At 36.8% G+C, this 57671-nt stretch carries 54 protein-coding genes, 3 pseudogenes and 1 riboswitch (1 of these 58 running past the window's edge); of the genes and pseudogenes, 11 read left to right on the forward strand and 46 right to left on the reverse strand.

Annotated elements, in window-relative coordinates; genetic code table 11:
* The first annotated feature begins 300 nt into the window (after positions 1-300).
* Both H9636_RS13070 and H9636_RS13075 read left to right on the forward strand, forming a co-directional pair.
* On the forward strand, positions 301-1020 hold the full coding sequence (locus tag H9636_RS13070; RefSeq protein ID WP_191708019.1) for a hypothetical protein: 720 nt from the start codon (positions 301-303) through the stop codon (positions 1018-1020).
* A gap of 28 nt (positions 1021-1048) precedes the next feature.
* Positions 1049-1228, forward strand: coding sequence for a hypothetical protein (locus H9636_RS13075; RefSeq protein WP_122973741.1), 180 nt, complete (start codon positions 1049-1051; stop codon positions 1226-1228).
* A 202-nt stretch (positions 1229-1430) separates the two neighbouring features.
* Here the strand turns inward: H9636_RS13075 and H9636_RS13080 are convergent, their stop codons facing one another.
* From H9636_RS13080 to H9636_RS13095, 4 genes are all read right to left on the reverse strand, one after another.
* Complete coding sequence (locus H9636_RS13080; RefSeq protein WP_191708020.1) at positions 1431-1757, reverse strand: hypothetical protein; 327 nt, start codon at positions 1755-1757, stop codon at positions 1431-1433.
* Between the two features lie 91 nt (positions 1758-1848).
* Positions 1849-2031, reverse strand: coding sequence for a hypothetical protein (locus tag H9636_RS13085; protein ID WP_191708022.1), 183 nt, complete (start codon positions 2029-2031; stop codon positions 1849-1851).
* 408 nt (positions 2032-2439) lie between these two features.
* Complete coding sequence (locus tag H9636_RS13090) at positions 2440-4182, reverse strand: UvrD-helicase domain-containing protein (protein WP_191708023.1); 1743 nt, start codon at positions 4180-4182, stop codon at positions 2440-2442.
* On the reverse strand, positions 4179-6227 hold the full coding sequence (locus H9636_RS13095; protein WP_191708025.1) for an ATP-dependent nuclease: 2049 nt from the start codon (positions 6225-6227) through the stop codon (positions 4179-4181). Before H9636_RS13095 ends, H9636_RS13090 begins: the two co-directional genes overlap by 4 nt.
* Positions 6228-7081: 854 nt before the next feature.
* On the opposite strand from H9636_RS13095, the gene H9636_RS13100 reads away from it, so the two are divergent.
* Positions 7082-7243, forward strand: coding sequence for a hypothetical protein (locus tag H9636_RS13100; RefSeq protein WP_191708026.1), 162 nt, complete (start codon positions 7082-7084; stop codon positions 7241-7243).
* A gap of 353 nt (positions 7244-7596) precedes the next feature.
* Here the strand turns inward: H9636_RS13100 and H9636_RS13105 are convergent, their stop codons facing one another.
* From H9636_RS13105 to H9636_RS13145, 10 genes and pseudogenes are all read right to left on the reverse strand, one after another.
* Positions 7597-8697 carry a hypothetical protein gene (locus H9636_RS13105; protein WP_191708027.1) on the reverse strand — a complete coding sequence of 367 codons (1101 nt, stop codon included), beginning with the start codon at positions 8695-8697 and terminating at the stop codon, positions 7597-7599.
* Positions 8694-10133, reverse strand: a complete 1440-nt coding sequence (locus H9636_RS13110) for a hypothetical protein (RefSeq protein WP_191708028.1) — start codon at positions 10131-10133, stop codon at positions 8694-8696. Before H9636_RS13110 ends, H9636_RS13105 begins: the two co-directional genes overlap by 4 nt.
* A 288-nt stretch (positions 10134-10421) precedes the next feature.
* On the reverse strand, positions 10422-11327 hold the full coding sequence (locus H9636_RS13115) for an AbiJ-NTD4 domain-containing protein (RefSeq protein WP_191708030.1): 906 nt from the start codon (positions 11325-11327) through the stop codon (positions 10422-10424).
* 72 nt (positions 11328-11399) lie between these two features.
* The gene (locus H9636_RS13120) at positions 11400-12467 is read right to left on the reverse strand and encodes a hypothetical protein (protein ID WP_191708031.1); all 1068 of its coding nucleotides are present in this window, start codon (positions 12465-12467) and stop codon (positions 11400-11402) included.
* Between the two features lie 22 nt (positions 12468-12489).
* Complete coding sequence (locus H9636_RS13125) at positions 12490-13065, reverse strand: hypothetical protein (protein ID WP_191708032.1); 576 nt, start codon at positions 13063-13065, stop codon at positions 12490-12492.
* A gap of 15 nt (positions 13066-13080) precedes the next feature.
* Complete coding sequence (locus H9636_RS13130; RefSeq protein ID WP_144515318.1) at positions 13081-13593, reverse strand: hypothetical protein; 513 nt, start codon at positions 13591-13593, stop codon at positions 13081-13083.
* Between the two features lie 152 nt (positions 13594-13745).
* Positions 13746-14867, reverse strand: coding sequence for a recombinase family protein (locus H9636_RS13135; protein WP_451923567.1), 1122 nt, complete (start codon positions 14865-14867; stop codon positions 13746-13748).
* Positions 14844-15295, reverse strand: a pseudogene (locus H9636_RS19525) (recombinase family protein); the annotation flags it as partial. The gene H9636_RS13135 and the pseudogene H9636_RS19525, both read right to left, overlap by 24 nt.
* 19 nt (positions 15296-15314) lie before the next feature.
* On the reverse strand, positions 15315-15728 hold the full coding sequence (locus tag H9636_RS13140) for a serine integrase family protein (RefSeq protein ID WP_191708034.1): 414 nt from the start codon (positions 15726-15728) through the stop codon (positions 15315-15317).
* A complete protein-coding gene (locus H9636_RS13145; RefSeq protein ID WP_225230221.1) occupies positions 15729-16040 on the reverse strand; it encodes a DNA recombinase in 312 nt (103 codons plus the stop codon).
* A gap of 80 nt (positions 16041-16120) precedes the next feature.
* On the opposite strand from H9636_RS13145, the gene H9636_RS19470 reads away from it, so the two are divergent.
* A complete protein-coding gene (locus tag H9636_RS19470) occupies positions 16121-16354 on the forward strand; it encodes a recombinase family protein (RefSeq protein WP_404817753.1) in 234 nt (77 codons plus the stop codon).
* 164 nt (positions 16355-16518) lie between these two features.
* Positions 16519-16818 carry a hypothetical protein gene (locus tag H9636_RS13150; RefSeq protein ID WP_191708035.1) on the forward strand — a complete coding sequence of 100 codons (300 nt, stop codon included), beginning with the start codon at positions 16519-16521 and terminating at the stop codon, positions 16816-16818.
* Between the two features lie 688 nt (positions 16819-17506).
* On the opposite strand, the pseudogene H9636_RS19475 reads toward H9636_RS13150, so the two are convergent.
* A pseudogene (locus H9636_RS19475) lies at positions 17507-18741 on the reverse strand (spore germination protein).
* A 137-nt stretch (positions 18742-18878) separates the two neighbouring features.
* Here H9636_RS19475 and H9636_RS13165 point away from each other — a divergent pair.
* The 3 genes and pseudogenes from H9636_RS13165 to H9636_RS13175 form a co-directional block, all read left to right on the forward strand.
* Positions 18879-19319, forward strand: coding sequence for an Hsp20/alpha crystallin family protein (locus tag H9636_RS13165; RefSeq protein ID WP_169187920.1), 441 nt, complete (start codon positions 18879-18881; stop codon positions 19317-19319).
* Positions 19320-19499: a hypothetical protein gene (locus tag H9636_RS13170; RefSeq protein WP_169187919.1), complete on the forward strand. Its 180-nt coding sequence runs from the start codon at positions 19320-19322 to the stop codon at positions 19497-19499. It begins immediately after the preceding gene.
* Between the two features lie 80 nt (positions 19500-19579).
* Positions 19580-19750 (forward strand): annotated as a pseudogene (locus tag H9636_RS13175) (cell wall hydrolase); the annotation flags it as partial.
* A gap of 127 nt (positions 19751-19877) precedes the next feature.
* Here the strand turns inward: H9636_RS13175 and H9636_RS13180 are convergent.
* The 18 genes from H9636_RS13180 to H9636_RS13260 form a co-directional block, all read right to left on the reverse strand.
* Positions 19878-20768, reverse strand: coding sequence for a manganese catalase family protein (locus tag H9636_RS13180; protein ID WP_169187917.1), 891 nt, complete (start codon positions 20766-20768; stop codon positions 19878-19880).
* 24 nt (positions 20769-20792) lie between these two features.
* Complete coding sequence (locus tag H9636_RS13185) at positions 20793-21005, reverse strand: YuzF family protein (protein WP_191708039.1); 213 nt, start codon at positions 21003-21005, stop codon at positions 20793-20795.
* A gap of 1666 nt (positions 21006-22671) precedes the next feature.
* A complete protein-coding gene (gene rlmD / locus H9636_RS13190) occupies positions 22672-24036 on the reverse strand; it encodes a 23S rRNA (uracil(1939)-C(5))-methyltransferase RlmD (RefSeq protein ID WP_191708041.1) in 1365 nt (454 codons plus the stop codon).
* 114 nt (positions 24037-24150) lie between these two features.
* Positions 24151-24264 (reverse strand): cytochrome bd oxidase small subunit CydS, encoded by a 114-nt coding sequence (cydS, locus tag H9636_RS19480; RefSeq protein WP_404817754.1) that lies wholly within the window; start codon positions 24262-24264, stop codon positions 24151-24153.
* A 12-nt stretch (positions 24265-24276) separates the two neighbouring features.
* Positions 24277-25302: a cytochrome d ubiquinol oxidase subunit II gene (locus H9636_RS13195; protein ID WP_191708043.1), complete on the reverse strand. Its 1026-nt coding sequence runs from the start codon at positions 25300-25302 to the stop codon at positions 24277-24279.
* Positions 25299-26645 carry a cytochrome ubiquinol oxidase subunit I gene (locus H9636_RS13200; RefSeq protein ID WP_191708045.1) on the reverse strand — a complete coding sequence of 449 codons (1347 nt, stop codon included), beginning with the start codon at positions 26643-26645 and terminating at the stop codon, positions 25299-25301. The genes H9636_RS13195 and H9636_RS13200 overlap by 4 nt, the downstream gene beginning before the upstream one ends.
* Positions 26646-26904: 259 nt before the next feature.
* A complete protein-coding gene (locus H9636_RS13205) occupies positions 26905-27828 on the reverse strand; it encodes a diacylglycerol kinase (RefSeq protein WP_191708046.1) in 924 nt (307 codons plus the stop codon).
* Between the two features lie 101 nt (positions 27829-27929).
* Entirely contained in the window at positions 27930-28499 is a 570-nt protein-coding gene (locus tag H9636_RS13210; protein ID WP_191708047.1) for a thioredoxin family protein, read from the reverse strand.
* A gap of 118 nt (positions 28500-28617) precedes the next feature.
* The gene (gene gatB / locus H9636_RS13215; protein ID WP_191708048.1) at positions 28618-30063 is read right to left on the reverse strand and encodes an Asp-tRNA(Asn)/Glu-tRNA(Gln) amidotransferase subunit GatB; all 1446 of its coding nucleotides are present in this window, start codon (positions 30061-30063) and stop codon (positions 28618-28620) included.
* Between the two features lie 2 nt (positions 30064-30065).
* Positions 30066-31529 carry an Asp-tRNA(Asn)/Glu-tRNA(Gln) amidotransferase subunit GatA gene (gene gatA, locus H9636_RS13220; protein WP_191708049.1) on the reverse strand — a complete coding sequence of 488 codons (1464 nt, stop codon included), beginning with the start codon at positions 31527-31529 and terminating at the stop codon, positions 30066-30068.
* 24 nt (positions 31530-31553) lie between these two features.
* Positions 31554-31847: an Asp-tRNA(Asn)/Glu-tRNA(Gln) amidotransferase subunit GatC gene (gene gatC / locus H9636_RS13225; RefSeq protein ID WP_191708050.1), complete on the reverse strand. Its 294-nt coding sequence runs from the start codon at positions 31845-31847 to the stop codon at positions 31554-31556.
* A gap of 325 nt (positions 31848-32172) precedes the next feature.
* Positions 32173-33351 carry a CamS family sex pheromone protein gene (locus tag H9636_RS13230; protein ID WP_191708051.1) on the reverse strand — a complete coding sequence of 393 codons (1179 nt, stop codon included), beginning with the start codon at positions 33349-33351 and terminating at the stop codon, positions 32173-32175.
* A gap of 14 nt (positions 33352-33365) precedes the next feature.
* Positions 33366-35366, reverse strand: coding sequence for an NAD-dependent DNA ligase LigA (ligA, locus tag H9636_RS13235; RefSeq protein WP_191708052.1), 2001 nt, complete (start codon positions 35364-35366; stop codon positions 33366-33368).
* Positions 35367-35410: 44 nt separating this feature from the next.
* Positions 35411-37669, reverse strand: coding sequence for a DNA helicase PcrA (gene pcrA, locus H9636_RS13240; RefSeq protein ID WP_191708053.1), 2259 nt, complete (start codon positions 37667-37669; stop codon positions 35411-35413).
* A 68-nt stretch (positions 37670-37737) separates the two neighbouring features.
* Complete coding sequence (locus H9636_RS13245) at positions 37738-38433, reverse strand: heptaprenylglyceryl phosphate synthase (protein ID WP_191708054.1); 696 nt, start codon at positions 38431-38433, stop codon at positions 37738-37740.
* A gap of 178 nt (positions 38434-38611) precedes the next feature.
* Positions 38612-38929: a YerC/YecD family TrpR-related protein gene (locus tag H9636_RS13250; RefSeq protein ID WP_122972584.1), complete on the reverse strand. Its 318-nt coding sequence runs from the start codon at positions 38927-38929 to the stop codon at positions 38612-38614.
* Between the two features lie 21 nt (positions 38930-38950).
* Complete coding sequence (locus H9636_RS13255) at positions 38951-39997, reverse strand: DUF3048 domain-containing protein (RefSeq protein ID WP_191708055.1); 1047 nt, start codon at positions 39995-39997, stop codon at positions 38951-38953.
* A gap of 16 nt (positions 39998-40013) precedes the next feature.
* The gene (locus H9636_RS13260) at positions 40014-41744 is read right to left on the reverse strand and encodes an adenine deaminase C-terminal domain-containing protein (RefSeq protein WP_191708056.1); all 1731 of its coding nucleotides are present in this window, start codon (positions 41742-41744) and stop codon (positions 40014-40016) included.
* A gap of 200 nt (positions 41745-41944) precedes the next feature.
* Here H9636_RS13260 and H9636_RS13265 point away from each other — a divergent pair, with 200 nt between their 5' ends.
* Positions 41945-42508: a hypothetical protein gene (locus H9636_RS13265; protein WP_191708057.1), complete on the forward strand. Its 564-nt coding sequence runs from the start codon at positions 41945-41947 to the stop codon at positions 42506-42508.
* Positions 42509-42570: 62 nt separating this feature from the next.
* Here the strand turns inward: H9636_RS13265 and purD are convergent, their stop codons facing one another.
* From purD to H9636_RS13330, 13 genes are all read right to left on the reverse strand, one after another.
* A complete protein-coding gene (gene purD, locus H9636_RS13270) occupies positions 42571-43827 on the reverse strand; it encodes a phosphoribosylamine--glycine ligase (protein WP_191708058.1) in 1257 nt (418 codons plus the stop codon).
* A gap of 106 nt (positions 43828-43933) precedes the next feature.
* Positions 43934-45460, reverse strand: coding sequence for a bifunctional phosphoribosylaminoimidazolecarboxamide formyltransferase/IMP cyclohydrolase (gene purH / locus H9636_RS13275; protein WP_191708059.1), 1527 nt, complete (start codon positions 45458-45460; stop codon positions 43934-43936).
* Between the two features lie 77 nt (positions 45461-45537).
* Complete coding sequence (gene purN / locus H9636_RS13280) at positions 45538-46104, reverse strand: phosphoribosylglycinamide formyltransferase (protein WP_191708060.1); 567 nt, start codon at positions 46102-46104, stop codon at positions 45538-45540.
* Entirely contained in the window at positions 46104-47159 is a 1056-nt protein-coding gene (purM, locus tag H9636_RS13285; protein WP_191708061.1) for a phosphoribosylformylglycinamidine cyclo-ligase, read from the reverse strand. Before purM ends, purN begins: the two co-directional genes overlap by 1 nt.
* Positions 47160-47173: 14 nt before the next feature.
* A complete protein-coding gene (gene purF, locus H9636_RS13290) occupies positions 47174-48601 on the reverse strand; it encodes an amidophosphoribosyltransferase (RefSeq protein ID WP_191708062.1) in 1428 nt (475 codons plus the stop codon).
* Positions 48577-50805 carry a phosphoribosylformylglycinamidine synthase subunit PurL gene (purL, locus tag H9636_RS13295; RefSeq protein WP_191708063.1) on the reverse strand — a complete coding sequence of 743 codons (2229 nt, stop codon included), beginning with the start codon at positions 50803-50805 and terminating at the stop codon, positions 48577-48579. The genes purF and purL overlap by 25 nt, the downstream gene beginning before the upstream one ends.
* Positions 50795-51475: a phosphoribosylformylglycinamidine synthase subunit PurQ gene (gene purQ / locus H9636_RS13300; RefSeq protein ID WP_191708064.1), complete on the reverse strand. Its 681-nt coding sequence runs from the start codon at positions 51473-51475 to the stop codon at positions 50795-50797. Before purQ ends, purL begins: the two co-directional genes overlap by 11 nt.
* A 2-nt stretch (positions 51476-51477) precedes the next feature.
* Positions 51478-51726, reverse strand: a complete 249-nt coding sequence (gene purS, locus H9636_RS13305; protein ID WP_191708065.1) for a phosphoribosylformylglycinamidine synthase subunit PurS — start codon at positions 51724-51726, stop codon at positions 51478-51480.
* 2 nt (positions 51727-51728) lie between these two features.
* On the reverse strand, positions 51729-52439 hold the full coding sequence (gene purC / locus H9636_RS13310) for a phosphoribosylaminoimidazolesuccinocarboxamide synthase (RefSeq protein WP_191708066.1): 711 nt from the start codon (positions 52437-52439) through the stop codon (positions 51729-51731).
* Positions 52440-52534: 95 nt separating this feature from the next.
* A complete protein-coding gene (gene purB / locus H9636_RS13315; protein WP_122972571.1) occupies positions 52535-53830 on the reverse strand; it encodes an adenylosuccinate lyase in 1296 nt (431 codons plus the stop codon).
* A gap of 14 nt (positions 53831-53844) precedes the next feature.
* Complete coding sequence (gene purK / locus H9636_RS13320) at positions 53845-54969, reverse strand: 5-(carboxyamino)imidazole ribonucleotide synthase (protein ID WP_191708067.1); 1125 nt, start codon at positions 54967-54969, stop codon at positions 53845-53847.
* Positions 54966-55454: a 5-(carboxyamino)imidazole ribonucleotide mutase gene (gene purE / locus H9636_RS13325; protein WP_191708068.1), complete on the reverse strand. Its 489-nt coding sequence runs from the start codon at positions 55452-55454 to the stop codon at positions 54966-54968. The genes purK and purE overlap by 4 nt, the downstream gene beginning before the upstream one ends.
* A 199-nt stretch (positions 55455-55653) precedes the next feature.
* A riboswitch (purine riboswitch) is annotated at positions 55654-55753 on the reverse strand.
* A gap of 169 nt (positions 55754-55922) precedes the next feature.
* On the reverse strand, positions 55923-56111 hold the full coding sequence (locus H9636_RS13330) for an NETI motif-containing protein (RefSeq protein WP_191708069.1): 189 nt from the start codon (positions 56109-56111) through the stop codon (positions 55923-55925).
* A 210-nt stretch (positions 56112-56321) separates the two neighbouring features.
* Here H9636_RS13330 and H9636_RS13335 point away from each other — a divergent pair, with 210 nt between their 5' ends.
* Entirely contained in the window at positions 56322-57032 is a 711-nt protein-coding gene (locus H9636_RS13335) for a response regulator transcription factor (RefSeq protein WP_191708070.1), read from the forward strand.
* Positions 57022-57671, forward strand: partial view of a sensor histidine kinase gene (locus tag H9636_RS13340; RefSeq protein ID WP_191708071.1) — the 5' end (the start) only. 718 nt of this gene lie beyond the right edge of the window; the window shows 650 of its 1368 coding nt (coding positions 1-650); the start codon lies at positions 57022-57024; its stop codon lies beyond the right edge, outside the window. The genes H9636_RS13335 and H9636_RS13340 overlap by 11 nt, the downstream gene beginning before the upstream one ends.

The raw sequence follows: 57671 nt of genomic DNA on the forward strand, positions 1-57671 counted from the left end.
ACCCGAAAAACGTTCAAAATTACAAAAGGCCTTCAGAATGTGACCATTCTGAAGGCCTTTTGTCGACAATCTGAATCACATATCTTATCGGATATGTGATTATTATGGCGAATTTGTAGATAAAAAAGAGTGTATTTTTATATAGCATTGAACCAATTCCCAATTTTTGTTAAGATTAATTTTGTAAAGGGAATATATTCCATTTACGAAGCCTCGCAACCTCCTAGACCCTACTTAAGTACACCGCTAAGTAAGACACCTCATTCTTTAATTAAAATCGCTAAAGAAAGGAAGATATCAATGAAAAAATTTTTCACCTCTATTTTAACAGTAGTCTTATTATTTAGTATGGTTGGAAGTGTTTTTGCAGAAAGCAAGAAGGTTAATTATGAATACTCAACAGCATTGGTAAAAGCTGTCCAATTAGATGAAAAATTCGTCGGAGCTGTTGGAGTAGATGGAGAATTTCTTGTTTTAGATCAGCAAAAAGCAATTGAAAATGGTATATCAACCGATGAAATAAAAGAAGCAAAAGAAAAAATTAAAGACTATAATAAAATTACCAAAGATGCTCTGGAAATTACACCCTTATTAACTTTCGTTGGAAATCAAATTCAATTCGATGAAATAGAAGCGGAGAAAAAGGGAGTTTCTAAGGAACTCATAAACGCAACAAAAAGTGATATAGAAAAGATTAATAAAGCATCAGAAGGTATCTTTAGTATCGCTGCTTGTGACGGATCAAATAAGTATGTAGATCGTTGGTATGGTTATGATACGTACTTCGATAGTTGTAATGCTAATAAACTTATAGGTTATCTGACAATTGGAGCAGGGATTACTACAATTGCTGCTGCAATAACTGCGTTTATAGCACCTCCAGTGGGGCTTGCTGTCGGCATTGCTGCTGGCTTAATTGGTATAGGCGCGGGTGCGTTAGCAGTTGCTAATGCAAACGGATGTGGAATTTTAATAAGATGGTCTTTTGATAAACCAATCTGGACAGGTTCACAATGTTAATAAATAGAAATTAAAGGAGAGAAAAAAGGTGTCCGTGTTCTTAATAGCAAAAATACTTGGCGGTATTGCATTTGTGTTGATTCTAATCAAAACTTTATTCTTTAATACAGAGAAGAAAAAAGAAGATAAGTATCTAATTTACACACTTCTTCTAATTATCATTTCTGTTAACATTTCAATCTGGGTTATTGCAGCAACTAATTCCTAAAATAAAAAGAAAGGTGGATCCGGTATAAGGGAGTCCACCTTTCTTTTAACTTCTGCAATGAAGCATTATTACTATACTCTATGGTATCTACAAATTATTTATCGTAAATAAATCAGGTACAAATTCTTTAGGTTGGACACTATTATATCCTTCCTCTACACAATTAAACAGCTTAATGAAGTGAGCCTCTAATTTATTTAATTTATCCTTTGCTTCTGTATAGATTGAATCGATACTTCCTACATGCTAAATAGAAGTATGTATAATTCTTCCATTGACTTTCTTTATATAGCGTCTTTAATATCCGATTTATTGCAGTATAACACTCATTAAATTGAGGGTTAGAATTCTTCCAAGTTCCATTATAAATATATGGTGTTAACTCTTTCTCAAACTGCTTAAACAATTTACTTTGACCAGCAATTGATAATATACGTTCCCATGTTGAGTTATCGTATATTTTGAATATTTCTTCACGAGCTAATATTGCTGCTATTTTTGATAACGTAATTTCTTCAATAGAATCCATAAAATATCCCCTTCTGTTACTTTTCAAACAATCCAGCAGTAATAATTTCCAGTTTATGATTCAAATGATCATTTATCAATTAAAACTAAATTTACAATTTATCATTAATAATAAATTGAATAAATTCTCTACCAAACTTCGTTATTTTAAAGCAATCATTATATTTCACTTTTATTGCTCTTGGGTATTTATTTTTCTTTGAATTCGTAATAAGCTCAACATAATTTTTAAGTTCTTTGATTGCATCTTCAATAGCTTTTAAATCTTTTTCCAATACTAAGTCAGTCTTACTAGTTTAAATGCCTTTTTTAACCAAATTTTTCCTAACTAAATCATATTGTTCATAAGAAATTTTATGTTTTTTAATGACATCTTCGAAACTATTTATTTCAGGTTCTTCATCACTCAAACCATCATATCGAACATATCTTGAGCCGTTAAGTTTTTAAACTGTGTCCAACGCATTTTCGGCCAATGTTCTTTTTGAATTTCATTGAAGCTTGCTGGTATTTCAGAGAAAATACCTGTGTACGGTAAACCTAAAAATTCCGCTTCCGTTTCTTTATTTAACTCAGCCTCATCTAAGCCATTAATGAATAATAGATATGTGATTTCTTCAATATTTGTCGTATTTAAAAGAAAAGCTACGGCTTTGAAGTGATTGCAGTAGCTTTTACCAAAATCAAATCGGCTGAGGGACTTTTGTTAAATCCTCCACTTTAATGTTGTATTGGTCTTCTATGAATTTTTGGTTCTTCTTCGTTATCTTAGGAAAGACAAAAAATAATCGATTGATTGCTCTACTCATTCCAACATAGTAAACCCTATCTTCTTCGTTCTCCAAATTAGGGTTAATAAGAAAAGCTAAAGAACTTGGTATTAGTAAAACATTTTCAAACTCATCACCTTTTGCTTTATGGATAGTACGGTGGTGACTAGTATCTTCTTTAAAATTTATACATATTGCAAGTTGATTGTATGTAGTTTCATCATAAAAGTTTTTAGCGGTACCCGCTTTAAAGCTACTCATTGAAATATGTGATTTCATTACGGTATAGAATGTCATTAAAGACTTTTCATTATAACTACAATATTTAGCTAATAACTCTTGAAGTAATTTAATTGAGTTATTAACTTGATCTTTCTCCGGACAATCACTAAATAATGCTTTCATTTTATCTAATGCATTTTTATAATCACCAATTCGTGCAAATTCAACTGCTTCTATAGAATTTAATATTATTCTCATTCTATCTTTATTACTATCGGCTTCTTTAAATTTCGTTAGTAGCCTCGTATCTATCCCGTTTAATGAAACTAACGATTTCATTGCATTGGCAGTTGGGTTATCCCTTGAAAGCGTATGAATTGTTGAACCCTCTCCACACAACTCTATTATTTTTCGATAAGCGTCTCTAGTATCACCAATAAATAAAATTGGCAACTCACTATCAAAATTTTTGAATTTAGTTTGCACAATATCCGTTCGTACTTTGTTCAGTAAATCAATAATTTGATTCGAACTACGCCTATTTTCAAGAATTTGATATTCGACCATATTTTCTAATTTGAGATTAATAAATTCATCTATACTTGCCCCTTGAAAGGCATAAATAGACTGTGCGGGATCTCCAATAACACCAACGATTGTTTCTTCTTGAGCTATCAACTTTAAAATTTTTGTTTGAATAGGATTGGTATCCTGCACTTCATCTAAGAAAAAGTACGGAAATTTAGCTCTTAGAACCTTCAATATAAATGCATGCCTTGTTATTAATACATAACTAAAGAACAATACATCGTCGTGATCAATCTTTCCTCTTTCCCAACTTAACTTTTTATAACTAAATAAATCTTCTTCTAAGATGCCCGCTACTTTACTTATTGCTCCTGCTTTTTCTTTTTTACCAACTAAATTTAATGCATCTCCATTTTCAAATTTATACTGTAAATTTGAAAGCCACACCCATAATGAGGCCATTTTATCCTCTGTAAACTGTAACTGCTTAATTGTATTAGGATGTTTTAGTTTATCTTTGTTAACATGGTTTTCTAACCAAGTACCGACTATGGAACGTTGAGGTAATATAATATCATGCCCATCTATTTTTTTTACATTTAGATTAAATTCATCTGCAACTAGGAAAATATAAGGCTTTATTACATGTTTATACAAAAAACTATGAATAGTTGATACCTCTACTCTATTAGTAATACCTGTACCAAGCCTTTTCAAAATAGTTTCAACAGCGACATTTGTATATGTAATACAAGCTATTTTTCGCGTCTTCTCTAGTCTTAAAGAATTTTTAACTGTATTTTTTATATGATTAACTAGCCAATGTGTTTTACCCGCCCCTGGACCAGCTGTTATTTTGAAGTGCTGTTCAATATCAATTAAGTCACTAGATGTAATAGTAATCAATTTTCACACACCCATTCTATATCTTCTTGAATATAGTCTGGCACGACAAACTCAACAAAGTCTTCTGAGCCTCGCTTAGCTAAGTTTTCTTGTAATACGTTGGCTAATTCTAAAGCATTAACCCCCTTACCAACTGAATTTAAATACCTTGCAGCTATCAATGCTATTTTTTTATCCTCATCTGACCAATTTAATACTTCTTGTTTTAAGGCATCTATGATTCTCGTATTTTCTTTTGATTTACTTAATCGACTATAAAATTCATCAATACTTTTACCTTCTTGAAATAGCTTCATCAGCGCTTTAATTTCTTCTTTATTAGACATTGAACCCGTTACTAACATCTCCAACATTGGATTGAATCGCACTAAATCATATTCAAGTGTTTTACCTTGTAATTCATCTTGAAAATAAAACTTAATATTCGGCGAATAAACTATATCTTGCTTACTAGTTTTATATTCATATTTATCAACTTCTGCATTCAGCTCAAATGGATAGCATTTAGTATAAGTTGCCCCCTCACTTGAAAGCTCTTTCCTCATTGGATCCCTATCGGTAATACATACTACTTTTCTTTTGATTGCAGCTGGATTATTGGTGTTAAATAACTTCAAGAAATGATCAAAATATTTACCACCTACGTTTATAACAGCAATATGATTGTCTTCTAAAGATTTTCCGACATATTCAGCAAATGTGGACATTAATAATTGCTCCGCTAGCCCTTCTACTAAAATAATTTTTTCCGCAAAAAGCATATTCGATTTAGTTGCATCTAAAAATCTTTGTACATACTTTTTACTTTCCTCGTTGCCTTCAAAAACTTTACTTGGATAACTAGCACGCGTTTCATTATTAGCTTTGTATAAACAAATTAGTTCGTCCAAGTCTAATGCACCTGTTATATGAGTCGAATGAGTTGTTACAAAGATTTGGCGTACTTTATTAGCTTTTAAATTTTGTTTTAAAAAATTTAATAATTGTCTTTGCATTGATGGGTGTAAATGCGCTTCTGGTTCTTCTATTACGAGCATGGGAAAGACTTTTGAGTTACTCCCCAAATACGTTTCACTAGCATTTACTTGCATTTTCGCCAATAGTAAAGACATAAAAATTAAATTATTATAGCCAAGTCCATTATGCGTTATAGGTAATTGAATTCCATCATGATGCTCTACTATTAGTTTAAGTGCAGAATAAAGTTCGACATCTGTTATACCACCAGCAAAGTTTGGTTCAGCATTATCAAATGATGCCCCAATATCTTTCGAATACGATAAAATTTGTTTTTTTCCTTCTAGCATCCTCTGATTTAAAGAATCCATCAGTACTTTAGCTTGATCTTCAAACTTCTTTTTTTCGTCTTTAATTTGTTGTTCTTTTTCAGCTTCATTTAGAGCTTGATTGGATTTTATATTGTAGTCCATAAAGAAATCCAAAACATTTTTTAATAACGTATTTTTTCCGCTGAACATATCCCTTTCGACATCTCTAATAGCATCTAAGAACTGAAAATCGAATTTTTTCATATATTCGCTATCAACGCTAATTTGATTTTCTAAATTTCCTCCATAAATTTTGTATGTATAAAAACGCAGAAAATTTCTATCAATAATTTCCCATGCATCAATTACAGAAGTTGCAGTAGAAAGCTTTTGTTCATATTCATCTTGATGTTTTAGTGGAAGACAGAACTCATAATGTATTTTGGCTTCGTATGGCTCTTCCAATTTCGTTAACCATTGACTTACAACTACCAAATCATCTCCCATTAGGTTTTCTTCTTTTTCTTGACTAAGAGTAATTGATACGTTGATACTAGGTGGCTGATTTTTCAATTCATCTAATGTAAGTTGCTTATTAAAGTCATCAATAGATAAGTTCTTTTTAACAGATGGATTAAATATTAATGCCATGGCTCTTAGTAAATTTGATTTTCCAGCATTATTATGACCAATTATTACATTTAAACCCTCGTTGAATTCGATAGTATTGGCCTTAAAATTTTTGTAGTTTTTAATTTCTATCTTTGATATGTACATATAACTGTTCCCCCCTCTAAATACGAACTAACTTTTCTATATTACATCTATTATAGATTATATTGTAAATATTTGTTTAAAAAAGCATATCCTAGTTTCCTAAGATATGCTTCGTTAAATCTCATTCAAAAACTCGCTTGCGAATTTCTTCCTTCTTTTGATTTGCTATTTTTACCCTTAAATCTTCTTCCGGCATCTCTATAAAGATAGTTTAGTATCATAATAATCCCTTATTGATGGTTTCTATACACTAATACTGATTTACAGAACAAATTAGTTCGTCACTACTTGTTCTGCTTAAAAATGATGATTTATATAGATTGAAAACCCATTCTTAGATCGTGCTGTTGCCAAACTCTTTGATGGTCTAATGCGCTAGCCGTTGCACTGCATTAGTTAGAAGTACCTTTCTCAACTTTAGCTGGAGAAAATTGATGGTAAAACATCTATAAATGTAAGAAGCTAATCTGTTGGGCGACCCGATAAGTCAAGTGCGTATGCGACTACAAATTGCAGGTTTATAGTTTTCTCTTTGTCACTTGAATTGTCTTAGGACAACCATCTCACTTTTCATCGTGTTTGGTGTGATGAAACCTGCGGAATTCATATAAGTGAGCCGCACCCGTCAATTTGACGGCGAGTGAAGAACTTGCAGTGTGCAACCCAAAGCCCACCTATTATTAAAGTCGAACTCTTTTACACCATATAGACAGACGGAAATATTTAAGGGAAATCCTTTCTTTTCAAAGCTTGGTGTAATGAACTTCATATAAATTCTATAAAGATTAGACTTTTATGCAGTAGGCGAAGTCAGTCTAAATCCCCAAATTGATGAATTGTTAGAAAAGATTAATTTGTTAGAGGATGAAGAAGAAAATGAAACAACCATCGATCTCGAAGAACTAAAGCAATATATTCAACAAAAACTAACCCCTGAACAACCGTTAACAGAATTAACATCAGAAATTTTGGCACGGTTCATTAAGGTTATCAAAGTAAAGCAGACGGCCAATTAGAAGTGCATTATCTCACTTCAAAACCGTCTGCTTTTTATGTTTCAACAAATATTAAATTCGAAATACCAAAGACTCATCTTAGGTATACGTCAAAAAGCACGTTTAACTAAGATTTAGTCAGCTAACTCCAACCACGCCACCGCTTCACAGTGGCTCGAGAGGACAGAATGAATGTCATTTGAGCGTGTCCGTTCTCGGAAACATATCCACTGCGTTTTTGGCACTATCGGTAGGCGGGAACATATCCATTACACTCGTAAAATATAAAGGATGTTCACTACTGCTCTGTCGATTTAAATGGCTCACTCCAAACATTTATAGGCAAGTATTTTCCCAGTATCTGAATATTGCTATCAACCTTTTTCTGAACGATACTTATGCTTAAGAGCATCAGTTACTGTTTCAATAATTGAAAATTCAAAATCCCGCTTTGACATTTCTATCGAAGACAAGAACTTCTTGTTTCCTTTGAAAGACTTCCATAATAGTGTCTTATCTTTTTCATCAAAATTTATCTTAAACAAGAGATTGGAGAGAGAAACAATCAAAGATTTCTGCTTATCATCAAACTTCTTTTTACTGAAAGCTATGTATTCCTTCAGATCACCTATGTCGTATTTTGGTTGCAATCCAGTTATCGGATTAACCAACAATTGAGTAGAGGAATTCATCAGATTTACATAAGAACCCAATTCATATTGCTGTGCCTCTGTCATTAAGTTGTAGTCCAAGCCAAATGCTCTTGTTCTTTCACTTGCACAATTTAGTTTTTGGCTTTCATCTTTAATGCGGCTTATTCGCTCATTAATTTCTACAATAGCAATTTCGTATGATTTAACATCACGCTTGCTGATGAGGGTGAAAATCTCCTCAAGACGGTTCTGATCACTTTTCCCTTTCCATAGCAGAAACCCGCTGCCCACAAGTGCAACTCCGGCAATCGCCCAACCGACAGGTCCGGCAAGGGCCAGGAATGCATTTCCAGCAGCCATTCCTCCACCACCGGCCGCAAGCGCACCTCCGCCCAACCAAGCTAATGCCGCGTTGGTAGCTGCCGCGCCACTCAATGTAGATATGGCTGTTCCTGTTGAAGCAATACCGAATGTTGTCGCAATTCCCATTGCGGCAGTAGGGCCAAGAGCCGCAACTGCGATTCCGGCACCTAGACCAGCAGCACCTTTTCCAGCATTTTTTGCGACGGCATTTTTGTAATCTGATTCAATCTTTTCTGCTTGCTGCTTCCAGTTCAGACGGATTTTTTTCAGTTTTTCATACTCTAATCGCTTCTCGCCTGGAACATTTCTAATTTCGTCAAAGAGTTTTTGTATGGTGTTCAATTCATCATAAAGCTGGCTTGTGAGTGTGCCCAACTCGCCAATTTTATCATTTGTTTTCTTGATAGCCGATTCTGCCTGCTCTTGGGCAAGTTTTAACCTCGATTTTTTCTTGCTCATTGTCTGTTACCCCCAAAATATAAATCTATATCGGATTTTGTTCTGAGTATATTATTATCAGGGACCTTTCTGAGTTCTGCCAATCGGACAGATTTTTGGAATGCCTGAACATACATATCGCTATTCTTAAAGTCATCAATAAAATCTACAAGATCCTTATCATCGTATAACTCCGATAATAATGAGAGTCCGTTCAGATAGTTTTCTACGATGGTTATTTCTCTTCTTGCAAACTGAGCTTCGGACTCAGCTTTTCGTATTACAACAACCTGCTTTGCTTCGCCATACAATGAAATCGTGAAACGGCCCACCCCCACTATGTTAAGCCGAAGGAAAAATTCAGTCACATTGAAGGTACCACCTCCGGTTATGAAAGCCCGTATGGTTGCATCGCCGAGATCCATCATGCAGAAGGTGCCGTGCGCTATTGTAAGCATTCTTTTTACGGTGGGATTTGAGAATGGCTCACAAGCTATCCACATAGCGGATGCCGAACGTTCTTCTTTCCCTGTTGTTACGAAGTATTTTACCAATCGCCTCATCGCATATACCAACCTGACAATGATTTCATTGATAAAGACTGGAATGACTTGGGTGGCTTGAAAGCGGATATCGTATCCTTCTTTGTATATGCTCAGAGCCAACTCATTTATTGTGTTGTCAAACTGTGAAGCGGGAATGTTCAGTTTTCTCTTTATTGCAATAATATCATTCGTCCATGCCCAAAACGGAGAAGGTATTCCCATACCTCGACCTTTACTGCTGGATGATCCAGATATATCGGAAATCAAATGGCCAAACCAATTGACGAACCCACAAAATAATTTTTCTGGAACATTACTGCCGCGAAGTTCAAATTTTCCATCAGCATTCTGTAAAGATATCAGTTCTCCACCGGAAACAAAGTGCGATTGATTTGTAAACTGATCTAATATCGAAAAAAACAAACCAAGCAAAGTCGGATTATGGCCAAGTGATTTGAAATGATGATTTGAAGGATTCAAGTCAAATACTATACTCCCAGCATCACCGGCTCCGCGCTGGTCATATGGAATTTTAAATTTCTTCTCAAGAAAGCCAATTGCTGATGACAGTGAATCATTTCCTTTGCCTTCCCATCCGCAAAGTTTAGCGAAATCAGTTGTCCGATTTACAAACCACTTATCAGTAACATCTCCAGCCGGTGACTCTCCAGGTTTTCCAACCAGGAAAATATCAATGATGCCACAGAGAACTCCTGAACTTGCAGCCAACGCATAATCCAACTTATCACAGTTCGGTCTGAGACTCTCAACTGACATGATTGTCTCTTTCAGACTCTGAATTTCAGTTTCCGCAGATATTAATGCTGTTTCGATGGAAGATGAAAAGCTAAACCCATCGTCAGCAACACTCATTCTAAGAACGAATCGGTCTGTTCCTTCTGCTTGATTCATGCTTTTATACTCCCTCCCTTTTTTAGTTTGCGTTATATCCGAATATCTGGTTGAATCTTATTTTTAGGTTATCAATCTCCTTGAGGGTAAAGCCGAGAAAGTCAATAGACCCGACATTTTAAATCACTTTTCATTTTTCCAATTACGGTTTCTCTTTTTTATTCAATTGTCATCACATTGTAAATGTAAGAATATGTAGTTTGATTTTCATTTCAGCATAACAACACATCTACGTTTTTTTGCCGAATTTTCCTTTTTCAAAGGAATAGTACATAATCAGTATTTCTTTTACCTCAAATATTGTATGGCAAGTGCAATTAGTGATAAACAACGATTGAAAAAATAGTCGTAATAACGGACATCAGTAATATCAATCCTATCAGTTTCATGATGCCGTATGCGATATTTATTTCCAATGTCCGTCAACACCTTAAATTCATTATTAAACAAATCGGCAAAATCATCATTTCCGTTTGCCATATCATTTACTATTTTTTTGGATGAATGTTTCTTATCTAATGTTGTATAGTAAGTTTTTAGACGTTCTAACGCATCCCATATCTTTTCCACTGAATCTTGTCGTGCTGTTGGATTTGGTGTCTTATATAATGCAACAGCATCTTTCAACAACTCTCTTGTGCCTACCTCATGTACCGCTGCAAAAGTATTTTCAATTTCCGTTGTAAGTGGACTGTTTTCAACAATTCTTTCTATAATTTTTTCATCTGTAAGTTCATAAAGTAGCCCCGACTCAGTAAATATTTCATTTATTGCCTCCTGGAAATTTTCAAATACATCTGAAGAGTTATGGCAATCTATCGTTTTATAGTTTCGGTATCTCTCATTATTCCATCGTTCTGAGATATCCTTAATATTTTGTGCAAAAAACTCAATAAGGTCTAAAAGTGCATACTGGTCATATTCATCGTCATATGCAGGGGCACAAATTCTATCGTACTCATCCCGAAATAGAGAAGGGATTCTTATTTTAATTCTAGTTATAAATCCTTTTTCATCAAATGCAACATAGTCACTATCTGTAAAGTCATGATGACAATTTAGAATGAAAATATGCGTTAAGTTTTTTTGATATCTTTTGCAGCAATCTAAAAGTAATGAATACATATCCCTGTTAATAGAATATGTCTTTTCCAGTGGTGCTCTTATACCATGTCTTTCAGAATATAATTTCATAAGCCATCTCCTTAAATTCCTATTTATCATTTATTAAATAGGTAACATTCATTTCGCGATTTAATACATCATCTACACATATGGGTCTAAAAGGAGTTTCTTTGTCCCTTTTTTATTTTCCTCATCAATTATTAAATCACAAGTCAATTTATCTATATCACTAAAATCCATATCTGGTTTAAACCCTTTATCTGGTTTTAACCAATGATTCATCATCAATCTGTCAAACGTTGCTTCACAACTTCTTCTTGGACATCTCCCTATTGTTGTTGTGAAAAGATTGGAATGGTATGAATAATGATGCGTATGAATAAAATCATCCCACGATTGGATAACCTCATCTTCATCACGCAAATCAACTATTTCTATTTCTTCAAGATTTCTGTCTTTCACCGCACCCCATGCTTTATTCAACATCCCAATAGCTTCTGCATCACTCTTTGGTGCGCTATATCCAAAAATAGTAACCATATACGCTACCTCTAAAGCATTATTCAATGATTTCCATGACTTTGATATAGCTGTATCACTAGCATAATCTTTATTCTTTATTGGAAATAAAAGTTTTGTGGGAGCGAGGGATTCACCACATCTACACGGCATCCCTACATTACCCATGACATTATCCTCTGAACAATATCCAACAGCAACATTTCCATGTAAAAAAGCTAACTGTGGCAAATTAGTAGTATAAGCCATAGCACGTGCATAAGCCTGCACTAAAAGTGGATCCCAATTAAAAGTTGCAATTAAATCCTTTGAAGTTAGTCCCATAATCAAATAATCATAAACAGTAGGACTATCAGGTAACTTGAAGTTTAACATGTAGTCACGGATGACTTCCTCTAACTTTTGCTTGGCATCCATGCAATTAGGTTCTGCTTTACTGCGCTCATCAAGCTCCATATAAATATCTTCTAAATTATCAGAAGAAGTATGTAGAGTTATTTTTTCTAATATATCTGTCAATCCAAGCTTTTCAATGAAACCATTCATTGCGGATATTTTCCTACCATTCCTATCCCCATTTGGGATAGCTGCACAGCTTGCACCGGCGCCCAGTAGAACAACGTGTGGTCTGCTCTTCATGTAATATTCATAATCATGCAAATCCTTCGCTGTTGGATAATCATCCTTCATTTTCCATTCCATCCCCCTTAAGTTAAATTTCAATTATGTAATATTTACGACCCTCACCTAAGTTCCGCCATCTGAAATCATACTTTCCAGATAAAGAAACATTATCTTTATTTTTTCCTACACCGGTAGCTTTAAAAATACTGCCATAAACAGAATACTCTTCTCTAAAAAATTTATAAATGCCTTCGTTATTGCGCCCTTCGTAGAAAGGCCTGTCTGAAACAAGGGTAACAGTAGCTGTTTTAGTAAATCCCCGGCTTTTAAGTTCTTCCATGAATTTAATATCCTTCACGAATGAATACATCTGCTCTGGGTACTGACCATTTAATGGACACTTAAGTTCAATAGCATATTTCTCAGATTTATCTTCATTAAAGATAGTTATGTCTATTTCTTTCTTAATGGTTTTGTTATCCGGTGTAAAATAAGACACATTCCTTTCAAATTGAACCCGATACCCTTGAAGTCTTTCACGTAAAAATATCCCCAGCTCATGCTGAAGACTAAACTCATTATAGATTTCAACTTTATTCGCCTGTACGTACATGAAGAAGTCTTCTACAAATTTCCCTAAATCAAGCAAAGTCTCTACTTCCATCCTCCACCCACTCTCTCAATCACAAAAACTTGATTTGTATTTCATTAGCGTATCTTCAACCTCATGCCAGATAGTTACCGTTTCACCGTCATCCTCAAATACTTTACCGTGACTTTTAGGTCCATCCAACTTCATCTGTGAGTAATTGTTCTTAAAAGTTGGCACGTACAGTTCCGGGTTGTTTTCGTCACTGCATAAGCGTTCCATCATATCTATGGTAGCACGACCTGTGGCGGCAACCGCCTTAAAATAAGCACGGATGATCTTGTGGTTATATTGATTCGACTTTATAGCCCATACTGGGATTCGTTGATTTGCTTTTCCGTAAAAATCCCTGTTTGTATCTTCATTCTGTCTTGCTATTGTTTTTGGGTTATAGGCTTGTGATGCTTTTTCAAAGGTTTTTGCAATATACCAACGCATACAGCTTTCCACTGCAACATCTTGTATTTCATTTGTTAAATTCAATGCGATGCAGAATTTCTCATACACATCTGCATCCACTGTAAAGGTCACGCTCTTATTCACCGTCTACACCTCCACTATTTACTCTATTACAAATTATACCACTAATTTGTAAATACTAATAAACTAATTTGTATTGACTCATTGAAAGAACTATGAAAAACACCCTGCATTTCAGCAAGGTGTTAGATTCTAATAACATTTTGTTTTTCATTTCAATTTTTAACGTCTATACTAATGCCAGACTTGAATTCTACTTCAATTCTATTATCGTGTACTGTAACCTTTTCTATAAGCCTCCTTACTAACTGCTCATCATATTCCTCTAACTCACAGGATTGTTCATTAAAGAAATCAGTCATTTCAGCGATTCGTTGCCTTTTTCCTTCACGCTCTGCATTTTCAACAAGTGCATTTTGCTTCAATTCTCGAAGGCGGTAGATTTCATCAGCCACATCTTCATAGTCATTCTTGGATTTTGCTTGGATAAGAAGCTGTTGTTGTAATTCTTCCAATTTGCTATCAATATCATTGGTGGCATTATCATTTTCTTCACTAAGTATAGTAGTTATGTTTTTCTGCAACGCCTGGATGAAGGGTTCTTTGTTAGCCAAAAGTTCGTTAATAGCCTTAACTACTGCTGTCTGCAATGTTTCCTCGTTTATGGTAGGGGCAGTGCATTCAGAATCCTTCTCCTCCAGACGGCTGACGCATCTCCAAACAATAGACTTGTAACCTCGGTTATTCCAGTGTACCCGGCGGTAAATATCACCGCACTGTCCACAGTAAACAATACTCGATAAAGCATACTTGCTACTATAGACCCGCTTTTTACCGTCCTTGCCCCCGCGAAGATTTGCTCTTCGAACCATCTCTTCTTGAACCTGCATAAAAAGCTCACGTGGAATGATAGGCTCATGGCTGTTTTCTACATAATACTGGGGAACGATGCCGTTATTCTTTACTCGCTTTTTAGAAAGGAAATCAACCGTATATGTTTTTTGTAGAAGGGCATCACCGATGTACTTTTCATTCTGCAGTATCTTTTTCAGTGTTTCTGGTCTCCATTTGGCTTTGCCTGCCGCTGTTAGAATACCGTCTGCTTCTAGTCCTCTTGCTATCTGTAAAAGGCTGGCTCCCTCTAGGTACTCCCTGTAAATCCGTTTAACAACCTCAGCACCCTCTGGGTCAATCACTAATTGCTTGTTTTCATCCTTGGTGTAACCAAGGAAACGCTTGTGATTGACCTGGACTTCGCCTTGTTGGTAACGATATTGAATACCCATCTTAACATTCTGACTCAAGGATTGGCTTTCCTGTTGGGCAAGGGATGCCATAATTGTCAGCATGATTTCTCCCTTAGAATCCATGGTATTAATATTCTCTTTTTCGAAGAACACAGCGATGTTCTTATTAGTTGACGGATGTATTTAAGGCAATCCAACGTATTTCTGGCAAATCGGCTGATGGATTTTGTGATGATCATGTCAATATTTCCTGCCATACACGCTTCAATCATGCGGTTAAACTCTTCACGCTTCTTGGTATTGGTACCTGTAATACCGTCATCTGCAAAAATACCTGCCAATTCCCATTCCTTGTTCTTCTTAATATAGTTTGTATAATGTTCAATCTGAATGTCATAACTTGAAGCCTGCTCCTCACTATCCGTTGAAACACGGCAGTAAGCAGCCACGTATTTTTGGTTTTCTTTCACTGCTCTTATTGCTTCCGACTCGTTTAATTGCCGGAATGACTGTAACATTCCTACTTACCACCACTTGTTACACCTCACTTTCAATCAAACTGTAGGCATATTCCGCCTGCTTGTATGGATCTTCATATTTTTGCACTAGAGGTTTTACTTTGAACTTTACAGGATAATCCGTTTTCGGTGCATCTTCAGGCATCCTTATCCTTCCAAGCCTTTCTGCTCGTTTTCGTTTTTCAATTCCACCTTTTTCAAAGATCTCCCCATCAATAATCGGAGGGTAGAAATCATCGCCAAGGTAGTGCTTGTTCTGTAACATCTTTCCTGCAGTGGCATGGTAGCAGTCAATCCCAGCTTTTTTAACAGCATTTTTCAAAGAAAGTCCTGCCAAGTATCCTGAAAATAATTCTCTTACTTTTTCTGCTGCTATATCATCTACAACAGCCTTTCCATCTTCAATTCTATATCCATAGGGTGTGTGACCCATCTAATTCACCAACCTTTCCTTCAATGTGATTCCACATTTTAATTCAAATCCAACTTCCTCTCGTGAAAAGACCATAATCTTTTCTACATATTCTTCAAACAGCTCATCCTCATAAGCTGTGAGCATTTTGGACTTAGTGGCAAACCTAAGTAGATGGTTAACTTCCTCTATCTTTGCAAAATTGCCGTTGACTGAATAAATAAGTTGCTCTTTTTCAGCAAGAAGATTTTCTCTTTCCGCCACCAGTGAATTCTTTTCTTTATTAAACAGAGCAGGTTCCAGATATCCTTTGGCCATTAAACCCGTCAGCATCTGACTCTGCTCCATGTTGTTTTCAATCTTAGTTTCCAACTCTTCAATTCTACGAAAACTCGCTACATTATTCTGGTTGATTGTACAAGATTAGAATAAAAGTAGACCTTGAAAAACAAAACAATAATAAAAACACTCATCCCCCTCTTATTACGGAAGATGATTTTAGAGCGGTGCAGGAACTCATGAAGAAAAAAGGTACTCATAAGAGCAATGGTAAAGAGAGTTTATTTGCTCATATTGCTAAATGCGCAGACTGTGGAAGTGGAATGCACTTTAAGCCTAACAGGAAAGTATCCTATTACAGACTGTAAAGGATGACCTTAGAGATTTAATAAAGGATAGCGTTAAACTAGAAAAGCTTTACGGTATCGCAGAGAAAAAGGCTAGTTCTGTAAGTTCCAATTTTGAAAAAGAAATTAAGCAAACCGAAAAACAACTTAAAGAAGTAAACAAACGGTTTGATAATATCCTAACGTTGCATACAGAGTGGCATATCACAATAGAGCAATTCAAGGCTCAAAATGAACAAATAGCCCAACAACAGAAGGAACTTGCAGTCAAAAAATTTGAACTTCTATCCGCTCTATCAACTAGAAAAGATACCACAGAAGAATTACAGTTCTTTAAAAAAGAAGTAGAACACTTTGCAAACCTTGACATTGACGATAAACAGGTACTAAAGCAGGTTCTACAACGACTTATTAACAAAATAGAAGTTTATGAGGAAGGAAAGGTTAAAATTCATCACAACCTTTCTCCCTCACTTTCCTCTTAATTAGGTACAGTTTAATCCACTGTACCTTGTTCATTTTAAAAAAACTCACCACATCTTTACCCCACGCAAACCCGCATTCCACCGTTGGCGTTTAAAATAAAGTCACCATATCTTACACTCATTTTCACACATTTTTGATCACATTTTGACCGTTTTTCTACCCTTTTTTCACGCTTTTTGTTCACGTTTTTTTCGATTTAAAAAGAAGTAGAGTAGAAATAAGGATGCCAGGAACCGAGTAATGACAAGGGTTTCAGGGATTTTTGATACAGGACTTTATTTTAAACATGAAATAAAAGATGTTGCGACTTTTTTATAAAGTACACGACTTTATTTTGGGGTTACACTTTTAAAACAAGCTTCACTATCACCTCAACATGTGTTATCATCAATATTTGATACATTTTCGCTAAAAATACCCATTTCGCGTAAATTTATACACATAAAAGATTGTTGTTCCATGGTTTTTTCATCACCCAAAATCAATATCCATTTTTTTAAAGTTAGCTTTTTAGGGTATCTCTAGAGCGATCGCTTTAAGAAACCACACTATAAACGGATACCTGATTTCATACCCATTCTGACATCTTAGATACCCATAGGACTCATTCATTCTTTATATATGAAAGCAGTAAATCTTCTAACCTTTTAGGTACATAATCCACCTGTGTTCTCTTCATGATTTTCCCTAAAATCTCAGCTGCATCTTCTTCTTTAAAGAACCTGTTTCTAACGTAGCAATCGTTACTACAAAACTTCCGCTTAATGCACTTAATGCTACAACAATAATTAAAATATTACTTGTAAGCCCTGCTTCTACCATAGCTTGCCCTAAAACAATACCACCAACAATCCCCATCGATTGCGCAACTTTAGTTGGAAGACGCGCACCAGCTTCTCTTAATAAATCAATTATAATTTCCAATAATAAGGCTTCTAAAATAGGCGGGAAAGGAATTTGTGCCCTTGACTGACAAAATGTAACTAGTAACTTTGATGGAATTACCTCATAATGAAACGTAACGGCAGCCACATAAATTGCAGTAAATAATATAGATAGCACCATAGAAATCATACGTAGCCATCGAAGAACTGTACTTAATATCCACCTTAAATAAACGTCTTCGGTAGTTTCAAAAAAGCTAAAGAATGTTGATGGACAAATAACTGCAGTTGGACTTCGATCAACAAAAATAGCAACTTTCCCATTATTTATGGAATAGATTACTCTATCAGGTAATTCAGACATTAAATACTGAGGAAAAAATGAGTAAGGATTATCATCTAAAAACTGTGCCAAAACTGAACTATCCATTATATCATCTATATCTATATTATTTAGCCTATCCTTAATCGAGGTAACAAGCTCAGGGTCAACAATATCATTTAAATAAACAATTCTTACTTTCTGCTTTACACGTTCACCTAGTTCTATTTCATCACTTACTAAATTAGGATTAGAAATATTATGCTTAATACTTTAATATTTGTGGATAATGATTCCGTAAAAGATATTTTAGGACCATAAACAAGAGATTCAGTTTCCGCTTTTCCAAGTGACCTTTCAACAGAATCACCAACACCAGCGAATAGTCCTTTTTTTTCAAAAGGGAAATAAATAAAAGTGAAACCATCCAATATATACTTTGAAATATCATTTGTTTCAACTAGTTCTTTAACTTCGGTAATTGGTAAATGTTCAAACAAGTAATTTAGATTAATTTCTTCAGATGTAGAATTATTTAAGAAAGAAATAATATTTTTTTCTATTGATATACGGTTAACAAGAATCTTTAAAAAGTACAATTCAATTGTTTTATTTCCGACTGTTACGGTTCTATTAACTAAATCAGGAGAGTTAGATAATTGTTTTTTAATACTTTCAACATCAATTTGCTTAGCCTGTTTTTTAAAAAAATTCACATAAATCCCCCTTATACTCCAAATTTAACCATTAATATTTTTCACAATATAAAATTTCTTATATACATAACTTTCCTTGTATATTTTTTAATTCTAAGAAGAAAATATATGTGATAAAAAAACAAGGAGTGATTAGTATGTCATTAATACCGTATGATCCATTTAGACAACTAGCAAATATGAGAAGAAATTTTGACCGTTTTTTCTCTGACTTCCCTCTAGATCTTGGGATGGAAAACAATAATTTTGGTAATATCAGAGTTGATGTGCATGAAACTGAAAATGAAGTAATTGCTTCATGTGATATTCCAGGTCTTGAGAAAAAGGAAGATGTAAATATTGATATTGAAAATAATATGTTAAGCATCAACGGTACCATCAATAAAACAAATGAGATTAAAGAAGAAAATATGTATAGAAAAGAACGCTATACAGGTAGCTTTCATAGGACTGTATCCTTGCCAAGCCCTGTATCTAATGAAGGAGTAAAAGCTACCTATAAAAACGGTGTTCTTGAAGTCAGAATGCCAAAGAAAACAAATGATAACAAAAAGAAAATTGATGTGGACTTTCACTAAATGAGTAAACTATTACCTGTTATGAAAGAGTTCGGCAAAGATTACTTGCAAGAAATAGCTAATGAACAACCAGATTTAGTTGATTTACTTATTTTAACTGTACATTTACCCTCTCATAAGAAAAAATTTATATTAAAGCAGTTAAATGATGATATTAAGAAATCTTTTCTCATACAATAATGTATTACATTTGCATTACTTCATAAATTGAAGTAATGCTTTTATGTTTATAAAAGGGAGGGAAATTCACCTTCGCAGTCATAAAAGCTACTGAAGAAGACGTTAAACTATTAGCACGTTTAATTCGTGCAGAAGCTGAAGGAGAAGGAAAGTTAGGTATGTTAATGGTTGGAAATGTAGCTGTAAACCGAGTGCGCTCAAGATGCTTTGACTTTGAAGATATTAACTCAATTAGAAGAATGGTTTTCAGGTACTTCCTTGGTCGAATAGTCTTTCAATTCGCTGTCTTATTCAACATGATAAATAGATTATAAGTCAGTCCCCATCTTTTTTAATAGGTGGGGACTGTTTGACGCTTACTTTCCTACAAAAAATCCATTATAAATTTTCCATTAGACGTTTTTTGATTAATTCATAATCGTCCCTAGTAATACCAGGAGCAAATTCTTCAGGTAACTCCTCTAAGTTTGGAATTGGTCCGCCTTCAGGAGTACCAATTTTCACTTCAAGCGGTTGCCCATTTTCCGGATTTGTTCCTTTCCAAATCATTCCGATATCCCTGTATTCTGTTTCGCTCCATGTGTATAGCACATTGCTTAAGCCTTTTTCTATGAACGGTCTGGCATAATCAAATTTTGAGTTATCAAGATTTGGAACTGGAAGCATTTTCGTCAAGTCTATCCCTGTAGCAATTTCGATTGCTTTCGCATAGGCGAGGATATGTGTTCCTCCACGAACAAGTAAATACCCAATCATGGTTCTAGCAACTGGGTTATCAGTCATCTCATAAACTCTCATTTTATGTGTACGTGCACCAATCTCTAGAAAAAAGTTATGTGTTAAATCTAAAACCAGATTTCCACTATTAAAAACATTATCACCAGTCCAAGGTCTTCCCATTGAATCACCTGGTATAGCCGTTTGAGCTGTAGAAATAAAATGGTAGGTGTTTCTCGCATCCTTTCCATTTTGAAGTGGAGTGATATCCGGATTCCCTGGAAAAGTATTACCTACCGATAACAAATTAATCGTATTAGAAACAAGTTCTACATGACCAAATTCTTCTGCTGTAATGCTTGCCACTAACTCATAGAATGGTTTTAGCTTTTTTTTATTTCTGAAGTTAAAAGACTGAAACATATAGTTATTTAAGGTAGACATCTCCCCAAACTTGCCACCCAAGAGTTCTTGTACTGCTGCTGCAGCATTCATATCGCCGTGTGCGGGTATAGGAAGTTCAATTGCCAATTTATTTATTCTTTTAAACATTATTTCCCCTCCACTTTCTTTTTGTTAACCAGGAAAAACCCAAATAATTTGCTGGGTACGAATAAAAAAGGGAGTTCCGTTAGATTCGACAACAATGTGATCTGGCAATACATTTTTCAATGAGCCACGAACGCTACCTCTTATGGTTTGGACAGTAACCAATTTACCAACAATGGTTGTTAATGTCTGATAAACATATGGATCATAAAAGCTTAACAGGTTGTTGTTGTTTGTCATTTAGATCCTCCTATTCTAAAGTCATTCTTACTGAGTATATGTTTCTCGATATGAAAAAAGACTGAAAAACAACTGTTCAATTTGACTCTTGTTGTTAAATACTATCCTGAAAATAATAAACGGCAATAGCACATTTTTTGCAATACGAAACTAGGCCTAGCAATACCCAATTTTTTAAACTGGACCTAGGCATGACTAATCTAATCCTTTTATGTACGAATTTACACTATGGCTCGCATACGCCGATGTAATTGACAATAAAATTGAAAAGATAAAGCAAGGGCTTGTAGAGTTCCAGAATAAACTTTATGGCACAGGTAATGCCATTCAAAGTATAACGAAAACTCTTGACAAACTATTTCAACGTCAGGATAAACTGTTTCAACGTCAAGACAATATTATCAAGCTACTGGAAGTTGTGTATAACAATTTATAATTGTATGGAACACCAGTAAATCTCGTGCCTATTTCAAAAATTAGAAGTCATTAAGCCGCACTCGAAAGATGGACAAAGATATATTGAAGTTGTATTTATTTATCGCTTTGAAAAATCTGTTGAAACATGTGCCGATATGATTAATTGCGACAGGAGCACCTAATTGGTATGTAAATAAATTAGCAGCAGAGTTAAGCAACAAAGGTGATGACAAACTATTCAAAACCTTATCATTACTTATTCCAGAGGAAGAATTAAAACCAGAATTAAAGAGTATAAAGGGTGGCTATAAAGATATTGATGTGGTCACTGTTTCCGAACAACTAAATCAAAAAGGGATACTGGAGGATGTGGGCGGCGTAACACCTAAAATTTCGCCCACATCTCGATTTCAGACATATAAATAACCCTCAAAAATGCCGTCAAACAAGCATTCTCGAGGGTTTCAATTATTATTTTTGTCCATTTAAAAAAAACTCACCACATCTTTACCCCACGCAAACCCGCATTCCACCGTTGGCGTTTAAAATAAAGTCACGCTATCTTCCCCTCATTTTCACACATTTCCGATCTCGTTTTGACCGTTTTTCCACCCTTTTTTCACGCTTTTTGTTCACGTTTTTTTCGATTTAAAAAGAAGTAGAGTAGAAATAAGGATGCCAGGAACCGAGTAATGACAAGGGTTTCAGGGATTTTTGATACAGAACTTTATTTTAAACATGAAATAAAAGATGTTGCGACTTTTTTATAAAGTACAGGACTTTATTTTGGGGTTACAACACCTGTACAACCATAATAATGTACTGCTAAAAAATCCCATTCAAACCCGCATTCCTACGTTACGAGTTAAAATAAAGTATTGCACGAAACCATCATTTTCTCAATTTTCTTCTCACTTTTTTCTGCCACGACTTTATTTTTTTGATAATAAAGTCGTGGTATTTCTTGCTTTTCTTCCTGTCTTTTTCTCTTGCTTTTTCTCACTCTTTTTCATGCTTTTGGGGTTCTTACGAACCCCTCACACTTTCTATCCAACCCTGAAACCGTAAGGTTTCCACCCTACTTTCTCCCGCTTTTTCATTCATGCAAAAAAGGATGGGATTCCTGTTCCCACCCTTTCATTCTTGCTTTTTCTTCCTGCCTTTGTCCACACGTTTTCCACAGGCATATCAGAACTTTGTTTTGATTTTGCTATGGGTTTGTTTTGTGGCACAGGAGATTATTATGGGGTTACAACACCCTTGACATCAACACCACACACTCCACATGTGTCGTTTGCGGAAACATGTCAACTGGTTGGATTTCTTTTGTTTTGTAGCCGCCATCTTCGAGTACCCGTAAGTCCCGCGCTAAGGTCGCTGGATTACAGGAAACATAAACCACTCGTTTTGGTTTCTGTTCAATGATAGTATTGAGCAATGCCTCATCGCAGCCTTTTCGTGGTGGATCAACGACTAATACATCCGCTTTTTTACCTTCAGCATACCAACGAGGGATTACTTCCTCTGCTGGGCCGGCTTCAAAATACGTATTTGTAAAGCCGTTTAATTCGGCGTTACGTTTAGCATCTTCAATGGCTTGTTCTACAATTTCTACACCTAGCACTTGTTTCGCTTTCTCTGCTAAAAATAACGATATCGTCCCAATCCCACAATAAGCATCAATAACCGTTTCATCCCCAGATAATTGGGCATAATCTAACGCTTGCTTATATAGCACTTCTGTTTGTACTGGATTCACTTGGTAGAAGGAACGAGCTGAAATTTCAAAGCGGACATTACCGATCGTATCCTCAATAAAATCTTTTCCCCAAAGGGTAATCGTTTCATTTCCTAAAATCACATTCGTTTTTTCAATATTGACGTTTTGTACAATCGATGTCACATTTGGGACAAGCTTACGGATCAATGCGATTGCTGCTTCTTTTTGTGGGAACTTATGTTTATTTGTCACTAACACAACCATTACTTCCCCTGTTGCTCGCCCTTTTCGAACAACGACGTGGCGAAGCATACCTCGATGGGACTCTTCATTATATGGTTGTAAACCGATGTCCATTAGTTCCTTTTTTAAGTTCGCCATCATTTTATCTGCTTCTTCTACTTGGATAATACAACGTTCCATATCGACGATTTCATGGGTTTTTGATTTATAAAATCCAGCAATCGGTCCCGTTTCCGTTTGAGTAAATGGAATTTGGGATTTATTACGATAATTCCATGGATCTTGCATCCCTTTAACCGGTAGTACTTGCGCATCGATTTTGCCAATCCGTTTCATGACGTTACGAACCATGTTTTCTTTCCATTTCAGCTGCCCTTCATAAGATAGATGTTGCAGCTGACAACCACCGCATTTTCCAAAATAAATACATGGGGCTTTCACTCGGTCGGGAGATTGTTCTTTTATGTCTACGATTTTTGCAAAACCGTAATTTTTTAAAGTTTTTAATACATGTACTTCAACCGTTTCTTGCGGAAGGGCGCCTTGAATAAATAACGGGTAACCGTCGATTTTCGCCACACCATTTCCATCATGGGTTAAGTCTTCTACTAAAACGATTTTTCGATCATTTTTCTTTACTGGTGCTACCATGTTCCGTCCTCCATTCAATTCTTCTATTGTAAAACAAGTGGAGGGTAAAAATCTCTACTTTTGCACGAAATTTATCTCATTTTAAAAAAAGAGCTACTTTACAGCAGCCCTTCCTCATTTTGAATCTTCTTCCCTTACGATTTTATCCATCGGTGCTAAAATAAACGCCAGCACAATTGATACAATGGTCATTATAAAAGGGGCGACAAATATCATAAACTCATTCATTTTATATCCCTCCTATGCATGATCGTTACTCTTGCCAGTAACATAGTCTTTATTAAATAAAAATAAACGGAACAGTAAGTAAAGGGATGGGAGCAATAAACATAAGCCCAGTATAAAGACAATGACTAAAGCAATTGCCATCTCTTTATTTGTAAATCCCTCATGGATCGTTAAATAGGGATACAACAAATATGGATAATGGGAACCACCATAGGCAAAAAAGGCAAAGAAAAATTGTAGTATTAATAAAATAACTGCTAAACCATACGACCGCTTTTTCCAAATAAGCCAAACGGTAACTAAAAATAATAAACCTGAAAGAGCAAACAATGGCCATATAGCAATGATATTTTCATAATGTTCTACATTATGACCACGTAGCTCAACGATAATCCCAAATGCCGTAATAATTAATGGGATCGACCAAATGAGAGCATACTTTCTCATTAAATTGCTTGCATCTATATCCTTTGCTTTCCATGCGTACCAAGTTAAAAAGACCGCCGAAATATAAAGGACTGCAGAAATACTTAAAAGCACTATACTCCAGGAAAGGGGGCTCGTATACAATTTCCAATAGTCTAATACAGGGTGCCCATCTACCACCTCAACAAAGCCACCTTCTGAAATGGTAAAAACGACTGAAAGGGATGCAGGAATTAATAACCCCGCTAGCCCATAGGCAAAGGCATACCCTTTATGGCCAGCCGAACCATAGGACTCAAAAGCATAATAGGATCCTCGAATGCCTAATAACACTAATGAGATGCTTACAGGTACTAGTAAAATCGTTCCATAATAAAAAGCCGTTTGAGGAAAGAATCCCACAATTCCTACGAAAAAAAATACAAGAAATACGTTCGTTACTTCCCAAACCGGTGACAAATAGCGCTTAATGATTTCCGTTAAAATGTGGGACCGATCGGTTAATAAACTATAGGCATTAAAAAATCCTGCTCCAAAATCAATGGATGCCACAATAACATAACCAAATAGAAATATCCATAATACTGAAATTCCTAACACTTCGAGATTCATCGCACCTCACCACCTTTTTCCGATTCCCGGTCTTCAATTTCCTTTTCAATAGGATTGGAACGGAACATTCTTGATAAGACGACGATACTCCCAATCCCTAGCACAATATATAAAATACAAAATAGCAGGAGCATCAAATCCACGTTTCCACTTGTTGTTGCCCCTTGTTCCGTTCGCATAATACCTCGTAATATCCACGGTTGCCTTCCGACCTCTGCTAACCACCAACCTGCTTCTATAGCAATGACCGATAACGGACCGCCTGCTACAACAACCCAGCGATACCATTTGCTTGCGATAAACGACCAGCCACGCCATTTTCCAACTAAATAAACAAGGGAAACGAGAACCATGAACATACCGATAAACACCATCAAATTAAACAAATAATGGATATAAAGCGGAGGTCTTTCATCTTCAGGAAACTCATTTAACCCCATTACTTCGGCCATCGGATTACTAAAGGCTAATATACTTAACCCATATGGGATGGTGATTTCATACTTTACCTCTCCATCATTCATAACCCCGAAAAGAATGAGATCTGCACCCTTTTCCGTCTCAAAATGCCATTCGGCAGCAGCTAACTTTTCTGGCTGATACTCTGCTAAATATTTTCCAGAAAAGTCTCCAATTATCGCAGATGCAATCGAAAAAATAAGACCACATTTCATAACGAGATAGAGAGCTTTTTTATGATAAATATGATTTGATCCCTTTAATAAACGGAAGGCTGCAATCGATGCCAGTATAAACGCTGCCGTCATAAAGGCTGTAACAAGTACATGGGTTACTTTAGTTGGCATTGCAGGGTTAAACATTGCAATTAATGGTTGAATATTGACTAGCTTCCCGTTTACGATGTCAAACCCTTGAGGAGCATTCATAAATGAATTAACGATTGTGATAAAAACCGCGGACATCGATGCTCCGATCGCAACTGGGATCAGCAACAACATATGCTTTTTTTGACTATCAAAACGGTCCCACGTGTATAAGTAAATTCCTAAGAAAATTGCTTCAAAGAAAAACGCAAAGGTTTCCATAAATAAAGGTAACGAAATGACTTGTCCCGCTAGCTCCATGAAGTTTGGCCATAATAGCGAAAGCTGTAATCCAATTGCCGTCCCCGTTACGACCCCAACGGCAACTGTAATAACAAATCCTCTTGCCCAGCGTCTTGCCAGTAAAATATAATGTTCATCATTATTTCGGTACCCGACCCATTGGGCAATCATAATCATTAAAGGAACACCAACTCCAATCGTTGCATAAATAATATGAAACGATAGAGTAGTTTCAGTGAGTACTCGACTCCAAAACACCGTTGATTCGTTAATCAAAAATAAGTCCTCCCTAACTAAATAATCGACCTAAAATTGATAGCAGCATGATGACTGCTACTCCAAAGCTTAAGTAAATTAGCCATTTTTCTTGTTTTTTGTACATTTACTATCTCCCCTTAAAAGCCATTATGCCCATTTTTAAAGAAGTTGAACGGCGTAGTTAGATGTGATAACCCTTTTTATTATTGTCAACATAAAAAAACCTATATAAACGTTAGCTTACCCTAACATTTATATAGGTCATTCCTTCTAATATTTAAACTCGGTCCAATTCACGAATATCATCGATTGGAACGAATACTTCGATATGGCGTTTTAAGTTGGTGAAAGTGACAGGTGCATCGCCACCATATTCACCATCTAAGTTAATATGAATTGTTTCACTTTCTTCTACGTTGGAAACTTTCACAACGCTTGCTTTACGATAAATTACATTCGGATCGTTTAAATGCTCCCCTCGAAGGGCTAAAGAAGCGACTTTAATAAAATCAGCAATATTACATTTCTTTAGAATCATCATCGTGAATAAACCATCGTTAATACTTGCATCTGGTGCAATTTTTTCAAACCCACCGACTGAGTTTGTTAAGCCACATAAAAACATCATGGCATCCCCTTCGAAAACTTCTCCATCAAATTCGATGCGCATATTTGTCGCTTTTATAGAAGGAATCATTTCAATTCCCTTTAAATAATAAGCAAGTTGACCAAGGAGCGTTTTCATTTTACTCGGTACTTCGTATGTTAATTCTGTAATACGCCCACCAGCAGCAATATTAATGAAATAACGGTCATCATTTATTAACCCGACATCGACTGGTATCGAATCACCTTTAATAATAATATCAATGGCCTCGTCGATTTTTCGCGGAACGCGGATTGCCCTTGCAAAATCATTCGTCGTTCCCATTGGTACAATACCTAGCTTCGGTCGATTTTCATAAGGACTCATACCGGCTACTACTTCATTTAGTGTACCATCACCACCAGCAGCAATGATAATATCAAAACCTCGTTCTACAGCTTGAGCAGCAGCTTGTTTTGCATCCCCTTCACAAGTTGTTGCATGGCATGATGTTTCATACCCGGCAATTTCAAGTTTCTCTAAAACTTCAGGTAAGTTTCTTTTAAAAAGCTCTCTACCTGATGTTGGGTTGTAAATGATTCTTGCTCTCTTCATTTTATCTTCCATCCTATACTTCGTAATATGTATAAAACTTTTCTACAAAAGGGAAAGTCCTAAGTAAGCCGAACTTTCAAAGGACCTTTCCATTAAAAACTTTATTTTTGTATAGCTTTTGATAGTACTTTCTTCATATCTTCATAAACCCATTGTGCACATTGAGGATTATGAACAAATTTGTCCTGCATAGAAGTATACATTTCTTTTTGCTTTTGTTCAAATGTTGGGTCTCCTTTTTCTGGTAATTGTGCCCGCATTTCCGTTACTAATTGTTGTAGCTCTGGTGCACGAGGCCCCCATTTCCCAATCACTTCACCTTGCTCATTTAACAATAAATAGATAGGAATTGCTCTTCCACCATTTGTTAAATAGCGGTCGATTAAATCGGTATCCGCATCACGGAATGCACAACGAATGTCTAAATCGGCTTCCTCAGCTATTTTACGAATAACTGCATTATTTAGCATCGCATCGCCACACCAATCTTCTGTAATAGCTAAAATATGAGGTTTTTCCTCCTTTAATAAGGCAAAAAGTTCATCTTCTGGATTGACATTGAAATTTTCGTATACTACAAAACTTTTTTCTTTTAAAACAGGCGTCGTCATTTGTTCCATATACTGTGCCATTGGGATGGATTCTTCAAAATATTGTTGTTCTGTTTTCATTATTAACTCTCCTTTTTTCTTTTATTTTGCATAAATTGTAACCAAAATACAATTTTTAGGATTGAACAAAGAAGCCCCTATAAACCAAATTCATTGGAATGATAGGGGCAACAGATGATTAACGTTTATTAATTTCTTCAAGAAGGATTTTGTTTACCATTGGTGGGTTTGCTTGTCCTTTTGAAGCTTTCATAATTTGGCCTACTAAGAAGCCAATTGCACGGTCTTTACCGTTTTTAAAGTCTTCGATTGATTGTGGGTTCGCATCTAACACTTCTGTTACTAAGTTAAGTAATACAGCTGGATCAGAAATTTGAACTAACCCTTTTTCTTTCACAATCTTCGCAGCATCTCCGCCGTTTTTCACTAATTCAGTGAAGACTTTTTTCGCAATTTTAGATGAAATTGTTCCGTCGGCGATTAATTTCACCATACTAGCTAAGTTTTCTGGTGTTAATGCTGTTTGGCTTATTTCGATTTGTTCTGAGTTTAAGTAAGCTGACACATCGCCCATTAACCAGTTGGCAGAAAGTTTCGCATCTGCACCTGAAACAACCATTTCATCAAAGAAATCCGAAATCTCTTTGTTCACTACTAGAACACTTGCATCGTAATCGTTTAATCCAAGCTCTTCTACATAACGTTTTTTACGAGCATCTGGCAGTTCAGGAATCGATTGACGAACACGCTCTAACCATTCATCGTCAATTTTTAAATCGACTAAATCTGGCTCTGGGAAGTAACGGTAATCATCCGTCCCTTCTTTCACACGCATTAAGATTGTTTTACCCGTTTTTTCATCAAAACGACGAGTCTCTTGTTTAATTTCTCCGCCAGACATTAACACTTCTGCTTGGCGTTTTTCTTCATATTCAAGACCTTTTCGAACAAAGTTGAAAGAGTTTAAGTTTTTAAGCTCTGTTTTTGTACCGAACTCTTCTTGACCATATGGACGGATGGAAATATTCGCATCACAACGTAAAGAACCTTCTTCCATACGGACATCAGAAACACCAGTATATTGAATAATCGATTTTAATTTTTCAAGATATGCATAAGCTTCTGCTGGTGTACGAATATCTGGCTCTGATACGATTTCCACAAGTGGCGTACCTTGACGGTTAAAGTCAACTAATGAATAACCATCACCGTGAGTTAATTTACCAGCATCTTCTTCCATATGAAGACGGGTAATACCAATTTTTTTCGTATAACCTGGTTGACCATCTGTACCTTCAATTTCAATTTCGATCCATCCATCATAGCCGATTGGCTTATCAAATTGAGAAATTTGGTAAGCTTTCGGATTGTCAGGGTAGAAATAGTTTTTACGGTCAAATTTTGTTTCTTGGTTGATTTTCATATTTAAAGCTAAGGCTGCTCTCATCGCATAATCAACAACGTTTTTGTTTAATACAGGTAAAACACCCGGATATCCAAGGTCGATAACTGTCGTATTTGTATTTGGTTCCGCACCGAAATGGTTTGGTGCTGGTGAGAAAATTTTCGATTCTGTTTTTAATTCTACGTGTACTTCTAACCCAATAACTGTTTCAAAGTTCATATTTATTTACCCTCCCAAATTTGAGGAGTTTGTTGATGGAATTCTGTCGCTTGTTCGTAAGCGAATGCCGTGCGATAGATTGTTTCCTCATCGAAATGTTTCCCGATAATTTGTAAACCTAATGGTAGGCCATTTTCAAATCCACATGGAATGGAAATCGCAGGAACACCAGCTAAGTTAATCGGGATCGTTAAAATATCATTGGCATACATCGTCAATGGATCGTTAATATTTTGACCGACTTTAAAAGCAGGCGTTGGTGCTGTTGGTCCAACAATTACATCATAGTTTTCGAATACTTTATCGTAATCTTCTTTAATAAGCGTACGAACTTGTTGAGCTTTTCTGTAATAAGCATCGTAAGTTCCAGCACTTAATGAATACGTTCCAAGCATAATACGACGTTTTACTTCATCACCAAAACCTTGGCTACGTGTTTCTTTATAAAGTTCCATTAAGTTTTTCACGCCTTCTGCACGGAAACCATAACGGATACCGTCAAAACGAGAAAGGTTAGATGAAGCTTCTGATGATGAAAGGATGTAATAAGCTGCTAAAGCATATTTAGAATGCGGAAGGGATACTTCTTCTACAGTAGCACCTAACCCTTTTAAAACGTCAAGAGCTGCTAATACGGAATTTCTAACTTCTTCGTTCACACCTTCACCTAAATATTCCTTTGGCACCGCAATACGTAACCCTTTAATGTCACCATCTAATTTTGATACGTAATTTGGTACTGGTACATTTGCTGAAGTGGAATCGTTCGGGTCTACTCCTGCAATTGCTTCAAGTAAAAGAGCGTTGTCATAGACGTTACGTGTAATTGGTCCGATTTGGTCCAGTGAAGATGCAAAGGCAACTAAACCGTAACGAGATACCCGGCCATAAGTTGGTTTCATACCTACTACGCCACAATATGCAGCCGGTTGACGGATTGATCCACCTGTATCTGAACCTAGTGAAAATGGTACTTCACCAGCTGCTACTGAAGCTGCAGATGCGCCAGAAGAACCGCCTGGTACATGTTCAAGATTCCATGGGTTTTTCGTTGTTTTATAAGCTGAGTTTTCATTTGATGAACCCATTGCAAACTCATCCATATTCAATTTACCAACTGTTACCATACCTGCTTCACGAAGTTTTTTAACTACTGTTGCATCATAAATTGGCATAAATCCTTCCAAAATTTTAGAAGCACAAGTCGTTTCTAGACCTTCTGTTACGATGTTGTCTTTCACACCGATTGGTAAACCGAATAATGGTCCCCGTTGTTCAAATGGAACTTTGTCCAATTCTAAGCTTTGCTCCATTGCTTTTTCCTTATTTAAAGCTAAGAAAGCTTGTACATCGTCATCAAGCTTTTCAATGCGAGCAAATGCTTCGTTCGTTAAATCAGCGATTTTTATCTCGCCGTTATGTAAACCTTCTTGTAATTCTTTCGATGAACGTTCAAATAACGTCATGAAGTTCCCTCCTTTTATCACAGTTTAGTCTTCTAAAATTGGTGGTACTTTCACTTGACCATCCACTTGTTCTTTTACGTTTAGCATCATTACATCACGATCTAAACCTTTTTGGGCAACGTCTTCACGCATCACGTTAACAATTGGTAGAACGTGGGAAGTTGGTTTTACATTCGTTGTATCTAATTCGCTCAATGTTTGTGCAAAATCAGTAATTTTTTCTAATTGGTTTGCAAATTTCTCTGCTTCTTCATCCGTAATCGCTAGTCGCGCTAAATGTGCAACGTGTTTTACTTCTTCTTTTGATATTTTCGCCATTTCATTACACCTCCGTTATTCTAAAGCGTGGCAATAATCAATAATAATACCATTTTTCTCATAAAAAATCACAAAATAGGACAAAAACCTGAAAGTTCCTGCACATCAATGGACATCTGATATGAACACTTCATTACTTCCATTAAATTCAACTCTATTATCGCCTTAAAACCCGCCAATTCAAACCTATTAATAAAAATATCATAAATTGAAGGCAAGTTTAATCCTTTGCCATAAATCGAGCCATCCCTCTCATACTTCAACATAAAAAAGTAGCATTAGAAAATGTCCTAATACTACTTTCCTAAAGAGTTTTTAGCCCTTTTTAATAATCATAAATATGAACAAACGGCTCTTCATCACTACGCTCTTTTATTAATAAGGCTTCCGGTCCATTTATCGAAGTAATGCTCACTTCTATATCCACATCTGCAGGCAATTGTTGCACAATAATTCCCGATAAATATTGGGTAAATCCGATGATTTCTGTCGTACCATAAAATTGGATTGGAATCTCAATCGATAATTTTGTAAGTGTGTTATTTTGATAGAATCCTCTACCGATGACACTTGTATAATTGGAGAAATATTCATCTACTTCTTGTTTAAATTTTTGGAAGCTTTCATTTACTTTACGATATTCCGCATCTGGTGAAGACATAGGGAAAGTCACATAATTCTCATTTATATCCTGCCATTCCCCTAAATCTGATTGTCCTTTTTCTGAAACGTTATAAGCAAAATAAGATCCAGGTACAATGGCATTATTTGCCTGTTGTTTAAACAGCCCGATGACAATTGGAACATCCTTCAGCTCAGGACGTTGACGCAAACGATTAATGACTTCTTTTGCAATCTCTTTCCCTTTTTGCTCGATTTCAGCATTCGGAATTTCCTCTTCAAATGTGTCCCCGTATTGTTCTTTTTGATAGTAGTAGATGGAATTTAAAGCAAGTCCAATCGAAATACCACCAAGCTTGACTTTATTATCCTCTGTTTTTACAAGATAGTTTTGTTCGACAATATGAGCAAGATATATTGGTGCTTCTTTCGCCCGTGTCTCTGGGTCCATTTTTTCTCCGTTTTTATTAACATCAGCAGGATTTAACCCTCTTAGTTCTTCTGGTTCATCGGCATTTTGGTTACTACGAGCAAGCCAGTTACTAATTGTATCGCTATCTAAGTACTGACCTTCTTGGAAGAAGTAATTTTCTGTATCATATACATTTTGCGAGAGTCGCATTAACCCTTCTTCTACTTCTTTAATGTCGTACTTCGTATTAATATTCGACACGACTAATCCACGGCTTGCACTTTCCTTATACGGAACAAGCGTTTTATAATAATTATCATTTAATTGCATACTTGGGATGATTGTCGTTTCAACTTCTGCTTCAGTTTCATCTGTATCTTGTAACACTTCTGTATCCTCTTTAAATGAAGGGACACAACCTGTTAGCATTGCAACAACGACCATCGCCGGAATCCAGCGAAATCGGTTCATCGTTTGAAACTCCTTTACTGTTGTAATTGTTCAATTAGGCGGTTTTCGTCCCAGACTTCGATGCCTAGTTCATTTGCCTTTGTTAATTTTGAACCTGCATCTTCGCCGGCAATAACAAGGTCTGTCTTCTTACTAACACTACCTGTTACCGTTCCACCCAACTCTTCTATTTTCGCCTTTGCTTCATTGCGTGTCAATTGCGATAATTTTCCAGTTAAAACAATCGTTTTCCCTGCGAATGGATTGTCACCCATTTCCACTTGTACTTTTTTCCCTTTGTACAACGTGTTGACACCAGCTTCTTTCAATCGAGTGATTAACGCTTTCACTTCATCACTTTCAAAATACGTGACAATGGAATCGGCCATCTTTCCACCAATTTCATGAATTGCTGTAATTTCTTCTTCCTTTGCATCCATAAGGGCATCCATCGATTCAAAAGTTTCGGCTAATAATTTAGCTGCTTTTTCACCAACATGGCGAATTCCAAGTCCGAACAGTAATCTTTCCATCGAATTTTCTTTCGAACGTTCAATCGCTTCTACTAAATTTTTCGCAGACTTTTTGCCCATTCGTTCTAGTTTTACAAGCTGTTCCACTTCTAAATGGTAAAGATCACTCACATCACGAATATAATTTTCACGAAGTAGTTGTTCTACCACTTTTTCTCCTAAACCGTCAATATTCATCGCATTTCTTGAAACGAAGTGTTTGATGCCTTCAGCAATTTGTGCGGGACAGGTTGGATTGACGCAGCGTAAAGCCACTTCTCCTTCAATTCGAACAAGTTCGCTTCCACAAGCAATACAATTTGTCGGCATCTCAAAAGGAACAGAGTTTTCTGGACGCTGTTCTAAAATAACCCCGATCACTTCAGGAATGATATCGCCTGCTTTGTGAATAATGACCGTATCGCCTATGCGAATATCCTTTTCCCGTATCAAATCTTCATTATGAAGAGAAGCTCTACCGACAGTTGTTCCTGCAACTTGAACAGGAGTTAAAATAGCAGTTGGCGTGATGACCCCTGTTCGCCCTACTGTTAGTTCAATATCTAATAAGGTCGTCACCACTTCTTCTGCAGGGAATTTATAAGCAATGGCCCAACGTGGACTTTTCGCCGTATAACCTAATTCATCTTGATGAGCATAACGATTTACTTTTACGACAATCCCATCGATTTCATACGGAAGATGGGGGCGATTTTCAGTCCACTTATTAATGAACGCAAGAACATCGTCAATTGTTTCACAAAATTCCCGTTCTTTATTGGAAGGGAATCCCAATGTCTCTAAATAATCAAGCATTTCTGCATGGGAATCAATTCCATATGCTTCACCATCTCCACCAATAGCATAAATGAATGTGGAAAGATTACGACTTGCTGCAATTCTTGGATCAAGCTGACGAAGGGAACCTGCTGCTGCGTTACGCGGGTTAGCAAAAAGCTCTTCCCCTTTGTCGGCACGGGCTTTATTTAATGCTTCAAAGGATTTTTTCGGCATATACGCTTCTCCGCGCACTTCTATCGTTACAGGATCTTTTAAACGAAGAGGAATCGCACGAATCGTCTTTAAGTTCGCCGTTATATCCTCTCCAACAGTACCGTCTCCACGGGTTGCCCCTTGGACAAATACGCCATTTTCATAACGTAACGAGATAGCTAAACCATCAATTTTCAATTCACAAACATAGGAAAAATTGTTGCCAATCGATTGACGAATTTTACGGTCGAAGTCCCTTAAATCTTCTTCACCAAATGCATTGGATAAACTTAACATCGGATAATTATGGGTTACTTTCTTAAATCCTTGTAACGGAGCACCGCCAACACGTTGAGTCGGCGAATCTGGATAAATTAAAGAAGGATTTTCTTTTTCCAATGCAATTAATTCATTTAAAAGCTGGTCATACACAGCATCAGACACAAGAGGCTTATCCAAAACATAATAGGCATGGCCGTACTCATGAAGAAGTCGATTTAACTCGGCGACTCGTTTTTCAATATCGTTCATTTTATTCCTCCATATTTTCATCCGTTACGAAGATACTTTTGTTCTTATCCTTTCGTAATCGGTGCAAATTTAGCAAGTAATCGTTTAATACCTATACTTGGGAAGGCAATATCTAACTCTAAGCCGTCCCCTTCACCTTTCACACTAACAACCGTTCCGGTACCCCATTTACCATGTACAGCTTTATCGCCAGCTTTCCATTGGAGTTGGTCTCCACCAGTCGATTGAAGGTTGGCGATTTGTGGCTTCGTTTGGACATTCCCTATCGTTCTTCGCCTTTGACTTTGAACTCGTTGATTACGTCCAGAACTAAACGGTAATTCATCGGCATCTATACGATGGCCAGATTTTGAAATTTGTTCCATAATGTCTTCCGAAATTTCTTGTAAAAAGCGGGAAGGCATATTATAGCTTGAGCGCCCAAATAGCGTTCGTGAACCAGCACAAGTTAAATATAAGCGTTGCTCTGCTCGCGTTATTCCAACATAAGCAAGTCTTCTTTCCTCTTCCATCTCTGCTGGGTCATCTAAAGAACGGGAATGGGGGAAGACGTTTTCTTCCATACCAATAATAAATACAATCGGGAATTCTAATCCTTTTGCAGCATGCATCGTCATTAAAATAATACTTCCCTTTGTTGTATCCTCTTTATCTAAAGCATCGATATCTGCTACTAGTGCTAAATCAGTTAAAAAAGCGATTAAAGATTTATCGTCACTACGCTCTTCAAAAGCCTTCGTAACAGATAAAAACTCTTCAATATTTTCTAAGCGACTTTCCGATTCAATCGTTTTTTCATTTTCAAGCATTGTCCGATAGCCAGACTTATCGATTACCTGTTCAACAAGTTCCGTAACGGATAGATATTCTTGCATTTTCGTAAATCCTTCGATTAACTCTCGGAACTTATCTACCGCACCTGCTGCCCTCGGAGTTAAGCCCATGAATAAAACTTCCTTCATCGCATCGAAAATGGAAAGATCTTGTTGAATCGCATAAGTAGCCATTTTTTCAAAAGATGTCGCCCCAATATTTCTCTTTGGTTCATTAATAATCCGCGCAAGGGATAAGTCATCATCGTTATTGGCTATTAATCTTAAATAAGCTAATAAATCTTTAATTTCTTTTCGATCATAGAACTTTGTTCCACCGACGATTTGGTAGGTCATGTTTGATTTAACGAGCACTTCCTCCATTACACGGGACTGGGCATTCGTACGGTAAAGAATCGCAAAGTCATCTAATGAACGATTTTCTTTTTCCATGAGTTTTTGGATCGTTTGTACGACAAATTGAGCTTCATCTTGTTCGTTATAAGCTTTATATAGAACAATTTTTTCGCCTTCTAAGTTCTCAGTACGAAGTTTTTTCGGATATCGACTTTCATTATGTTCAATGACATCGTTAGCTGCTTGTAAAATTCGCTTCGTTGAACGGTAATTTTGTTCTAATAAAATAACTTTTGCATTCGGGTAATCCTTTTCAAAGGATAAAATATTACCGATATCAGCTCCACGCCATCTGTAAATCGACTGATCTGAATCGCCAACAACACAAATATTTTTAAATTTTTGTGCGAGCAATTGAACGAGTTTATATTGGGAATGGTTCGTATCTTGATACTCATCCACATGAATATATTGGAATTTATTTTGATAAAAATCCAACACATCTGGAACCCGTTCAAACAGCGTAATCGTTGTCATAATTAAATCATCAAAATCTAACGATTGGTTTCGACGAAGTCTTTTTTCGTACCCTTCGTAAACTTGTGCAACGACTTTCTCATAAGGATTATTTGGATTACTGTTTGCTTTATATTGATCTGCTGTAATACATTCATTTTTTGCTGAACTAATGGCATTTAAAATAGCACGAGGTTCAAAACGTTTTGGATCAATGTTTAACTCTTTTAATACATTTTTTACAACGGACAGTTGATCAGCAGAATCCAAGATGGAGAAATTTTTTGAAATGCCAATTCGATCGATATTACGTCTTAAAATGCGTACACACATGGAGTGGAAAGTAGATACCCACATACTTTCAGTCGTACCGTTACCAAGTAAGTTATCAATACGATCGCGCATTTCCCGTGCCGCTTTATTCGTAAAGGTAATCGCTAAAATTTTTGAAGGGTAAACTTCCTTTTCCACTACTAAATATGCAATTCGATGGGTTAAAACACGTGTTTTCCCCGAGCCTGCTCCTGCCATAATAAGCAGTGGTCCTTCTGTTGTTTTTACAGCTTCAGCTTGCTGTGGATTCATTCCGTTCAGTAAATTTTTCGTTATTTGTTCCATGATGCACCGCCCTTTATACAAACATTTGTTCTCAATTATACTATAACGAAATTATTCTCGCATCTGCTTTATTTATTCAAAGCGCCTTTTACAGCTTTCACTGTTTTTAACGCCTGTTTTAAATCGTCATAAATAATATTGCCAACTACAACTGTATCAGCAATCCGTGCCATTTCTACAGCTTGCTCTACAGTTGTAATACCGCCACCGTAAAATAATTTAGTGTCGTTTAATACTTCCTTTACAGACGATACAATTTCTTGATCCCCATAAGTTCCACTATATTCAATATAAAAAATCGGTAATTTAAAATAGTTTTCAGCAAGTCGAGCATAGGCAATGACATCTTCTTTTGTTAAATCCGTATCGGCATTTGTTACTTGGGCTACTTTACAATCAGGATTTAAAATACAATATCCTTCTGCAACTAACTCGTCCCAAACCATGATATCTCCATACTCTTTAATCGCTTCATGATGTAGGTCTTTCACCCATTTCGTCTCGCGGCTATTTAAAACAGAAGGGATGAAATAATAATCAAAACCAGCTAAAACGGATTCAACATTTGAAATTTCCAATGCGACTGGTACGGAAAATCGTCGTACACGTAGTAAAATATCAATTACATTATCAATTGTGACACCATCTGTACCGCCAACTAAAATAACATCGGTACCCGATTCACAAATTTGTTCTAATGCTTCATCTGAAATTTCCTTTGCTGGATCCACTTTAAACACATGTCGCCAATTTTTATAATCCATTCTTCCATTCCCACCTATCAAATTTAAAAAATCAATTGTGTTTTATATACGCTTACAAGTATAACGTAAACTTACTTAAAGCGAAAATTACATTCTCTTTACTCAATATAAAAAGCTGTCTAGGAAGTCTTCTTTCTTTGACTAACTAAACAGCCTAAATTTCACATTAAGCTTACGATTATTTAGAAGCTTGGAACGGTTTCTCATCTGGATAAAGACGACCTAACATTTCATCGTAAGTGTCATTCCCATAATCAAAACAACGACGAACTCGAGAAATTGTTGCAGTAGATGCACCTGTTTCTTTTTTAATTGATTCATACGTTTTCTTTAAACGTAATAAATGGGCCACTTCAAACCGTTGGGCTAATGATTGAATTTCACTAATTGTACATAAATCATCGAAAAATTTATAGCATTCTTCAAGATCCTTTAATTCCAATACAGCTTTAAATAATTGGTCCGTTTGATGCCCGCGAATTTTATCAATCTGCATTTTCATTCATCCTTTCTATTGCTACGAGTATGTTATAGAGGTTGCAATGCCTGGATCTGTTGGAACAAAATGAATCCACGTTTGTCCAGGTACTAATTTGACTTCACTACCATCTTCTTCTACTGCTTTCAATACACCATCCTTGTTTTCCCAACGAACTTCTCGCATCATTCCTTGTTGGAATACATACGCGGTTCCACCAGAATGAAGGTCAATTTCACGGCGTCCTTTATTATCAATAATGGAATGTTTCATTTCAAAAATTAAAACATTGGAAAGTTTCAACGGCTCATTTGTTAAATAATCTGTTGTCACAGCGTCTCCCGATTGCCGTGTATAACAATTACTTTTTTCATCATAAGTATAAAGGCTATTAAACGAATTGTCGTTACTGTAAGTAACCGACACGGAATTTGCTTTCTCTCCTATTTTAACACTTTCATCTTCTTTATAAAAAGTATACGATACTTTTTTCTGATAAAGAAGTGAAGCGCTCACTTTATCTGCTGCGGCTTGTATATTTTCACCTGGCATATAGGAGTTATGGGGTGCTACACGATCTTTTGATCGTTTAAACAACGTCCCATCATACGCCATTCCATTAACATGATCAACGACTCCATTTTCTAATAGTGAGCGGGCTTCCGGACTGTAGCCATGGGCAATATAGAATGCATCTAATCCGGCAGCAATTTCAACAAAATAATCTCTTGCACTGCGAATCGGTCCAATATTATCAGGTAGTTTTGATTGATACAAAGCTAGTAATCTTGTAATATCCCCTTCGGCTAACATTTCATAAATGACATCAGCAGAGGCAATCCCTGATTGAGGTCTTGCTTTAGGATGATTATTAATTGTTACCATAATAGGACGCATCGAAGCTTCTTGTTGTACTTTTTCACCAGTAAATGGCGTAACAAAGGATAGTTCTACTTCTTCTGATATAGGTAATGTTTCTTCTTCTTCGATAGATTCTTCTGATTCATTCTTTTCATCTTTTTTACCGCATCCGACTAAAAGAGCTGAAATGATTAATACAAAGCATAGATTTCTCCATCGAAACAATCAATTGTCTCCCCCTTTAACGTATCACAGCAGGTAACATCACTTTCTTCTTCATAACATCATATATACCTCTAGGCGTGATACGAATATATGGTAAATGTGTAGCTTGTAAAAATAGCAATGTATAGATTGCATCACTATGACGGTAGCCTCTTTCTTTTAGAGCAGATTTTAAAGCTAACTCATATTGAATGATTTCTTCTACATCACCGTTAAAGAGAGTTCCATTAATGGCAAGGGGAATCGAAACGATAACTTCCTTATTTTCAACTAGTACAATTCCACCTTTTAATCTCTTTAATTCATTAAATGCTACTTTCATATCTTCTATGCTTTTTCCTATTAAAATAATTTCACCCGTATTAGAGTAAGAGGATGCAAATCCTTTCAGCCTAGTGTCGAACCCTTTAATCATCGTGTTTACACGCCATTTCCCTTGACGGTCAACTAACATTAAATAACTTTCATCTTTTCCAAGGGGGAGTTCCTTTTTAGTAAATTGCATACTAATTGAATATGGTTTTGTAATGACATCGTTAACCAATTCAATTCCAATTGGCATTGAAAATTGAAAATCATCATCGGTTAAATCAAAGGATAGATTTAATGGTCCTAAACTATCCCACTCAATTTTTGGGAGAGCATTTACCTTTTCATTCTTTTGTTTTAACCATACACCCTTTGATAACACTGCCTCTGGGTTTGGTGAAAATTCATCAGTTAATATATTCAAAGAAGCAAACCGTCCTGTTGCAATTAGACCGTGAAGATGGGTCATACTATAGTATCGCGCAATATTGTAAGATGCCATATTGTAAGCATCTATTGAAGAAACACCTTCGTCAAGGGCAATACGAATACATTTATCCATTACGCCATCAAGATGGAAACTTGGTGTAGAACCATCTGTTGTCATCATTAAATGATCAAAAATATTCAACTTTTTCTCGATTATTCCTTTGAGCAATTGAGGTAAGTCCGGTCGAATGGAAGAATGTCTTAACGTAACATCTAATCCATGAAGAATTCTTCGTTCCACTTCTTCTACTGTCATCGCTTCATGGTCACCATCAGCGCCAAACAATTTCATACGAGCAAGCGTTTTCTCTGAGGCTCCAGGAAAATGCCCCTCTACTTTTTTCCCTTTATTTTTAGCTAGTTGTATCCAATGAAGCATTAAATCATCTCCGCGGACTAAACGTGGCCATCCTGTCAATTCTCCCCCAAGAATCACATCATCTCGTTCAAGCCATTCTAAAACAGATTTATTTGTAAATAATTCATCTTCGTTGTCGAGTTCCGTTTGGGAATCAAACCGAACCCACCAATAGAAAGAAAAAGGTAATTTTTTCAGCTGATTCATTAATGAAAACGCTTTCCAATTTGGGAGTGAAAAAACAAAGTTCATGTTATCTGCGATAAAAGTTGTTGTTCCACTTTGTGCTGCAAAATCTGCAAAGGATTGTGGATTATATAATTGGAATGGATGTACATGAGGTTCGATATAACCCGGTACAACGACTTTTCCTTCTAAATCCACTACCTCTGTATTAGCCAAATTAGAAGGCATTTCCTTACCTACATATACAATACGATCTTTTAGAATCCAAATATTCCCTACAAGCCATTGTTTGAATACACTATGTAAATAACGTGCATTTTTTAAAACGATTGTTGGTGCTTTATTTCCGTCAATGACAGCTACTTGTTGTCTTATTTCATCAATTTTCCAGGTAGACTTTGGCATTTGTAACACTCCCTTCTATTTCTTATAATATTTATTTTGTTTATTCACTATTTATACGCACATACTAACTTTGCTCAAAAATTGTTCAAATATTTATTTGAGTTGCAAGGAAATTTAATGGTTATATCGTATCACAGCACTTTTTTATATTAAAGTGTTTTATTTGGAATTATATTCTAATAAAAGGAGTGGAACTTTACATGGAAGAGAACATTTCCGAAAGAAGTGGTTTTGTCCGTTTAGCTCTAGGTACAGGTTTAACAGCTTGCGGTATTGCTCACTTAGCAAAGGAGTCAGGTAATCGTGGTTTAGGGGCACTCTTCGTAGCAGCAGGTGCCATGAAAGTGGCAGAAGGGATCTTTCTTTATTGTCCCACAAAAGCTTTCATTAATTCGAACGTGAAAAATGCCGTTTCAACAACTTTTGATGAATATATAGATGGCGATAGCATTATGCAACAATTTAATCAATCCTATGAGAGTCGATGGGGTACAGGCAACTCCTCTAATAATAGCACTTCCCAATCATCGAATTCTGGCTCCTCTACAATGCAAAACGTTGCAAGTACAGCTTCACAAGTAGCCCAAGCAGTTTCCAACGTTGCTCCAAGCGGTACAATGGCAAATACAGCCTCTCAAGTAGCTAAAACTGTTGCCGATACGATGTCAGGAAATCAATCTAATCAAAATAATAATCAAAACAATCATCAATCTGGTTCAAACAATTCTACAAAAAGTGGAAAATCAGCGATGAACCCGAGTTAAAATCCATTTTCTTAAAAGGAATGGCAAGAAGTCGAAGTTTTTTCGATTCTTGCCATTTTTCTTTATTGGAATGTTCTCCACCCGATATCTTTACGGTAGAAAAATTTTCCCCACTGTTGTTCATTAATAGTTGAATACACTTTTTCTTGTGCTTCTTTTAATGTATTTGCCTTTGCAGCAACGAGTAGGACACGGCCACCATTTCCAACAAACTGCCCATCGACTAATTTCGTCCCTGCATGGTAAACATCAAATTTCTCAGTCAAATCCACTAAATTTGGAAGAGGATTTCCCTTTTCCACATCTCCTGGATATCCTTCTGCAGCGATGACAACACCTAACATCGCTTCCTCAGACCATTGTAAATCAAAATATTGTTCTTCCATTAACGCCTTCATAAATAAACCAAAATCGGAAGTCATTCGAGGTAGAACAACTTGTGTTTCTGGATCACCAAATCGAGCGTTAAATTCTATCACTTTTGATCCTTCGTTCGTTAAAATTAATCCTGCATATAAAATACCGGTAAAGGAAACGCCCTCTTCCTCCATCGCCTTCACAGTCGGTTCCACAATTTCAATATAGGCACGGCTCACATACTCTTGAGGAATTTGTGGGACTGGTGAGTATGCACCCATCCCTCCTGTGTTTGGTCCTTTATCTCCATCGTAAGCGCGTTTATGGTCTTGGGCGATGACCATCGGATAAATTTGTCCTTTATGAACAAATGACATGAAGGAAAACTCTTCTCCATCCAAAAATTCTTCAATTACCACTCGAGAAGAAGATTCTCCAAAGCGTTGGTTACCAATCATATCATAAATAGCATCGCATGCTTCTTGCTCTGTCATAGCCACAATCACACCTTTACCAGCGGCTAATCCGTCTGCTTTAATAACAATTGGCGCACCTTGTTGTTTCACATATTCCACAGCCTTTTCTGCATCTGTAAATGTTTCATAAGCAGCTGTTGGAATGTTATATTTTTTCATTAATGCTTTCGCATAAGACTTACTACCTTCTATTTGAGCCGCTGCCTTTGTAGGGCCAAAAATCGTTAAACCGCGAAGTTGGAAAAAGTCAACAATACCTGCTGCCAATGGCTGTTCGGGACCAACAAAGGTAAGATCTACAGCATTATCCTTTGCAAATTGGGCAAGGCCAGCAAAATCCATTGAATCAATTGCAACAACTTCCGCATCTTGTCTCATACCGTCATTACCCGGTGCAACAAAAACTTTTTCCACTGAGGGGGAATGATTAAACTTCTTTGCTATAGCGTGTTCACGCCCACCACTACCGACCACAAGAATATTCATGTGAGATAGCCTCCTTATTTACTCGATGTCCAATGTTCCATTCATACCCTTAAAAGAAACGCCCGCCTCATGACGAGCGTTTTGCCACTTCATACTGTATTCATCATTAATGTTTAAAATGACGAATACCAGTAAATACCATCGCAATGCCATATTCATTTGCTTTATCAATCGAATCTTGGTCTTTAATAGAACCACCTGGTTGAATAATTGCTGTAATACCAGCAGCTGCTGCAGCCTCTACTGTATCGCTCATTGGGAAGAAAGCATCTGATGCTAGAGCTGCTCCCTTCGCTTTACTACCAGCTTGTTCTAATGCAATTTTAGCGGAACCTACACGATTCATTTGACCTGCCCCAACACCTAATGTCATTTGAGCGTCCGTAACAACGATTGCGTTGGATTTCATATGTTTTACGACGGACCAACCTAGTTTTAATGCTGCCCATTCTTCTTCCGTCGGTTCACGATCTGTTACGACTTGAATATTCGCATCATTAAATCCATAAGCATCGTCTTCTTGAACTAATAAACCACCTTCAACAGAAACTACTTTAAATGGATCTTGCTTTTCTTGAGCGAAGTTGATGGTGATTAAACGGATATTTTTCTTTTTCGTTAAAATTTCTAATGCCTTTTCTGTAAATGAAGGTGCAATAATGATTTCTAAGAAAATTCCGCTTAATTTTTCTGCTGTTGCCTCATCTACTTCACGGTTTAATGCAATAATTCCTCCGAAAATGGAAGTTGGATCTGCCTCGTATGCTTTATCGAACGCTTCTTCAATCGTTGTACCTGTTCCTACTCCACATGGATTCATATGTTTAACCGCTACTGCCGCTGGAATTTCAAATTCTTTAACGATTTGAAGCGCTGCATTTCCATCTTGAATGTTGTTATAAGATAATTCTTTTCCGTGTAATTGAGTAGCATAAGCTAATGAGAAATCAGAACCTAGACGTTTTTGATAGAACGCTGCTTTTTGATGTGGGTTTTCTCCATAACGTAACGTTTGTTTTAATTCATAAGTGATAGTTAAGTTTTCAGGGAATAGTTCTTCCGTTAAATAGTTTGAAATATAGGAATCGTAGGCCGCTGTATGACGGAATACTTTTGCAGCTAATTCACGGCGTGTTTCAATTGTTGTCGCTCCTAGATTTTTTAATTGTTCAAGAACTTTTGAATAGTCATTAGAATCGACAATAACCGTTACATATTGATGGTTTTTTGCAGCGGAACGTAACATTGTTGGACCACCGATATCGATATTTTCAATCGCATCATCCCATGTTACATCGGGCTTTGAAATTGTCTCAACGAAAGGATAAAGATTAACGCAAACAATTTCAATTGGTTCAATCCCATGTTCATTCATTTGGACTTGGTGGGAAGGATCATCAAACTTTCCTAAAAGTCCTCCATGAATCATTGGGTTTAATGTTTTTACACGCCCGTCTAGTATTTCTGGGAATTTTGTAACTTCATCAACCGCTGTTACAGGAACACCATTTTCTTGTAACATTTTTTTCGTACCGCCTGTTGATAAAATTTCATATTCTAATGCCACTAATTCCTTTGCAAACTCTAAAATACCATCTTTATTAGAAACACTAATAAGTGCACGTTTCGTCACGAAAAAGACCTCCAATTTTTATAAACAAATATGTAAAGTAACAGGGAATCCAACATGGTGTCCCTCTTAATAAAAAATTAACTTTCAAATAGTTTTTTTAAAGTGTTCGTATATAGCTCATGTTCAAGCTCATGAATACGTTTCTCTGTTGCTTCTTGATCCCCTTCGACTACCTCTACGGCAGCCTGACTAAGAATCGGACCTGTATCCATTCCTTCATCGACAAAGTGAACCGTTACACCAGTAATTTTGACACCGTGATCTATTGCTTGTCCAATAGCATCTTTACCTGGAAAAGCAGGTAATAAGGAAGGATGAATATTGACAATACGCATCGGAAAGGCAGATAGTAATGTTTGGCCGATTAAACGCATATAACCGGCCAGGACAATCCACTCGACCCCTTTTTCTTGAAGTTGATTGATAATTTCTCGCTCATAATGATCCTTTGAATCATAATTTTTTGCCTGAAATGCAAAAGTAGGGATTTGAAAGTTTTGTGCCCTTTCTACGACAAATGCGTTAGGCTTATCGGTTACAACAAGTTCAATTTGAGCATTAAGCTCTCCTCGGAGAATCGCTTCTTGAATCGCTTGAAAATTGCTCCCGCTCCCGGAAGCAAAAACTGCAATTTTCTTCGCCATTATACTAAGCTCCCATCATGCTCGCCGTTAAATTGGACGCCTTCACCTTTCACAACACGACCAATTGGATATGCCTTTTCACCGTTTTCTTCAGCAATTGCAATCACTTTTTGGGCTTCTTCTGCAGGGACAGAAAGCACGTAACCAATCCCCATATTAAAGACGTTATATAAATCTTTATCTGCTAAAGATCCTTTTTCCTTTAAAAATTCAAAGACTGGGAGGATTGGCCAAGAGCCTAAATCAATCTCCGTTGCTAAACCTTCTGGCATCATACGAGGTAAGTTTTCATAAAAGCCTCCGCCAGTAACGTGGGCCATTCCATGAATTCTTACACTTTTTAACATTTCAAGGACAGGTTTTGCATAAATTTTTGTTGGTACAAGAAGGGCCTCACCGATTGGGCCAAGCTCTTCGTAACCTTTTACAACTTCATCTACTGCATAATTATTATCTTCGAAGAGGATTTTGCGAACTAATGAGTATCCATTTGAATGGACACCACTTGAAGCAAGACCGATTAATACGTCCCCTTCTACAATATTTTCACCTGTCACAACGTTCGCCTTTTCAACCGCACCTACAGCAAACCCCGCTAAATCATACTCGTCTTCCTCGTAAAGCCCAGGCATTTCTGCCGTTTCTCCACCTATTAAGGCGCTACCAGCTTGTACACAACCGTCGGCAACACCCTTTACGATTTGTTCAATCTTCTTCGGATCTGCTTTTCCAACTGCAACATAATCTAAGAAATAAAGAGGCTCTGCACCTTGAGCTACGATATCATTTACACACATCGCTACACAGTCCACACCAATCGTGTCGTGTTTATCGACCATGAAGGCAAGTTTTAATTTTGTCCCAACACCATCAGTTCCTGAAATTAGAACCGGTTCTTTTAAGTTGAGGGAGGACAAGTCAAACATGCCTCCGAAGCCTCCAAACGTCCCCATTACACCTAAACGATTTGTACGTTCAACGTGTGACTTCATACGTTTTACTGCTTCGTAACCAGCTTCTATATTAACGCCTGCTTGTTCATATGCTTTAGACATGACTTATATCCTCCTTAACTATGTTGTAGTTCCTTTTCATGGGGTAAAACTGTATCTGGGAAAATTTCAGTTGGATATTCACCAGTAAAGCAGGCCATGCAAAGTCCACGATTTGGATCATCAAATGGCCGGGATGTAGCTTCCACAAGTCCTTCTACGGAAAGGAATGTTAAGGAATCTGCACCAATAGCATCCCGTATTTCTTCGACATTTTTACTTGAAGCGATTAGCTCTTCACTTGTAGATGTATCAATTCCATAGAAGCAAGGGTTTTTCATCGGTGGTGAAGAAATAACAACATGCACCTCTGTTGCACCTGCTTCTTTTAACATGTTGACAATACGACGGGAAGTTGTACCACGAACGATGGAATCATCCACCATTATCACTCGTTTTCCTTTTACAACTTGTACGACTGGAGAAAGCTTCATTTTCACTCCGCGCTCACGAAGCTCCTGTGTCGGTTGAATAAACGTACGGCCAGTATAGCGATTTTTAATTAACCCTAGTTCGTAAGGAATACCGCTTTCCTCTGCAAAACCGATTGCTGCTGAGATGGATGAATCAGGTACACCCGTTACGACGTCTGCTTCAATTCCAAAACATTCTTTTGCCAGTTGTTTTCCCATCCGTTTACGCGCCATATGAATATTAATTTGATCGATGTTGGAATCTGGTCGGGCAAAGTAAACATATTCCATCGCACACATCGCACGTTTTTCAGCTTCTACAAAACGATCCTCTTCAATTCCTTTATTGGTAATGATTAAAAGCTCTCCCGGCTCCACTTCACGTATGAACTCCGCTCCAATTAAATCGAAAGCACAAGTTTCTGAAGCGACCACATAAGCATCTCCTAATCTTCCAAGGGATAGAGGGCGTAATCCATTACAATCGCGGGCAACCATCATACTATCCTTCGTAATGATTAAGAAGGAAAAGGCACCCTTTAATAGTGAAAGGGCCTCTTTTACTTGCGCACGGAAACCAGGTTTTTTACTTTTCTTTATTAAATGGACAACTACTTCAGTATCAGAAGTGGAATGAAAAATGCTTCCAGATCGTTCTAAATGTTGTTTTAAATGATTGGCATTTACTAAATTTCCGTTATGAGCTATCGCTAATGTCCCTGTGGAAGAGCGGAATAATAACGGCTGAACATTTTCAATACCGCCTCCACCTGCTGTTGTATAACGAACATGACTAATGGCCGCATTTCCTTTAGCGCTTTTTAGTTTTTCTTCGTTAAATACATCGTTCACAAGCCCCTCACCTTTTACTGCTCGAAGTTGCTGACCGTCTGTAACAACGATACCTGCTCCTTCTTGACCACGATGTTGTAGGGCATGAAGACCATAATAGCTTAATTGGGCTGATTCCGGGTGTCCCCAAATACCAAATACGCCACATTCCTCATTTAAGCCTCTGATTTCACCAAGCATGGGATTGCTCCTTTCCAAGCAGAACGGAATTCCTCCACTGTACCTTCTACAAGAATACCCGTATCTCCATGAATCGTTATTTTTCCATCGTCAGTTACTATACCGATTTTCTTTGCATCAGGAATAATTGATTCAAAGGCAGCTGCCTTTTCTTCTTTTACTGTTACAACAAAGCGAGATTGGGATTCGCTAAATAAAGCAGTTATTGCAGATCCTTCTAATGTTACAAAGATACCTAGTTTGTCAGAAGCAAATGTTTTTTCCGCTAAAGCAACCGCTAAACCACCTTCTGAAACGTCATGGGCTGATTGTACAAGCCCTTCACGAATAGCCGTTAAAATGGCTTGTTGGCGATTTGCTTCCACATTTAAATCAATCTGTGGTGCTTTCCCGAAGATTTTCCCATAAACAAGCTTTTGTAATTCTGATCCGCCAAACTCTGTAGTTGTATCACCTACTACGTAAATGACATCGCCAGCTTCCTTCACTTGTTGTGTTGTAACGTGGGCTAAATCTTCTACTAAACCAACCATACCGATTGTTGGTGTTGGATAAACGGCCTCACCAGAACGTTCATTATATAAAGAAACGTTTCCGCCAATAACAGGTGAATTGAGCACTTCACATGCTGCTGCAATTCCATCAGCTGATTTTTCGATTTGCCAGAAAATCTCTGGTTTTTCTGGGTTACCGAAGTTTAAACAGTCTGTAATCGCAAGCGGTTTACCTCCTGACGCAACAATATTACGTGCTGCTTCTGCAACAGCAATTTTTCCGCCTGTTTCTGGATCTAAATAAATGTAGCGAGAATTACAGTCAGTCGTCATCGCAAGACCTTTATTTGTACCACGTACTCGTAATACTGCTGCATCTGAACCAGGTGCTACGACAGTGTTTGTACGGACTTGATAATCGTATTGATCGTAAACCCACTCTTTCGAAGCAATGGTTGGTGCTTTTAGTAACGATTTTAATGTTTCTTTGAAGTCTGCCACTTCTGGTTCACGATTTTCAATTGCTTGGAATTCAGCGAAGTAAGCTGGTTCCTTTGATGGTTTATGATAAACCGGCGCATCTTCTGCTAATGCATCAGCGGGTACTTCTGCAACGACTTCCCCTTTATGAAGTAGGCGTAGCATTTTATCGTCTGTAACACGACCGATGGCAACAGCATCTAAACCATATTTATCGAAGATTGCTTTAATTTCATCTTCTCGTCCCTTTTTCACGACAATTAACATACGTTCTTGGGATTCTGATAACATCATTTCATAAGCGGTCATCCCAGTTTCGCGTTGAGGAACTAAATCTAAGTTCATTTCAACACCTGAGCCCGCCTTTGAAGCCATTTCTGCTGAGGATGAAGTTAGACCAGCTGCTCCCATATCTTGAATTCCGACTAGAGCATCGGACTTAACAACTTCTAAGCACGCTTCAAGAAGAAGTTTTTCCATGAATGGATCCCCTACTTGAACTGCAGGGCGTTTTTCTTCAGAAGCTTCTGACAGTTCTTCGGAAGCGAATGTTGCACCGTGAATTCCGTCTCGACCTGTTTTTGCCCCTACATACATCACGGTATTTCCTACTCCAGCAGCAATACCTCGTTGAATATCTTTATGGTCAATTAAACCGACACACATGGCATTGACTAATGGGTTCCCTTCATAGCAAGGATCAAATTGAATTTCTCCCCCTACTGTCGGAATACCGATACAGTTACCGTACCCAGCTATTCCTGCAACGACTTCTTCAAATAAATATTTACCGCGCTCTGATTGTAATTCACCAAAGCGTAATGAATTCAGCATCGCAATTGGACGGGCACCCATGGAGAATACGTCACGGATAATCCCCCCTACACCAGTAGCTGCTCCTTGGTATGGCTCAATAGCAGAAGGGTGGTTGTGGGATTCCATTTTGAAAACGACTGCTTGTTCATCGCCAATGTCAACAATCCCTGCCCCTTCACCAGGTCCTTGTAATACTTGAGGACCCTTTGTCGGGAACTTACGTAACACTGGTTTTGAGTTTTTATACGAACAGTGTTCAGACCACATAACTGAAAATAATCCTGTTTCAGTCCAGTTTGGAAGGCGACCTAGAATGTCACATACCATGTCATATTCTTCATCTGACATACCCATTCCGGCATATAGCTTTTGCTCTTTAATTTGCTCTTGATTAGGTTCGAAACTAGCTGACATGTGATTCCCTCCACTGTTTGACAATAGATTTAAATAGTTTTAGACCGTCGTTACTGCCAAGTAATGCATCGACCGCACGTTCTGGGTGAGGCATCATACCAAGTACGTTACCGCGCTCATTCACAATTCCTGCAATATCTTCCATACTTCCGTTTGGATTGTCCCCCGCATAAGTAAAGACGATTTGATTATTTGCCTTTAATTGGGCTAATGTTTCTTCGTCACAGAAATAGTTACCTTCTCCATGAGCTATCGGAATATGAATAACTTCTCCCGCTTCATATTGACTCGTAAATAATGTATTGTTGTTTTCTACTTTTAATTGAATTGTTCGGCACATAAATTTTAAGTTTTTATTTCGAAGTAAAGCACCTGGAAGTAAACCGGCTTCCGTTAAAATTTGAAATCCATTACATACACCTAAAACTGGCTTTCCTGCTTCTGCGAACTTTTTTACTTCTGCCATTACGTTCGATTGGTTCGCCATTGCGCCACAACGTAAATAATCCCCGTAGGAGAAACCACCCGGAACTAAAATGCCATCAAATTCGCTTAAATCTGTAGCATCATGCCAAACGTATTCCACTTCTTCACCAAGCTCATCCTTAATAGCATGGTACATATCGATGTCACAGTTCGACCCAGGAAAAACGAGTACTGCGAATTTCATGATTAGTTAGCCTCCTCGACTTCATAGCGGTAATCTTCAATCACTGTGTTTGCAAGTAACTTTTCACACATTTCTTTGACAAGTACATCAAGTTCACGATCTGTATCATCAATTACAACTTCTAAGTATTTGCCAATACGAACGTCTTGCACTTCGTTATATCCCATTTTCGCTAATGAACCTTGGACTGCTGAACCTTGTGGATCTAGTACACTTTCGCGTAATGTAATGTAAATTTTAACTTTCTTCATTTCTATTTGCCTCCAAGTCTCGAAAGAATGATTTCATATACTTCTATTAAACTACCTAAGTCACGACGGAATACGTCTTTATCTAGCTTTTGTTTTGTTTCTGCATCCCATAACCGGCAAGTGTCTGGTGAAATTTCATCTGCCAATAAAACATTGCCTTCTTTATCACGGCCAAATTCAAGCTTAAAGTCTACTAAAATAACACCGACATCTTCAAAGATTGGTTGAAGAATACCATTAACCTTCAAACCTAGTTCGTATAAAGTTTCTACTTCCTCTTTCGTAGCAATCCCTAAAATATCAATATGGTCGTTATTGATAATCGGATCACCAAGGGCATCGTCTTTATAGTAAAATTCGACGATTGTCCGTTTTAAAGGAGTCCCTTCTTCAACACCAAGTCTTTTCGCTAAACTACCAGCAGCAATATTACGAACGACTACTTCGATTGGAATAATCTCCACTTTTCGTACTAATTGTTCATTGTCTGAAATACGTTCGATAAAGTGAGAGTCAATTCCGTATTCTTTTAATCTTTCGAAAATTAATGTGGTAATACGGTTATTTAGAATCCCTTTCCCATCTATCTCTGCTTTTTTTTCACCGTTAAATGCAGTAGCACTGTTTTTATATTCAACGAACAAAATGTCTTCTTGTTCAGTTTGATATAAACGTTTTGCCTTTCCTTCATACAAAAGCTGACCTTTATTCATGACCCGTGCCTCCAATTATTTTGACATTTCCCTCTCATCAAACAAAGCGAGAGAGGGAATGTCATTTGATTCAATTTCTCAAGTAGAAAAATAAATTAATTTAATCCAAGACGTTCAAAAATCATATCAACATTTTTAATGTGGTAGTTATAGTCGAAGCAATCATCAATTTCTTCTTTTGTTAAAAGTGAAGAAATTTTCTCGTTTGCTTCTACTAACGGACGGAACTGAATTTGTTCGTCCCAAGCACGAGCAGTTAATGGTTGTACTGTGTCATATGCTTCTTCACGTACTAACCCTTTATCGATTAAAGCAAGTAAAATACGTTGTGAGTAAATTAAACCGAAGGTGCGGTCCATATTACGTTTCATATTTTCAGGGAATACCGTTAAGTTTTTCACGATATTTCCGAAACGGTTTAACATGTAGTTTAAACCGATTGTCGCATCTGGTAGGATGACGCGTTCTGCAGATGAATGGGAAATATCACGTTCATGCCATAAAGAAACATTTTCATAGGCAGTTAACATATATCCACGGATTAAACGAGCGATCCCTGTCATATTTTCAGAACCGATTGGGTTACGTTTATGTGGCATTGCTGATGAACCTTTTTGCCCTTTTGCAAAAGCTTCTTCCACTTCACGCGTTTCTGATTTTTGCAGACCACGGATTTCCGTAGCAAATTTCTCGATAGAAGTAGCAATTAAAGCTAACGTTGAGAAATATTGTGCATGGCGGTCACGTTGTAACGTTTGAGTTGAAATTGGTGCAGCAGCTAGACCTAATTTTTCACAAACATATTGTTCAACAAATGGATCGATGTTTGCATACGTTCCAACAGCACCTGAAATTTTACCTGTTTCAATAACTTTAGCAGCTGCATCAAAACGTTCTAAGTTACGGTTCATTTCTTCACGCCATAAAGCTAGTTTCAATCCAAATGTAGTTGGTTCTGCATGAACACCGTGGGTACGCCCCATCATAACTGTATATTTATGTTCTTTTGCTTTTTCAGTCAAAATATCAATGAAGTTGATGATATCTTTACGTAAAATTGTGTTCGCTTGTTTAATTAAATAAGAAAGTGCTGTATCTACTACGTCTGTTGATGTTAAACCATAGTGAACCCATTTCCGTTCTTCACCTAACGTTTCAGAAACGGCACGCGTAAAGGCTACTACATCATGACGTGTTTCTTGTTCAATTTCGTAAATACGGTTAATGTCAAAGGAAGCATTTTGGCGAAGTAATGCTACATCTTCCTTTGGAATTTCACCAAGTTCAGCCCAAGCTTCACAAGCTAAAATTTCAACTTCTAACCAAGCTTTGAATTTATTTTCTTCTGTCCAAATTGCGCCCATTTCGGGACGAGTATAACGTTCGATCATTGTTTCTTCTCCTTTTATTCCGACCAAATGGCAGAATTCTCGATTTGATGAAGTGTTTCGTCAATACTATTGGTCATTATTGTCACATGTCCCATTTTACGATTCACTTTAGCTTCAGTTTTCCCATAAAGATGGATTGACCAATCAGGATGTTTTGAAATGGAATTACTTAAAGGCACAACATGTTGACCTAATACATTCACCATAATTGCAGGGGACAAAAGTTCTGGTTTACGAAGTGGCCATCCGCAAACGGCACGAATATGTTGTCCAAATTGAGAAATGTTACAAGCTTCAATAGAATAGTGGCCTGAATTATGTGGTCTAGGTGCTAATTCATTAATAACAACGTCACCATTTTCTAAGACGAACATTTCAACGGCTAATGTTCCAACAAGCTGTAAATGATCTGCAATTTTCTTCGCTGCTTCTATGGCTTTGTCAGATGTTTCATTAGAAATCCGTGCAGGTACAATCGTTTCATGTAAAATGTGATGCACGTGAATGTTTTCTCCTACAGGAAGGCAATAGTTCTCCCCGTAACCGTTACGTTGGACAATGACAGATACCTCTTTTTCAAAAGGGACAAAGCTTTCCGCTACGCACGGGGAATGCTCAAATAACTTTTCAGCTAATGGTAAGTCCGCTTTTGAATTTAATTGTTGTTGACCTTTACCATCATATCCACCACGTGCCGTTTTCACAATACATGGGTAGCCAATTTTGTCGATTTGCTGTAATAACTCTTCATACTCATTTGCTACAATATATGGAGCTACTGGACAACCCGCTTCTACAATCGCCTTTTTCTCTGTAATGCGATTTTGCGTAATGCGGACTAATTCAGCTCCTTGAGGTACATAAGCGATTTCTGTTAATCTCTTTAAACCTTCATAGTCTATATTTTCAAATTCATAAGTAATGACATCGCTGACTTCAGCTAATTCTTCTAACGCCGCTTCGTCATCATAGGGTGCTACAATTCGTACATCGGCAATTTGACCACAAGGAGAATCAAACGATGGTTCCAGTACAGCAATTTTATAGCCAGCTTCTTTTGCCGAAAGTGCCATCATTCGACCTAATTGACCGCCACCAATAATTCCAATCGTTTGACCGGGGTAAATAATTTTTGTCATATTAGATCACCTGTACTTTCCAATACCTGCTGTTTAATGGATTCTCTACGTTCCTCCAGCTTATTGGCTAATTCACAATCGGTAATCGATAAAATTTGAGCGGCCAGTAAACCTGCGTTTGTAGCTCCCGCTTTCCCAATTGCTACCGTTGCCACGGGAACTCCACCAGGCATTTGTACAATCGATAGTAATGAATCCAATCCATTTAATGCTCTTGACTGAACTGGTACACCGATGACAGGTAATGTTGTTTTAGCTGCAACCATTCCTGGTAAGTGTGCTGCACCACCTGCTCCTGCAATAATGACTTGAATACCTCTTGCTCGAGCTTTCTCCGCATATTCAAACATAAGGTCTGGCGTACGATGTGCCGAAACTACTTGTTTTTCGTATGGCACTTGTAATTCATCAAGAATTTCACATGCATGTTTCATCGTTTCCCAGTCACTGGAACTTCCCATAATGACACCGATTTTTGGATTCATCTATTTCTCTCCTTCAATCTTTCGCTTTATGTAACTTCAAATATGATACTTATATTCTTTCAATCTTTTTTTATAAAACGATAAAAAAGTCCTCAAATAATCCACTTTCTCTCTAATGCAAAGAAAGCAGAATACTTGAGGACATCAATTTGAAAGAAAATGTAGCGAGCATGATCTGTACCCACACCTTTCTAAATGCCAAAAGTTTGCTTTCCCGCATAGTCCGACATTTACGGTGCCGGGTAGAGACACTAGAGCCATATTCTCTAGCATATATGTGGGAGGTCTTATTTAATAATCCATTTCACTTTGGTGTAAAATACCAAAGGTTAAACAACTCACATTTGTAAGGTAAGATGTTTATTTCCTAACCCCATTTTAACAAGGTATAAACAGAAAATCAACGAAAAAATGCGAACGATAAATTTTCATAAAACAATAATGTTCGTGTTTTGGTCGAATTATTTTTCAATCACTCATTAAAATTCCTTTAAATTTAATTTTTTGCCGCAAATACGTAGGTTCCCCATCGACTATATGAAAAACCGGTTCTTCCTTACGCCCCATTGGCATGTAACCTTCTTTCTTCATTCGTTCAAGACATTGTTCAATCGTTTCATTTTCATTTACTTCAAACCATATTTGTTTTTTACTCATACATATTTCCTTTCGACAACTCATTGTATTTATTTTATCAAACATTCCATTATTTAAAGGATAATCGAATAAGGTACGCAAATTTAATTATAATTTACCCATAATTGTTAGATTCTCAAAAAATTTAAAAATCAAAAGGTTTTCTCATTAATTTCTAATCAAAGTTCTGTATTATCAATACTAAAGATGCGAAAAAAGTGAGTTGATTAGATGCAACATAAAATTTTAATCATTGAAGATGAAGAAAACATTGCGCGCGTCCTTCAACTGGAAATGGAATTTGAAGGTTATGAAACGGACGTCGCCCATACTGGTACATCTGGTCTTATTAAATATCGGGAAGGGAAGTTTGATTTAATATTATTAGATTTAATGTTACCAGAGATGCATGGCTTAGATGTGTTAAAAAGAATTCGCGCGACAGAACAAACAACTCCTGTCATTTTATTAACTGCTAAAAGCGAAGTGGAAGATAAAGTGAAAGGTTTAGATTTGGGGGCAAATGACTATGTAACAAAACCTTTTGAAATCGATGAATTGTTAGCTCGTATTCGGAATACGATACGTTTTTCCAAACAAAGGGAGAAAATCGCCGAGCAGAAAGATGAACACCTTTTAAGCTATGGCCACTTGTCCATCCATGAGCATACTCGGGAAGTGGTTTATTTTGAAAAAACGATTGATTTAACTCCTCGAGAATATGACTTATTGTTATTTTTACTGAAACATCCAAAACAAGTTTTAACTAGGGAGCAAATATTAGAGGCCGTATGGGGATTTGATTATTTTGGAGATACAAATGTGGTAGATGTTTATATTCGATATATACGTCAAAAATTAAATTCCTCTAATTCAACCCCAATTATCCAAACGGTACGTGGTGTAGGGTACGTTTTAAAGGAGTCCCCTCATGAAACTTAGGACAAAAATTCATCTATATACAACTTTGCTCATGTTAGTTTTATTAGTCATCATGAATAGTGGTGTTTATTTACTTTATGAGCAATTAGCGATTAATACTGAATATAAACAACTGAAATCCGATAGTGAGGAGTTCCTGACAGCCTTTAATAATTTATCTGATGTGACAGACCCGAGTATTGTATTACGTGCTTATATGCCAACAAATGGGGCAATCCGCGTGTTGAATGAATCGGGGAATGAAATTTTTTCAGTTGAAGCTCTTTCCTTTGAAGCCATTCAATTAGAAGTAGGCAAAAACGAAGAATATGCGATGAACGAAGTAGATGGCCTACCAATTATTATGATAGAGACACCAGCTATTTGGAAAGATAGTAATATCGTAACGATTCAGCTCATTCAACGATTAGATGATGTCGCCAAAAACTTAGATCTTTTAAAGCTTATTTTAATAGCTGTTACTGCTTTAGTTACTATCCCCCTTCTATTATCCAATATGGGGCTTAGTCGAATAATTTTAAAACCTTTAGAACGTTTAAGTGAAGCAATGAAGAAAAACGCTACTTCAGGAACTTATGAAAAAATCGATGAGGCAGATGTCGGGAAAGATGAACTCGCAGAAATCGGCCGAACGTTTAA

This window comes from Ureibacillus galli (assembly GCF_014836845.1).
Lineage (GTDB): Bacteria > Bacillota > Bacilli > Bacillales_A > Planococcaceae > Ureibacillus > Ureibacillus galli.

Coding starts and splice junctions, on each gene's coding strand:
- purK (WP_191708067.1), bottom strand. CDS start 54,969: ATGACAAAAATTATTTACCCCGGTCAAACGATTGGAATTATTGGTGGC.
- purB (WP_122972571.1), bottom strand. CDS start 53,830: ATGATCGAACGTTATACTCGTCCCGAAATGGGCGCAATTTGGACAGAA.
- purE (WP_191708068.1), bottom strand. CDS start 55,454: ATGAATCCAAAAATCGGTGTCATTATGGGAAGTTCCAGTGACTGGGAA.
- H9636_RS13170 (WP_169187919.1), top strand. CDS start 19,320: ATGAGTAAACTATTACCTGTTATGAAAGAGTTCGGCAAAGATTACTTG.
- H9636_RS13135 (WP_451923567.1), bottom strand. CDS start 14,867: ATGGCATCCCTTGCCCAACAGGAAAGCCAATCCTTGAGTCAGAATGTT.
- H9636_RS13185 (WP_191708039.1), bottom strand. CDS start 21,005: ATGACAAACAACAACAACCTGTTAAGCTTTTATGATCCATATGTTTAT.
- H9636_RS13070 (WP_191708019.1), top strand. CDS start 301: ATGAAAAAATTTTTCACCTCTATTTTAACAGTAGTCTTATTATTTAGT.
- purQ (WP_191708064.1), bottom strand. CDS start 51,475: ATGAAATTCGCAGTACTCGTTTTTCCTGGGTCGAACTGTGACATCGAT.
- H9636_RS13140 (WP_191708034.1), bottom strand. CDS start 15,728: ATGGGTCACACACCCTATGGATATAGAATTGAAGATGGAAAGGCTGTT.
- H9636_RS13250 (WP_122972584.1), bottom strand. CDS start 38,929: ATGCAGATTGATAAAATTCGCGGGCATCAAACGGACCAATTATTTAAA.
- H9636_RS13335 (WP_191708070.1), top strand. CDS start 56,322: ATGCAACATAAAATTTTAATCATTGAAGATGAAGAAAACATTGCGCGC.
- ligA (WP_191708052.1), bottom strand. CDS start 35,366: ATGAACGATATTGAAAAACGAGTCGCCGAGTTAAATCGACTTCTTCAT.
- H9636_RS13330 (WP_191708069.1), bottom strand. CDS start 56,111: ATGAGTAAAAAACAAATATGGTTTGAAGTAAATGAAAATGAAACGATT.
- purS (WP_191708065.1), bottom strand. CDS start 51,726: ATGAAGAAAGTTAAAATTTACATTACATTACGCGAAAGTGTACTAGAT.
- H9636_RS13125 (WP_191708032.1), bottom strand. CDS start 13,065: ATGGAAGTAGAGACTTTGCTTGATTTAGGGAAATTTGTAGAAGACTTC.
- gatB (WP_191708048.1), bottom strand. CDS start 30,063: ATGAACTTTGAAACAGTTATTGGGTTAGAAGTACACGTAGAATTAAAA.
- H9636_RS13230 (WP_191708051.1), bottom strand. CDS start 33,351: ATGAACCGATTTCGCTGGATTCCGGCGATGGTCGTTGTTGCAATGCTA.
- purM (WP_191708061.1), bottom strand. CDS start 47,159: ATGTCTAAAGCATATGAACAAGCAGGCGTTAATATAGAAGCTGGTTAC.
- purD (WP_191708058.1), bottom strand. CDS start 43,827: ATGAATATTCTTGTGGTCGGTAGTGGTGGGCGTGAACACGCTATAGCA.
- purL (WP_191708063.1), bottom strand. CDS start 50,805: ATGTCAGCTAGTTTCGAACCTAATCAAGAGCAAATTAAAGAGCAAAAG.
- H9636_RS13210 (WP_191708047.1), bottom strand. CDS start 28,499: ATGAAAACAGAACAACAATATTTTGAAGAATCCATCCCAATGGCACAG.
- rlmD (WP_191708041.1), bottom strand. CDS start 24,036: ATGGTAGCACCAGTAAAGAAAAATGATCGAAAAATCGTTTTAGTAGAA.
- H9636_RS13245 (WP_191708054.1), bottom strand. CDS start 38,433: ATGGATTATAAAAATTGGCGACATGTGTTTAAAGTGGATCCAGCAAAG.
- gatC (WP_191708050.1), bottom strand. CDS start 31,847: ATGGCGAAAATATCAAAAGAAGAAGTAAAACACGTTGCACATTTAGCG.
- H9636_RS13260 (WP_191708056.1), bottom strand. CDS start 41,744: ATGCCAAAGTCTACCTGGAAAATTGATGAAATAAGACAACAAGTAGCT.
- H9636_RS13105 (WP_191708027.1), bottom strand. CDS start 8,697: ATGAGCAAGAAAAAATCGAGGTTAAAACTTGCCCAAGAGCAGGCAGAA.
- H9636_RS13265 (WP_191708057.1), top strand. CDS start 41,945: ATGGAAGAGAACATTTCCGAAAGAAGTGGTTTTGTCCGTTTAGCTCTA.
- purF (WP_191708062.1), bottom strand. CDS start 48,601: ATGCTTGGTGAAATCAGAGGCTTAAATGAGGAATGTGGCGTATTTGGT.
- H9636_RS13180 (WP_169187917.1), bottom strand. CDS start 20,768: ATGTTTAAAAGAATAAATAAATTGGCAATTGAACTTCCTATACCCGCA.
- H9636_RS13095 (WP_191708025.1), bottom strand. CDS start 6,227: ATGTACATATCAAAGATAGAAATTAAAAACTACAAAAATTTTAAGGCC.
- H9636_RS13165 (WP_169187920.1), top strand. CDS start 18,879: ATGTCATTAATACCGTATGATCCATTTAGACAACTAGCAAATATGAGA.
- cydS (WP_404817754.1), bottom strand. CDS start 24,264: ATGAATGAGTTTATGATATTTGTCGCCCCTTTTATAATGACCATTGTA.
- purC (WP_191708066.1), bottom strand. CDS start 52,439: ATGAATAAAGGTCAGCTTTTGTATGAAGGAAAGGCAAAACGTTTATAT.
- gatA (WP_191708049.1), bottom strand. CDS start 31,529: ATGACGTTATTTGAACGTTCATCGAAAGAATTACAAGAAGGTTTACAT.
- purN (WP_191708060.1), bottom strand. CDS start 46,104: ATGGCGAAGAAAATTGCAGTTTTTGCTTCCGGGAGCGGGAGCAATTTT.
- H9636_RS13120 (WP_191708031.1), bottom strand. CDS start 12,467: ATGAAGGATGATTATCCAACAGCGAAGGATTTGCATGATTATGAATAT.
- H9636_RS13110 (WP_191708028.1), bottom strand. CDS start 10,133: ATGAATCAAGCAGAAGGAACAGACCGATTCGTTCTTAGAATGAGTGTT.
- pcrA (WP_191708053.1), bottom strand. CDS start 37,669: ATGGAACAAATAACGAAAAATTTACTGAACGGAATGAATCCACAGCAA.
- H9636_RS13115 (WP_191708030.1), bottom strand. CDS start 11,327: ATGAAATTATATTCTGAAAGACATGGTATAAGAGCACCACTGGAAAAG.
- H9636_RS13205 (WP_191708046.1), bottom strand. CDS start 27,828: ATGAAGAGAGCAAGAATCATTTACAACCCAACATCAGGTAGAGAGCTT.
- H9636_RS13145 (WP_225230221.1), bottom strand. CDS start 16,040: ATGCTGACGGGTTTAATGGCCAAAGGATATCTGGAACCTGCTCTGTTT.
- H9636_RS13195 (WP_191708043.1), bottom strand. CDS start 25,302: ATGAATCTCGAAGTGTTAGGAATTTCAGTATTATGGATATTTCTATTT.
- H9636_RS13080 (WP_191708020.1), bottom strand. CDS start 1,757: ATGGATTCTATTGAAGAAATTACGTTATCAAAAATAGCAGCAATATTA.